46 protein-coding genes and 1 riboswitch (2 of these 47 running past the window's edge) are annotated in these 57468 nt (G+C 69.0%); of the genes, 14 read left to right on the top strand and 32 right to left on the bottom strand.

The window, feature by feature from the left end; genetic code table 11:
• From parE to CHC02_RS02630, 5 genes are all read right to left on the bottom strand, one after another.
• On the bottom strand, nucleotides 1-1057 hold the 5' portion of the coding sequence (parE, locus tag CHC02_RS02650; protein ID WP_089389970.1) for a DNA topoisomerase IV subunit B. Its footprint begins 842 nt before the window's first position; the window shows 1057 of its 1899 coding nt (coding positions 1-1057); its start codon is at nucleotides 1055-1057; the stop codon falls past the left edge of the window.
• Between the two features lie 24 nt (nucleotides 1058-1081).
• Nucleotides 1082-1690 carry a YqiA/YcfP family alpha/beta fold hydrolase gene (locus CHC02_RS02645; protein ID WP_089389969.1) on the bottom strand — a complete coding sequence of 203 codons (609 nt, stop codon included), beginning with the start codon at nucleotides 1688-1690 and terminating at the stop codon, nucleotides 1082-1084.
• Between the two features lie 48 nt (nucleotides 1691-1738).
• The gene (gene cpdA, locus CHC02_RS02640) at nucleotides 1739-2551 is read right to left on the bottom strand and encodes a 3',5'-cyclic-AMP phosphodiesterase (RefSeq protein ID WP_089389968.1); all 813 of its coding nucleotides are present in this window, start codon (nucleotides 2549-2551) and stop codon (nucleotides 1739-1741) included.
• A gap of 155 nt (nucleotides 2552-2706) precedes the next feature.
• Nucleotides 2707-3165 (bottom strand): DUF1249 domain-containing protein, encoded by a 459-nt coding sequence (locus CHC02_RS02635; protein WP_009613530.1) that lies wholly within the window; start codon nucleotides 3163-3165, stop codon nucleotides 2707-2709.
• Complete coding sequence (locus CHC02_RS02630; protein ID WP_089389967.1) at nucleotides 3156-3773, bottom strand: NUDIX domain-containing protein; 618 nt, start codon at nucleotides 3771-3773, stop codon at nucleotides 3156-3158. The genes CHC02_RS02635 and CHC02_RS02630 overlap by 10 nt, the downstream gene beginning before the upstream one ends.
• A gap of 193 nt (nucleotides 3774-3966) precedes the next feature.
• Here CHC02_RS02630 and CHC02_RS02625 point away from each other — a divergent pair, with 193 nt between their 5' ends.
• A complete protein-coding gene (locus tag CHC02_RS02625) occupies nucleotides 3967-4722 on the top strand; it encodes an RsiV family protein (protein ID WP_089389966.1) in 756 nt (251 codons plus the stop codon).
• Nucleotides 4723-5166: 444 nt separating this feature from the next.
• Here CHC02_RS02625 and cytX read toward each other — a convergent pair whose 3' ends face one another.
• Nucleotides 5167-6444: a putative hydroxymethylpyrimidine transporter CytX gene (cytX, locus tag CHC02_RS02620; RefSeq protein ID WP_176450306.1), complete on the bottom strand. Its 1278-nt coding sequence runs from the start codon at nucleotides 6442-6444 to the stop codon at nucleotides 5167-5169.
• Nucleotides 6445-6564: 120 nt separating this feature from the next.
• Nucleotides 6565-8445 (bottom strand): phosphomethylpyrimidine synthase ThiC, encoded by a 1881-nt coding sequence (thiC, locus tag CHC02_RS02615; RefSeq protein WP_089389964.1) that lies wholly within the window; start codon nucleotides 8443-8445, stop codon nucleotides 6565-6567.
• Between the two features lie 112 nt (nucleotides 8446-8557).
• Nucleotides 8558-8665, bottom strand: a riboswitch (TPP riboswitch).
• A 182-nt stretch (nucleotides 8666-8847) separates the two neighbouring features.
• On the opposite strand from thiC, the gene CHC02_RS02610 reads away from it, so the two are divergent.
• Nucleotides 8848-10311, top strand: a complete 1464-nt coding sequence (locus CHC02_RS02610) for a TolC family outer membrane protein (RefSeq protein ID WP_089389963.1) — start codon at nucleotides 8848-8850, stop codon at nucleotides 10309-10311.
• A 229-nt stretch (nucleotides 10312-10540) separates the two neighbouring features.
• Here CHC02_RS02610 and CHC02_RS02605 read toward each other — a convergent pair whose 3' ends face one another.
• Together CHC02_RS02605 and CHC02_RS02595 are read right to left on the bottom strand one after the other, a co-directional pair.
• Complete coding sequence (locus CHC02_RS02605; RefSeq protein ID WP_089389962.1) at nucleotides 10541-11326, bottom strand: class II aldolase/adducin family protein; 786 nt, start codon at nucleotides 11324-11326, stop codon at nucleotides 10541-10543.
• Nucleotides 11327-11559: 233 nt separating this feature from the next.
• Entirely contained in the window at nucleotides 11560-12603 is a 1044-nt protein-coding gene (locus CHC02_RS02595) for an ABC transporter substrate-binding protein (RefSeq protein WP_089389960.1), read from the bottom strand.
• A 344-nt stretch (nucleotides 12604-12947) separates the two neighbouring features.
• Here CHC02_RS02595 and CHC02_RS02590 point away from each other — a divergent pair, with 344 nt between their 5' ends.
• From CHC02_RS02590 to CHC02_RS02580, 3 genes are all read left to right on the top strand, one after another.
• A complete protein-coding gene (locus CHC02_RS02590; protein ID WP_089389959.1) occupies nucleotides 12948-13298 on the top strand; it encodes a cupin domain-containing protein in 351 nt (116 codons plus the stop codon).
• A gap of 33 nt (nucleotides 13299-13331) precedes the next feature.
• Complete coding sequence (locus tag CHC02_RS02585; RefSeq protein ID WP_089389958.1) at nucleotides 13332-15284, top strand: oxidoreductase; 1953 nt, start codon at nucleotides 13332-13334, stop codon at nucleotides 15282-15284.
• A gap of 109 nt (nucleotides 15285-15393) precedes the next feature.
• Nucleotides 15394-15987, top strand: coding sequence for a helix-turn-helix domain-containing protein (locus CHC02_RS02580; protein ID WP_089389957.1), 594 nt, complete (start codon nucleotides 15394-15396; stop codon nucleotides 15985-15987).
• 309 nt (nucleotides 15988-16296) lie between these two features.
• On the opposite strand, the gene waaA is transcribed toward CHC02_RS02580, so the two are convergent.
• Both waaA and CHC02_RS02570 read right to left on the bottom strand, forming a co-directional pair.
• Entirely contained in the window at nucleotides 16297-17565 is a 1269-nt protein-coding gene (gene waaA, locus CHC02_RS02575) for a lipid IV(A) 3-deoxy-D-manno-octulosonic acid transferase (RefSeq protein ID WP_089389956.1), read from the bottom strand.
• Nucleotides 17566-17751: 186 nt separating this feature from the next.
• On the bottom strand, nucleotides 17752-18630 hold the full coding sequence (locus tag CHC02_RS02570) for a LysR family transcriptional regulator (RefSeq protein WP_089389955.1): 879 nt from the start codon (nucleotides 18628-18630) through the stop codon (nucleotides 17752-17754).
• A 112-nt stretch (nucleotides 18631-18742) separates the two neighbouring features.
• On the opposite strand from CHC02_RS02570, the gene CHC02_RS02565 reads away from it, so the two are divergent.
• The 4 genes from CHC02_RS02565 (at nucleotide 18743) to CHC02_RS02550 (ending at nucleotide 22326) form a co-directional block, all read left to right on the top strand.
• A complete protein-coding gene (locus CHC02_RS02565; protein ID WP_089389954.1) occupies nucleotides 18743-19075 on the top strand; it encodes a DMT family transporter in 333 nt (110 codons plus the stop codon).
• A gap of 56 nt (nucleotides 19076-19131) precedes the next feature.
• Entirely contained in the window at nucleotides 19132-20307 is a 1176-nt protein-coding gene (locus tag CHC02_RS02560) for an NAD(P)/FAD-dependent oxidoreductase (protein WP_089389953.1), read from the top strand.
• Complete coding sequence (locus tag CHC02_RS02555; RefSeq protein ID WP_089389952.1) at nucleotides 20304-21107, top strand: aldo/keto reductase; 804 nt, start codon at nucleotides 20304-20306, stop codon at nucleotides 21105-21107. Before CHC02_RS02560 ends, CHC02_RS02555 begins: the two co-directional genes overlap by 4 nt.
• A gap of 307 nt (nucleotides 21108-21414) precedes the next feature.
• Nucleotides 21415-22326, top strand: coding sequence for a metal ABC transporter ATPase (locus CHC02_RS02550; protein WP_089389951.1), 912 nt, complete (start codon nucleotides 21415-21417; stop codon nucleotides 22324-22326).
• Between the two features lie 237 nt (nucleotides 22327-22563).
• Here CHC02_RS02550 and CHC02_RS02545 read toward each other — a convergent pair whose 3' ends face one another.
• The 6 genes from CHC02_RS02545 to msbA form a co-directional block, all read right to left on the bottom strand.
• Entirely contained in the window at nucleotides 22564-23772 is a 1209-nt protein-coding gene (locus tag CHC02_RS02545; protein WP_089389950.1) for an acyl-CoA dehydrogenase family protein, read from the bottom strand.
• 11 nt (nucleotides 23773-23783) lie between these two features.
• Nucleotides 23784-25067 (bottom strand): acyl-CoA dehydrogenase family protein, encoded by a 1284-nt coding sequence (locus CHC02_RS02540; RefSeq protein WP_089389949.1) that lies wholly within the window; start codon nucleotides 25065-25067, stop codon nucleotides 23784-23786.
• A gap of 164 nt (nucleotides 25068-25231) precedes the next feature.
• The gene (hldE, locus tag CHC02_RS02535) at nucleotides 25232-26656 is read right to left on the bottom strand and encodes a bifunctional D-glycero-beta-D-manno-heptose-7-phosphate kinase/D-glycero-beta-D-manno-heptose 1-phosphate adenylyltransferase HldE (RefSeq protein WP_089389948.1); all 1425 of its coding nucleotides are present in this window, start codon (nucleotides 26654-26656) and stop codon (nucleotides 25232-25234) included.
• Nucleotides 26657-26731: 75 nt separating this feature from the next.
• Entirely contained in the window at nucleotides 26732-28147 is a 1416-nt protein-coding gene (locus CHC02_RS02530; RefSeq protein ID WP_089389947.1) for a PIG-L deacetylase family protein, read from the bottom strand.
• Nucleotides 28148-28234: 87 nt separating this feature from the next.
• Nucleotides 28235-29131 (bottom strand): GNAT family N-acetyltransferase, encoded by an 897-nt coding sequence (locus CHC02_RS02525; protein ID WP_089390053.1) that lies wholly within the window; start codon nucleotides 29129-29131, stop codon nucleotides 28235-28237.
• 6 nt (nucleotides 29132-29137) lie between these two features.
• Nucleotides 29138-30958 (bottom strand): lipid A export permease/ATP-binding protein MsbA, encoded by a 1821-nt coding sequence (msbA, locus tag CHC02_RS02520; RefSeq protein WP_089389946.1) that lies wholly within the window; start codon nucleotides 30956-30958, stop codon nucleotides 29138-29140.
• 99 nt (nucleotides 30959-31057) lie between these two features.
• Here msbA and CHC02_RS02515 point away from each other — a divergent pair, with 99 nt between their 5' ends.
• Nucleotides 31058-31705 (top strand): lipopolysaccharide kinase InaA family protein, encoded by a 648-nt coding sequence (locus CHC02_RS02515; RefSeq protein WP_089389945.1) that lies wholly within the window; start codon nucleotides 31058-31060, stop codon nucleotides 31703-31705.
• Here CHC02_RS02515 and CHC02_RS02510 read toward each other — a convergent pair.
• The 14 genes from CHC02_RS02510 to glnE form a co-directional block, all read right to left on the bottom strand.
• Nucleotides 31692-32855 carry an O-antigen ligase family protein gene (locus tag CHC02_RS02510; RefSeq protein ID WP_244160896.1) on the bottom strand — a complete coding sequence of 388 codons (1164 nt, stop codon included), beginning with the start codon at nucleotides 32853-32855 and terminating at the stop codon, nucleotides 31692-31694. The two genes, CHC02_RS02515 and CHC02_RS02510, sit on opposite strands and share 14 nt — an antisense overlap.
• A 71-nt stretch (nucleotides 32856-32926) precedes the next feature.
• A complete protein-coding gene (locus CHC02_RS02505; protein WP_089389944.1) occupies nucleotides 32927-33793 on the bottom strand; it encodes a glycosyltransferase family 2 protein in 867 nt (288 codons plus the stop codon).
• Between the two features lie 50 nt (nucleotides 33794-33843).
• Nucleotides 33844-34800 carry a glycosyltransferase family protein gene (locus CHC02_RS02500; protein ID WP_089389943.1) on the bottom strand — a complete coding sequence of 319 codons (957 nt, stop codon included), beginning with the start codon at nucleotides 34798-34800 and terminating at the stop codon, nucleotides 33844-33846.
• 34 nt (nucleotides 34801-34834) lie between these two features.
• The gene (locus tag CHC02_RS02495; protein ID WP_089389942.1) at nucleotides 34835-35971 is read right to left on the bottom strand and encodes a glycosyltransferase; all 1137 of its coding nucleotides are present in this window, start codon (nucleotides 35969-35971) and stop codon (nucleotides 34835-34837) included.
• Entirely contained in the window at nucleotides 35955-37712 is a 1758-nt protein-coding gene (locus tag CHC02_RS02490; RefSeq protein WP_089389941.1) for a carbamoyltransferase family protein, read from the bottom strand. Before CHC02_RS02490 ends, CHC02_RS02495 begins: the two co-directional genes overlap by 17 nt.
• A gap of 75 nt (nucleotides 37713-37787) precedes the next feature.
• A complete protein-coding gene (locus tag CHC02_RS02485; RefSeq protein WP_089389940.1) occupies nucleotides 37788-39278 on the bottom strand; it encodes a lipopolysaccharide kinase InaA family protein in 1491 nt (496 codons plus the stop codon).
• Nucleotides 39275-40030 (bottom strand): lipopolysaccharide kinase InaA family protein, encoded by a 756-nt coding sequence (locus CHC02_RS02480; protein ID WP_089389939.1) that lies wholly within the window; start codon nucleotides 40028-40030, stop codon nucleotides 39275-39277. Before CHC02_RS02480 ends, CHC02_RS02485 begins: the two co-directional genes overlap by 4 nt.
• Nucleotides 40027-40761: a lipopolysaccharide kinase InaA family protein gene (locus CHC02_RS02475; RefSeq protein ID WP_089389938.1), complete on the bottom strand. Its 735-nt coding sequence runs from the start codon at nucleotides 40759-40761 to the stop codon at nucleotides 40027-40029. The genes CHC02_RS02480 and CHC02_RS02475 overlap by 4 nt, the downstream gene beginning before the upstream one ends.
• On the bottom strand, nucleotides 40761-41567 hold the full coding sequence (gene rfaP / locus CHC02_RS02470; protein ID WP_089389937.1) for a lipopolysaccharide core heptose(I) kinase RfaP: 807 nt from the start codon (nucleotides 41565-41567) through the stop codon (nucleotides 40761-40763). The genes CHC02_RS02475 and rfaP overlap by 1 nt, the downstream gene beginning before the upstream one ends.
• A gap of 102 nt (nucleotides 41568-41669) precedes the next feature.
• The gene (locus CHC02_RS02465) at nucleotides 41670-42791 is read right to left on the bottom strand and encodes a glycosyltransferase family 4 protein (RefSeq protein ID WP_089389936.1); all 1122 of its coding nucleotides are present in this window, start codon (nucleotides 42789-42791) and stop codon (nucleotides 41670-41672) included.
• Nucleotides 42788-43855: a lipopolysaccharide heptosyltransferase I gene (gene waaC / locus CHC02_RS02460; protein ID WP_089389935.1), complete on the bottom strand. Its 1068-nt coding sequence runs from the start codon at nucleotides 43853-43855 to the stop codon at nucleotides 42788-42790. Before waaC ends, CHC02_RS02465 begins: the two co-directional genes overlap by 4 nt.
• On the bottom strand, nucleotides 43852-44886 hold the full coding sequence (gene waaF / locus CHC02_RS02455) for a lipopolysaccharide heptosyltransferase II (protein ID WP_089389934.1): 1035 nt from the start codon (nucleotides 44884-44886) through the stop codon (nucleotides 43852-43854). Before waaF ends, waaC begins: the two co-directional genes overlap by 4 nt.
• A gap of 82 nt (nucleotides 44887-44968) precedes the next feature.
• The gene (ilvE, locus tag CHC02_RS02450; RefSeq protein ID WP_089389933.1) at nucleotides 44969-45892 is read right to left on the bottom strand and encodes a branched-chain-amino-acid transaminase; all 924 of its coding nucleotides are present in this window, start codon (nucleotides 45890-45892) and stop codon (nucleotides 44969-44971) included.
• An 82-nt stretch (nucleotides 45893-45974) separates the two neighbouring features.
• Complete coding sequence (gene glnE / locus CHC02_RS02445; RefSeq protein ID WP_089389932.1) at nucleotides 45975-48923, bottom strand: bifunctional [glutamate--ammonia ligase]-adenylyl-L-tyrosine phosphorylase/[glutamate--ammonia-ligase] adenylyltransferase; 2949 nt, start codon at nucleotides 48921-48923, stop codon at nucleotides 45975-45977.
• Nucleotides 48924-49166: 243 nt separating this feature from the next.
• Here glnE and aceE point away from each other — a divergent pair, with 243 nt between their 5' ends.
• From aceE to msrA, 4 genes are all read left to right on the top strand, one after another.
• Entirely contained in the window at nucleotides 49167-51815 is a 2649-nt protein-coding gene (aceE, locus tag CHC02_RS02440) for a pyruvate dehydrogenase (acetyl-transferring), homodimeric type (RefSeq protein ID WP_089389931.1), read from the top strand.
• A gap of 11 nt (nucleotides 51816-51826) precedes the next feature.
• Complete coding sequence (gene aceF, locus CHC02_RS02435; protein ID WP_089389930.1) at nucleotides 51827-53467, top strand: dihydrolipoyllysine-residue acetyltransferase; 1641 nt, start codon at nucleotides 51827-51829, stop codon at nucleotides 53465-53467.
• A 299-nt stretch (nucleotides 53468-53766) separates the two neighbouring features.
• Complete coding sequence (locus tag CHC02_RS02430) at nucleotides 53767-56454, top strand: putative bifunctional diguanylate cyclase/phosphodiesterase (protein WP_089389929.1); 2688 nt, start codon at nucleotides 53767-53769, stop codon at nucleotides 56452-56454.
• Between the two features lie 83 nt (nucleotides 56455-56537).
• The gene (gene msrA, locus CHC02_RS02425; RefSeq protein ID WP_089389928.1) at nucleotides 56538-57185 is read left to right on the top strand and encodes a peptide-methionine (S)-S-oxide reductase MsrA; all 648 of its coding nucleotides are present in this window, start codon (nucleotides 56538-56540) and stop codon (nucleotides 57183-57185) included.
• 188 nt (nucleotides 57186-57373) lie between these two features.
• On the opposite strand, the gene CHC02_RS02420 is transcribed toward msrA, so the two are convergent.
• Nucleotides 57374-57468: the 3' end of a 23S rRNA (adenine(2030)-N(6))-methyltransferase RlmJ gene (locus CHC02_RS02420; protein ID WP_089389927.1), read on the bottom strand. Its footprint extends 760 nt past the window's final position; 95 of the gene's 855 nt are visible here — the last part of the coding sequence; its start codon lies beyond the right edge, outside the window — the gene reads right to left on this strand; the stop codon is at nucleotides 57374-57376.

Below are 57468 nucleotides of genomic sequence, written 5' to 3'. Positions count from 1 at the left end.
TGACCACCCCGGAGACGAAGGCCGCGGCCTCGCGGGAGGACAGGCGTTCCTTGGTCTGCCCGGAGAACTGCGGCTCCTGCAGCTTCATCGAGAGGACGAAGGCGATGCGCTCCCAGACGTCTTCCGGCGCCAGCTTCACGCCGCGCGGCAGCAGGTTGCGGAACTCGCAGAACTCGCGCATGGCGTCGAGCAGGCCCTGGCGCAGGCCGTTGACGTGGGTGCCGCCCTGGGCCGTGGGGATCAGGTTGACGTAGCTTTCCTGCAGCGATTCGCCGCCCTCGGGCAGCCACAGCAGGGCCCAGTCCACCGCCTCCTTGCTGCCGGCCAGGGTGCCGCAGAAGGGCTCTTCCGGCAGGCGCGGCAGCTCGGACACCGAGTCGGCCAGGTAGGAACGCAGGCCGTCCTCGTAGTGCCATTCGACGCGCTCGCCGCTGCTCTTGTCCTCGAAGCTGACCAGCAGCCCCGGGCAGAGCACGGCCTTGGCCTTGAGCACGTGCTTCAGGCGGCTGACGGAGAACTTCGGCGAGTCGAAATACTTCGGGTCGGGCCAGAAGCGCACGGTGGTACCGGTGTTGCGCTTGCCGACGCTGCCGACGACTTCCAGGTCGCTGGCCTTGAAGCCGTCGGCGAAGGTCATGCGGTATTCGTTGGCGTCACGCTTGACGCGCACTTCCACCTGGGTGGAAAGCGCGTTCACCACCGAGATGCCCACGCCGTGCAGGCCGCCGGAGAACTGGTAGTTCTTGTTGGAGAACTTGCCGCCGGCGTGCAGCTTGGTGAGGATCAGCTCGACCCCCGGCACGCCCTCTTCGGGGTGGATGTCCACCGGCATGCCGCGGCCGTCGTCGATCACTTCCAGCGAGTTGTCCTCGTGGAGGATCACCTGCACGCTCTTCGCGTGGCCGGCCAGGGCCTCGTCCACGGAGTTGTCGATGACTTCCTGGGCCAGGTGGTTGGGCCGCGTGGTGTCGGTGTACATGCCCGGGCGCTTGCGCACCGGATCGAGGCCGGAGAGGACTTCGATGGCTTCTGCGGTATAGGCGTTCTGCTGGGCCATGGGGTCCCTTTTCAGTCAGCAAATTCAGTCGAAAGTGGAGAAATCGAGGTCGTGCCAGCGGCTCGCCGGCACCCCGGCGAAGGCCAGCAGCGCCGGCAGCCAGCGAGCGAAGCCCTGGAAGCTGTGGTCGCCACCGGCCTCGATGCGCAAGGCACAGGCCCGGTAGAACACCGCGGCCACCTTGTAGTCGAGGGTTTCGTCGCCGGTCTGCAGCCACACCTGGTAGCGCGCCGCATCGACCGGCGGCGGCACTTCGAGTTCCGCCAGGGCGTCGACGTGTTCCTGGGTCAGCACCCACTCCTCGCCGCTGTAATGGTTCTTCTGCGGCCCCAGGTAGCCGTCGAAACGGCCGTGGGGCAGCACCGCCGGGTTGATCAGCAGGGCCTTGAGGCCATGCCGCTCGGCAAGATGGGTCGCATAGTAGCCGCCCAGGGAACTGCCGACCAGCAAGGGCCGGTCGAGCTCGCCGATGGCCGCCTCGAGCTGGGCCATGGCCTGGCGCGGGTGGTGGTGCAGCTCGGGCACCCGCAGGTGCGCCTGCAAGCCCAGGCGGCCCATGACGGCCATCAGCTGGCGGGCCTTCTGCGAGGCCGGGGAACTGTTGAAGCCGTGGATATAGAGGATGTCGGTCATGGTGCGGGAGGCTACAAGCAGCGAGCCGCTGCCTGCAAGCCGCACGCGTCAGTAGCCCTGGACGCTGTAGTCCACCTGGAAATCGATGCCGGTGACCCGCGACACGCCGGTCTGCACGCCGCCATCGGGCAGCAGGCGCAGCCAGCGGTAGCCCGGCGCCAGGCTGTCCACGCCGAAGTCCTCGCTGCCCGGGGCGAACTGCACGCAGGTGGAAGGCGATGCCAGCAGGCGCACGTCGCCGCGCAGGCGGTCGATCTCCTGGTGCACGTGGCCCCAGAGCAGGCAGCGCACCTGGCGGTGGCGGTCGAGCACGGCGAACAGGTCCTGCGGGTTGCGGATGCCGATGCGGTCCATCCACTGGCTGCCGATGCTCACCGGGTGATGGTGGAAGGCCACCAGCACGTGGCGCTCGCGCGCGCCGTGCAGGGCCTCGTCCAGCAGGGCGAGCTGCTCGGCGGACACCTGCCCGGGCACCGCGCCGGGAATGGTGGAGTCGAGCAGGACGATGCGCCAGGCGCCCAGGTCGAGCACCGGGTCGAGCCGGTCGCTGTCGGCGCAGACTTCGCGCATGGGCGCCAGCTCGTCGTGGTTGCCGGGGAACCAGCGGCTCGGCGCCTGGATGCTGGAACAGATATCCAGGAAACGTCGGTACGATTCCACGGAACCGTCCTGCGAGATATCACCAGTCGCCAGGACCAGGTCGACCTGCGGCTGCTCCTCGAGAACCCGCTTCACCACCTGCTTCAGGCTGTCCGCAGTATCCATGCCAAGGAGTCGGCCATCATGCTCGGCGAACAGATGGCTGTCGGAGAGCTGCACCAGCAGCACCGGCTCATTTGAGGAAAATTCTTTCGCAGGCAATGCGCCTTCTCCTGTCAGGCGAGGCGTCGTCGTTGAAGGAAGTATGGTGACAGCCCCGGTGCCGGGCAAACCGGGAAAGAGTCACAGTTCACAGTAAGCTCGCCGTCGGCCAGACGAACGACATTCTATCATGGCGCAGTGCCACTACCCATGTTTCAGCGCTGCAGCACCGGCTCCAGCTCGTGGCCGCAGGCCAGGCAATGGCTCAGCCACTCGCCGAGGAAGAGGTTGAGCTGGCTCTTCTCGTCCGGCTGGTGCATGGCCTGGTTCGGATAAGGGTAGATGGCCAGCAGGCGGCGCGCCTGCTCGGCGCCGACCACTTCGGCCATGCGCGCGTCATGGTAGACGCGCACTTCCAGGCGCGGCGCGGGCAGCCAGGGCAGGCCCAGCTCCTGGCGCACCTGCAGGGTGGTGGTGTAGGGGCAGGCCTCGATCACCTCCAGGGCCAGCACGCCGAGCAGGCGTTCGCCCTCGCTCAGCGCCACGCGGCGTTGCGACTGCACCTCGCGCATGTCCGGCAGCAACCGCATCAGGCGCAGGTAGTTGGCCTCGCAGGTGGCCTGCAGCCCGGCGAGGTCGACGCGGTAGCGCTCGCGCAGCAGGTTCACACCCATAGCCCACGGACCTCGGCACGGTTCAGCGCCAGCCATTGCAGGGCGAGCATGCTCGCGGCGTTGTTGACGCGCCCGTCGCGCACGGCCTGCAGGGCATCTTCCAGGGCCAGCACGTGGACGCGGATGTCCTCGCCCTCCTCCTCCAGGCCATGGATGCCCGAGGCCAGGCTGCTGTCGCAACGGCCGACGAACAGGTGCACCAGCTCGTTGCTGCCGCCGGGCGAGGGCAGGTACTGGCTGATCGGCCAGAGCGCGCCGAGGTTCAGGCCGGCCTCTTCGACGGCTTCGCGGCGGGCGACTTCCTCGGGTTCCTCGTCCTTGTCGATCAGCCCGGCGACCAACTCCAGCAGCCAGGGGTTGACCCCGGCCTCCATGGCGCCGACGCGGAACTGCTCGATCAGCACCACCTCGTCGCGGTGCGGGTCGTAGGGCAGCACGCAGACGGCATCGTGGCGGACGAACAGCTCGCGGCTGATCAGCGGCCCCATGTCGCCGGCGAACTGGCGATGACGCAGGTGCAGACGCTCGATGCGATAGAAGCCGCGGAAGCATTCCTCGCGCCGAGTGATCTCCACATCGTCAGGGCCCGCCTTGAAGATATCCGCCATCCCACACACTCGCTGATCGGTTGAACTTCGCGCCATCCTAGCGCGACGCCGTGCCCCGTGCAGCCTCTTTCCGCCACCGCCCGGCGGGGAGCCGCGCGACACTGCTACACTCGGCGGCGCGGCGAACCCGGCGCGGCTTCGCCGGTCCAAGCCGCGCGGCCGATCGCCGCCGGACACGCAAAGAAGGACTCCCATGCATTTTCTGAAAACTCTTGCCGCCGCGGGCCTGCTGCTGGCGCTCGGCGGCTGCCAGAGCCTCTTCGGCCCGGGCCTGGGCGACCCGCTGAGCGCCCGCCACACCGCCTTCGAACACCTGCAGCCGGGCTGCCAGGGCGAGCAGTGCCCGCTGTTCAACCTGGACACCCTGGGCTTCGACGGCGAGCCCGCGCTCGACGCCGCCATCGAGCAGCAGCTGCTCGAACTCACCCGGGAAACCCCGGACGACCCGCGCCCGGCCAGCCTCGCCGGCTACGAGCGGGATTTCCTGGCCAGCGCCAGGCCGGGCTGGAGCAGCTACCTGCAGGCGAAGATACGCGAGCAGCATGACGGCCTGGTGATCCTCGAGTTGTCCAGCTACGTCTTCACCGGCGGCGAGTACGGCCGCCCGGGCCGCGCCTTCATCAACTACGACCGCCGCCTGCACAAGGTGCTGACGCTGCAGGACGTGCTGCTGCCCGGCCAGGAACAGGCGTTCTGGGACACCGCGCGCCTGGCCCACCAGGCCTGGGTGGTGCAGAACAAGCTGGTGGAGCAGGACGCGAACTTCCTCAGGGACTGGCCGTTCCAGAAGACCCCGCACTTCGCCCTGACCTTCGGCGCGCTGACGCTGAAGTACGACATCGACCGCATCGCCCCGCACTCGGTCGGGCACCCGGAGCTGAAGATTCCCTATCCGCGGCTCAACGGGATCGTGAAGCCCTACTATTTCCCGGGGCGTGGTGCGCAGTAGCCGGGCGCCCAATCGCGGACGGAGTCCGCTCCTACGGCCGTGCCTCCCTGGAACCATAGGAGCGGGCAACGGTGGTGGGGTAGACGCGAATGGCGTTCACCGGCATGAACACGAAGCTCGGCGTCAACCCGTAGGGCGCATAACGCCTAGGGCGTTATCCGCCGCCGTCGTCGGGCACCGGCGCTCCGGCCAACGGCGGATAACCGCGAACGGTTATTCGCCCTACGGGAGACGCCGTGCCTCATTGCAGACTGTAGGAGCAACTGTCTTCTGGGCTCCCTCGTTCGCGGGGGTGACTGGATCAAAATTCGCGTCTCCCATGTCGCCCCATTGTAGGAGCGGGCCCTGCCCGCGATTCGCGCGCAGGGCGCGCTCCTACAGGGGAATGGCATGGCTCGGCCCGCGTAGGAGCGGACTCCGTCCGCGATCCGGCCGGCAGGCCGGTCAGCCCCTGGCGCCGAGGCGCCCCAGCAGCAGCTGCAGCACCCCGGCCACCAGCAGCGCCGGCAGGGTGGCGCCCAGGTCCGGCGCGTAGTTGGCCAGCAGGTGGTAGGTGACCACGCCGCCGGCCCAGGCCAGCAGCGAGCCCCAGCGCAGGCCGGGGCGGACCTCGGCGGCGGCGCGGCGGCGCAGCAGGAAGTGGTCCACCAGCACCACGCCGAACAGCGGCGCGAACACCGAGCCGATCAGCAGCAGGAAGTTCTGGTACTGCGCCAGCGGCGCGAACCAGGCGATCAGGGTGCAGAGCACGCCGATGATCAACGCCAGGTGCTCGACCTTCAGCGGCACCAGGATGCCGCTGGAGACCGCCGCCGAGTGGATGTCGGCGAAGGCCTTCTCCGACTCGTCGAGCAGGATCAGCAGCAGCGGGATGCCCATGCCGGCGCCGGCCAGGGCCAGCAGCAGGGCGTTGGCGTCGCTGCCCTGGGCGAACGCCAGGGTGTAGGCCACACCCAGGCCCATCAGCCAGAAACAGCCGATGAAGAAGCCCAGGGCGGCGCCGCCGAAGACCTGCCCGGCGTGCTTGCCGAAGCGCGAGTAGTCGGCGATCAGCGGCAGCCAGGACAGCGGCATGGCGATGGCGATGTCGAAGCCCACCGCCAGCGGCAGCGAGCCGTCGCCGCCGCGTACCCAGATGGCCGCGAGGTCCGCGCGGCGCAGCAGGTCCCAGGTCAGCCAGACGCAGGCCGCCAGCAGCAGCCAGATGCCCCACTTGCGCAGCACGCGGCGGACGAAGGCCAGCGGCCCGCTGACCGCCAGCAGGGTGGCCAGGGCGCCGAACACCAGGGTCCACAGCGCCGGACTGGTCCACAGGCTGCCCTCGCCGAAGGCGCGCGCGGCCAGCAGGCTGGCGGCGTCGCGCATGACGATCACCTCGAAGGCGCCCCAGCCCACCAGCTGCAGCAGGTTGAGCACGGCCGGCAGCGCCGCGCCGTGGCCACCGAGGCTGAGCTTGAGCGAGGCCATGGCGGCCAGCCCGGTGTCGCTGCCGATCACCCCGGCGGCGGCCAGCAGCAGCACGCCGACCAGGGTGCCGAGGAAGATCGCCAGCAGCGAGCCGGCCAGGCCCAGGCCGGGCGCCAGCAGCGCGCCGGTCTGCAGCACCATCAGGCCGATGCCGAGGGAGAACCACAGGGAGAACAGGTCGCGCAGGCCGAGCACACGCTGGGCGGCGCCAACGGCGATGGCCGGGGAATAATTGGTCGTAGGGAAACTGGTCACGATGGATGCAAGGCTCAAGGGGAAAATTGGCTACAGGCGGCAGGCTACAGGCCATAGGCGGTGCCAGGCGAGCGCTTCGCTCCTGCCTGCAGCCTGCCGCCTGTAGCCTGCCGCCATTCTTCAGACCTGTTTGTAGATCACCGAACCTTCGTCCTTGAAGCGCGCTGCCTGTTCCTGGAAGCCGGCCTCGATGGCCTTCTGCTCGTCGGTCAGGCCGTTCTCCCTGGCGTAGTCGCGGACTTCCTGGGTGATCTTCATGGAACAGAACTTCGGCCCGCACATGGAGCAGAAGTGCGCGACCTTGGCCGAGTCCTTGGGCAGCGTCTCGTCGTGGAAGGCGCGGGCGGTGTCCGGGTCCAGGCCGAGGTTGAACTGGTCTTCCCAGCGGAACTCGAAGCGCGCCTTGGACAGGGCGTTGTCGCGGATCTGCGCGCCCGGGTGGCCTTTGGCGAGATCGGCAGCATGCGCGGCGATCTTGTAGGTGATGATGCCGGTCTTCACGTCGTCCTTGTTCGGCAGGCCCAGGTGCTCCTTGGGCGTCACGTAGCAGAGCATGGCGCAGCCGAACCAGCCGATCATCGCCGCGCCTATGCCCGAGGTGATGTGGTCGTAGCCGGGGGCGATGTCGGTGGTCAGCGGGCCGAGGGTATAGAACGGCGCCTCGTCGCAGCATTCCAGCTGCTTGTCCATGTTCTCCTTGATCAGGTGCATGGGCACGTGGCCGGGGCCTTCGATCAGCACCTGCACGTCATGCTTCCAGGCAATGCGAGTCAGCTCGCCGAGGGTTTCCAGTTCGCCGAACTGGGCGGCGTCGTTGGCGTCGGCCACCGAGCCGGGGCGCAGGCCGTCGCCCAGCGAGAAGCTGACGTCGTAGGCCTTCATGATCTCGCAGATGTCCTCGAAGTGCGTATAGAGGAAGTTCTCCTGGTGGTGCGCCAGGCACCACTTGGCCATGATCGAGCCGCCGCGCGAGACGATGCCGGTGACGCGCTTGGCGGTCAGCGGCACGTAGCGCAGCAGCACGCCGGCGTGGATGGTGAAGTAGTCCACGCCCTGCTCGGCCTGTTCGATCAGGGTGTCGCGGAAGATTTCCCAGGTCAGGTCCTCGGCGACGCCATTGACCTTCTCCAGCGCCTGGTAGATCGGCACGGTGCCGATCGGCACCGGGCTGTTGCGCAGGATCCACTCGCGGGTCTCGTGGATGTGCTTGCCGGTGGACAGGTCCATCACGGTGTCGGCGCCCCAGCGGATGCCCCAGGTGAGCTTCTCCACCTCTTCCTCGATCGAGGAGCCCAGCGCGCTGTTGCCGATGTTGCCGTTGATCTTCACCAGGAAGTTGCGGCCGATGATCATCGGCTCGAGTTCCGTGTGGTTGATGTTCGCCGGGATGATGGCGCGGCCGCGGGCCACTTCGTCACGCACGAACTCGGCGGTGATCTCCTGCGGGATGCTGGCGCCGAAGCTCTGCCCCGGGTGCTGCGCGTCGAGCAGGCCGGCGGCGCGGGCTTCCTGCAGCTTCATGTTCTCGCGGATGGCGATGTATTCCATCTCCGGGGTGACGATGCCCTGGCGCGCGTAGTGCATCTGCGTGACGTTGCGCCCTGCCTTGGCCCGGCGCGGGGTGCGCACGTGGGCGAAGCGCAGGGCGTCGAGGCTGGCGTCGGCCAGGCGCGCCTTGCCGAACTCGGAGGTCAGCCCGGGGAGGATCTCGGTGTCGCCGCGCTCGTCGATCCAGCGCGAGCGCACGTCGGGCAGGCCCTTGCGCAGGTCGATGCGTACGGCCGGGTCGGTGTAGGGGCCGGAAGTGTCGTAGACGTACACCGGCGGGTTCCTCTCGCCGCCGAAGGCAGTGGGCGTATCGGCCAGGGAAATTTCCCGCACCGGTACGCGGATGTCCGGGCGCGAGCCGGTCAGGTAGACCTTGCGCGAGTTGGGGAAGGGCTGCGCCGATTGGCGGTCGAGCTGTTCAAGGCGGGTGACGTTGTTCTTCTGGGTGCTCATCCTGGCTCTCCTGGGTTGATTGTCGGGAGAACCTGGGTGACGCGGGGGCCGCAAGGCACTGCGGAGAAAGGACGCGTCCGGGGAGGGCTGGGGCCGGCCGGAAAGGCACTGGGGACGCGGACTTCTTGTTCCCTACGCGGGTGCTAACCCGATCAGGTTCAACGGGATCCGGAACTATCCGATCTCAGCCCCTCGCAATGGGGCACCCCGACAAGAACGTCCGCAGTCTAAACAAGAGTTCGGTGCTTGGCCAATGCCGCCGGGCCGAAAGTATCCGAAGCGACTTCGCGGTCACGCGCCGGCAACTACAATGCTGCAACGAATTGCCCCAAGATGGCGCCTTGACCATCGATCGGGGCGACCGTAGCCTTGCCCCACCCGCACACTTTCTAGGACGAACGAATGCTGCGCAGACTCTCCCTGGCTGTCGCCGTGGCCGCCTCCACAGGTTTCGTCTGGGCAGCCCAGCCCACGTCGAGCGTCGCTCCACTGCCGAGCAAGACCGACCTGATCAGCGTCTACAAGGATGCCGTAGACAACAACGCCGACCTCGCCGCCGCCCAGGCCGACTACCTGGCGCGCAAGGAAGTCGTGCCCCAGGCCCGCTCCGGCCTGCTGCCGCAGATCAACGCCGGCGGCAGCCTGGGCAACACCCGCACCTCGCTGGACACGCCGGACGCCACCCTCAACCGCAGCAGCCAACTGGTCCAGGCCAGCCTCAGCCAGCCGCTGTTCCGCGCCGACCGCTGGTTCCAGCTCAAGGCCGCGGAAAACATCAGCGAACAGGCCCAGCTGGAATTCTCCGCCACCCAGCAGCGGCTGATCCTGCAGACCGCCGAGACCTACTTCGGCGTGCTCCGCGCCCAGGACAACCTGGCCGCCAGCAAGGCCGAGGAAGCGGCCTTCAAGCGCCAGCTCGACCAGTCCAACGAACGCTTCGACGTCGGCCTGTCGGACAAGACCGACGTGCTCGAATCCCAGGCCGGCTACGACACCGCGCGGGCCAACCGCATCGTCGCCGAGCAGGCCGTGGAAGATGCCTTCCAGGCCCTGGTGACGCTCACCAACCGCGACTACAGCGGCATCGAGGGCATCCTCCACTCGCTGCCGGTGGTGGTGCCCACGCCCAACGACGCCAAGGCCTGGGTGGACACCTCGGTGCAACAGAATATCGCCCTGCAGGCCAGCAACTTCGCGGTCACCGCCGCCGAGGAGACGCTGCGCCAGCGCAAGGCCGGGCACCTGCCGACCGTGGACGCGGTGGTGCAGTACCAGAAGGGCGACAACGACGCCCTGGGCTTCACCAACTCCGACGGTTCCATTCCGCACTACGGCAAGTGGGTGGACCAGACCAGCGTCGGCGTGCAGCTGAACATCCCGATCTACAGCGGCGGCCTGACCAGCTCCCAGGTGCGCGAGTCGTACCAGCGCCTGAACCAGAGCGAGCAACTGCGCGAAAGCCAGCGCCGCCAGGTGGTGCAGGACGCGCGCAACCAGCACCGCGCGGTAAACACCGACGTGGAGACGGTGAAGGCGCGGCGCCAGGCGATCATCTCCAACCAGAGCTCGCTGGAAGCCACCGAGATCGGCTACCAGGTCGGCACCCGCAACATCGTCGACGTGCTCGACGCCCAGCGCCAGCTGTACAGCGCCGTGCGCGACTACAACAACGCGCGCTACGACTACATCCTCGACAACCTGCGCCTGAAGCAGACCGCCGGCACCCTCAGCCCGGCCGACCTGCAGGCCCTGGGCACCTACCTCAAGGCCGACTACAACCCGGACAAGGACTTCCTCCCGCCGGACCTGGCCAAGGCCGCCGAGCAGCAGCTGGAAAGCAGCAGCAAGGCGCGGACCCAGCAATAGCCGGAGGTTCCGGCGCGGATCGCGGATGAGATCCGCTCCTACACCGCCCCACCCACGCCGTGCCCATGTAGGAGCGCGCCCTGCGCGCGAAATCGCGGGCAGGGCCCGCTCCTACAGGTTGCTGGGAGGCACGGTATGCCTCCCGCGTAGGAGCGGACCTTGTCCGCGATAGCCGGACGTCCCGGTGCGGATCGCGGATGAGATCCGCTCCTACACCGCCCCACCCACGTCAGTTCCTGTACTCCGGCGCGGTGCGCTCGAGCATGCGCAGCAGCGCCTCCCAGGCCAGGTCGTAGCCATCCGGGTCGCTCAGCTCGCCCTCGGCCTGCGGCCGCGCCGGTTCGTTGAACTGGCGCTCGGTGCGCCGGCACACCGCATCCGGCGGGATCACCAGCTCGCCGCCGGCCTGGGCGGCGACCTGGATGTCGCAGGCCTTCTCCAGGTAGTACATGCGCAGGAACGCCTGCTTCACGCTCTCGCCCACGGTCAGCAGGCCGTGGTTGCGCAGGATCATCCCCAGGTGGTCGCCGAGGTCGCGCACCAGGCGCTGCTGCTCGTCGAAGGACAGGGCGATGCCTTCGTAGTCGTGGTAGCCCAGGCGCCCGTAGAACTCCATCGACATCTGGTTCAGCGGCAACAGCCCCCCGGCCTGGGCGGCCACCGCGCAGGCGGCGCGGGTGTGGGTGTGCAGCACGCACCGGGCATCCTCGCGGGCGGCGTGGATGGCGCTGTGGATGACGAAGCCGGCCGGGTTGACCTTGTAGCGCGTCGGCTCCACCGGATTGCCGTCCAGGTCGATCTTCACCAGGCTGGAGGCGGTGATTTCGTCGAACATCAGCCCGTAGGGATTGATCAGGAAATGATGCTGCGGCCCGGGCAGGCGCAGGGAGATGTGGGTGAAGATCAGGTCGCTCATGCGGAAATGGGCGATCAGCCGGTAGCAGGCGGCCAGCTCCTCGCGCAGCTTCCACTCTTCGGCGGAGCAGGTTTCACGGGAGGGCATCGGGATGGTCATGCCGGAGTTCCTCTTGTTGTTCGGGCTACAGGCTACAGGCTACAGGCTACAGGCTACAGGCTACAGGCTACAGGGAAGAGCATGTGCGGGGCTCTTCGTAGGAGCGAGCTTGCTCGCGAACCGGGCGGGCACGGTGCCGGGTTTGGTTCGCGAGCAAGCTCGCTCCTACAGGGGGGACCGGCTCTTCGCTCTTGCCTGCAGCTTGTAGCTTGTAGCTTGCAGCCGCTCCTGACCTATTGCGCCGCCCAGGCGTTGAAGCGCTCTTCCAGCTCCTCGCCATGGTCAGCCCAGAACTCGTCGTCCATGGCCAGGCCCACCTTGATGTTCGCCGGCGCGGTCGGCACCCAGCGCGCCAGGTCCTGCGGCAGGCGTTCGGCGGCCTGCTTGTTGGTGGGGCCGTAGGGGATGTTGTGCACGTAGTCCACCTGGGCGTCGGCCTGGTTGGCGAAGGCGATGAAGCGCTTGGCCAGGTCGACGTGCTGCGAACCCTTGATGATCGCCCAGTAGTCCATGCCGTACAGCGCGCCCGGCCAGACCAGGTCGAGGTTGCGCCCGCTCTTGTGGGCGTCGGCGATGCGCCCGGTGTAGCTGGTGGTCATCACCACGTCGCCGGCGGCGAGCCACTGCGGCGGCTGGGCGCCGGCCTCCCACCACTGGATCGACGGCTTGATCTGGTCGAGCTTGGCGAAGGCGCGGTCGACGCCCGCCTTGGTGGAGAGCACCTTGTACACGTCCGCCGGCGCGACGCCGTCGGCCATCAGGGCGAACTCCAGGTTGTACACCGCGCGCTTGCGCATTCCGCGCTTGCCGGGGAATTTCTGCAGGTCCCAGAAATCCTGCCAGCCACTGGGCGCGGTCTTCAGCTTGTCGGCGTCGTAGGCGATGGCCACGCCCCAGACCAGCGCAGCCGAGCCGCACTCCTTGGCGGCGTTGGGCACCAGTTGGTCGGCGCCGCCCAGCTGCTTCCAGTCCAGCGGCACGAACATGCCCAGGTCGCAGTTGCGCGCCAGGTCCGGGCCCTCGATCTGCACCACGTCCCAGTCGGCGTGGCCGGTGTCGGTCATCACCTTGATGCGCGCCATCTCGCCGTTGTACTCGGCCTGGGTCAGGCGCGCCCCGCTGGCCTTGGCGAAGGGCTGGAAGAAGGCCAGGTCCTGGGCCTTCTGCCCGGCGCCGCCATAGCCGACCACGACCATGGAATCCTGCGCCTGGGCGCTGCCGAGACCGAGTCCCAGGAGCAGCAGCAGGGGTTGCAAAGCGTTCTTGCGCGAAATCATCGAGCGGACCCTCTGTGAATGCGAACCGTGGCCACCGCGGTGGCACGGCGGAGGTGGGTTGGGCGTACCGGAACAACTCGCGGATGGAGGCAGCTGGCAGTCAGAGGCGAAGGGGCGCTGCGGCGTGGGGCAGCCGGCGCGGGAAGACACCGTGGAGCACGGTTCATGCGCATCTCCTCTTGTAGTTGTTGTGGAGTACGTCGCTGGGCACGCCCCGTCGGCGACGGGGCATGGACACGAAACTACCCAGTCACTTTTAAAAAAACAAGTTGATTTTTTACTGAAGGTAAATTTCCATGGCGTTACTTGGATAACAACAAAACCTCGCTCCAGGAGTCCACGCCGTGCCCGACGTCATCCACTTCCAGCAGTCCGCCCTGCAGTTCCAGCCCTACGCCGGCCAGCCGCCGGAGCGCGCGGCCATCTGCCGCCTGATCGGCCCGGCCGACAGCCAGACCATGGGCGCCGGCCTGGCCCGCTTCGACGGCTGCTCCATCGAATGGACGGTGCTCTACGACGAGCTGATCGTGGTGCTGGAAGGCCACTTCCGCCTGCGCCTGGGCGAGCGCGTCATCGAGGCCGCGCCGGGCGACGTGATCTGGGTGCCCGAACGCACGCCCCTGGCCTACGAAGGCGAGAAGGCCTGCGTGTTCTACGCCCTCTACCCGGTCGACTGGCAGGCCCGCAACGCCTGACCTCCCGCAGAACGACAAGAAAGGACGAAGTCCGTGACCAATGCCTTCCCGCACCTGTTCAGCCCGCTGGAAATCCGTGGCAAGCGCCTGAAGAACCGCATCATGTCCACCGGGCACGACACCTCGATGCCCACCGACAACCTGGTCAACGATCAACTGGTGGCCTACCACCAGGCCCGCGCCAGGGGCGGCGTGGGGCTGATCGTGATGCAGGTGGCGGGGGTGCACGACAGCGCCCGCTACACCTCCCACGTGCTGATGGCCACCGACGACGAATGCATCCCCGGCTACCGCCGCGTCGCCGAGGCCTGCCACGCCGAGGGCACCGTGGTGCTGTCGCAGATCTTCCACCCCGGGCGCGAGATCATGGAGTCCAGCGACGGCCTGCTGGCGGTGGCCTACTCTGCCTCGGCCTCGCCCAACGAGCGCTTCCGGGTGATGCCGCGCGAGCTGGACCAGCGCATGATCGACGAGATAGTCGCCGGCTACGCCGCCGCCGCGCGGCGCCTGCACCAGGCCGGGCTGGACGGCGTGGAAGTGGTGGCCAGCCACGGCTACCTGCCGGCGCAGTTCCTCAACCCGCGGGTGAACCGCCGCAGCGACGGCTACAACGGCGACCTCGACGCGCGCCTGCGCTTCACCCGCGAGGTGGTCGCCGCCGTGCGCGCAGCCACCGCCGAGGACTTCATCGTCGGCCTGCGCATTTCCGCCGACGAACGCGACCCCGAGGGCCTCACCGAGGACGAATCGCTGCAGGCCGTGCGGGCGCTGCAGGGCGAGCTGGACTACGTGCACATAGTCGCCGGCACCTCCGCCTCCCTCGGCGGCGCCATCCACATCGTCCCGCCGATGGCCATCGAGGCCGCCTACCTGGCCAGCAACGCCGCGACCTTCAAGGCGCGCCTGGACATCCCGCTGTTCGTCACCGGGCGCATCAACCAGCCGCAGGAAGCCGAGCTGATCATCGCCCGCGGCCAGGCCGACGTGTGCGGCATGACCCGCGCACTGATCTGCGATCCGCAGATGCCGAGCAAGACCGAGAGCGGCCACGTCGAGGACGTGCGCGCCTGCATCGCCTGCAACCAGGCGTGCATCGGCCACTTCCACCGGGGCTACCCGATCTCCTGCATCCAGCACCCGGAAACCGGCCGCGAGCTGCAGTACGGGCGCATCGAGCCGGCCGTCCAACGCAAGCGCGTGCTGGTGGCCGGCGGTGGCCCGGCGGGCATGAAGGCCGCGGCGGTGGCGGCCCAGCGCGGCCATGAGGTGATCCTCTGCGAGGCCGGCGCGCAGCTCGGCGGCCAGGTCAACCTGGCGCAACTGCTGCCGCGCCGCGCCGAGTTCGGCGGTGCCTCCACCAACCTGCAGCGCGAGATGCAGCTGGCCGGCGTGGAAGTGCGCCGCAACACCCGCGTCGACCGCGCCCTGGTGGAAGCCGAGAAACCCGACCTGGTGATAGTCGCCACCGGCGCCAGGCCCTACTGGCCGCCGTTCGAGCGCGGCGGCGAACTGCAGGTGGTGGACGCCTGGCAGGTGCTGCGCGGCGAAGTGCAGGTCGGCCGCTCGGTGCTGGTCACCGACTGGCGCTGCGACTGGATCGCCCCCGGCATCGCCGAGCAACTCGTACGCGCCGGCCACCAGGTGCGCCTGGCGGTGAACGGCACCCACGCCGGCGAGAACCTGCCGCTGTACGTACGCGACCACCTGGCCGGCGAACTGCACCGCCTGGGCATCGAGATCACCCCCTACGCGCGGCTGTACGGCTGCGACGACAGCAGCGTCTACCTGCAGCACAGCGCCAGCGGCGAACCGATGATCTTCGAAGACATCGACACCCTGGTGCTGTGCCAGGGCCACCAGCCGGTGGACGACCTCGCCGCGGAACTGGAAGGCCTGGTGGAGTTCCGCCGCATCGGCGACTGCCTGGCCCCGCGCACGGCCGAAGAAGCCATCTACGAAGGCCTCAAGGCAGCCTGGGCGATATAGGGGCGGCGGCAGGCGACAGGCTGCAGGCTTCAGGCAAAAGCAAGAGCCGCTTCAGCCTGCCGCCTGAAGTCTGTAGCCTGTAGCCGTTTTTCTCCAGGACCCTCGCCGCATGAGCCCGAAAGCCCCGCAGCAAGCCCCCGCCAGCGCCGAAGCGCAATTCCTCGGCACGCGCATCCGCGGCCTGCGCAAGCGGCGCGGCATGACACTGGCCGAGCTGGCCGAGCAGAGCAAGCTCACCGCCGGCTACATCAGCCAGCTGGAGCGCAACCTGGCCTACCCGTCGATCCCGGCGCTGTTCAACATCGCCCGCAGCCTGGGGGTGACCATCCAGTGGTTCTTCGCCAGCGAAGTGCAGGCCGACCCGGCCGACGCCGGCTACGTGGTGCGGCGCAACGCCCGCACCAGCGTGCACTACGAAGACGGCATCGTCGACGAGCTGCTCAGCCCGCAGCCCAGCCGCCAGCTGGAGATCCTCCACTCGCGCTTCCCGCCGGGCACCTACAGCCAGCAGAGCTACAGCCATGAGGGCGAGGAAGCCGGCTACCTGCTCAGCGGCACCTTCGAGCTGTGGGTGGGCGAGCGCCACTTCCAGCTGAACGAGGGCGACAGCTTCAGCTACTCCAGCCAGGAGCCGCACCGCTACGGCAACCCGGGGGACGTGGATGCGGTGGTGCTCTGGGTGATCACGCCGCCGACGTTCTGACACGGCGCCTTTCTGCAGGAGCGAGCTTGCTCGCGAACGGAGTTTCCCGGTCATGGCGGTGCATGAGGTCACCACCGTCCCCTCTCCCCAGCCCTCTCCCTGCAGGGAGAGGGGGCTAGCCCGTGCCGAGAGACGTGATGGTTTCAGCTGGAAACCTTCGGTGTTGCCGGCTAACTCCAGAACACCCAGCTCTGCCCAACGGTCCCCTCTCCCTTCAGGGAGAGGGTTAGGGAGAGGGTGCGGAGTCAGACCAAGGCACCGAAGCCACAGGCCAGCACCGTTCGCGAGCAGCTCGCTCCTACGAAAACCCTACCCCAACAACCGCGCCAACCCATCGAGCAACCGCTGCAAAGCCCCCTGGTTCGCCCGCAACACCCCCAACCCGGCGTCGGCCATGCGCTGCGCCACCGCTGGCTCATCCCACAGTTGCCCCACCGCCACCGCCAGGGTCGGCGCATCCAGCACTTCGCGCAGGGCGCCGACCTCGCGCAGTTGCGCGGCTATCTCGAGGAAGTTGAACAGCTGTGGTCCGGCCAGCACCGGCTTGCCCAGGGCCGCCGGCTCCAGCAGGTTGTGGCCGCCGTTGGGCACCAGGCTGCCGCCGACGAAGGCGACGTCGGCCAGGGAGTAGAGGAACAGCAGCTCGCCCATGGTGTCGCCGAGCAGCACCTGGGTGGCCGGCTGTACCGGCTCGCCGCCGGAACGCCGCAGCGTGGCGAAGCCCTCGCGGCGGCACAGCTCGAACATGCCGTCGAAACGCTCCGGGTGGCGCGGCACCAGGATCAGCAGGGCATCCGGATGCGTCTCCAGCAGCTTGCGGTGGGCGGCGAGGACGATCTCGTCCTCCCCCGCGTGGGTGCTGGCGGCGATCCATACCGGCCGGCCCTCGGCCTGCCAGTCGTGGCGCAGGGCCGCGGCGCGGGCGGGCAGTGCGGGGTCGATACTCAGGTCGAACTTGATCGAGCCGGTCACGCTCACGCACTCCGGGCGCGCGCCCAGGCGGCGGAAGCGCTCGGCCTCGGCCTCGGTCTGCACCGCCAGCCAGCTCATCTCGCCGAGCATCGGCCGCGTCAGCCCCTCGAAGCGCGCATAGCCGCGCGCCGAGCGCTCGGACAGGCGGGCGTTGGCCAGCGCCACCGGGATGCCACGGCGGGCGCACTGGTGGATATGGTTGGGCCACAGCTCGGTTTCCATGATCACCGCCAGGCGCGGCTTCACCCGTTCCAGGAAGCGCGACGCGGCCCAGGGCAGGTCGTAGGGCAGGTAGCAATGCTGCACGCTGTCGCCGAACAGCGCGCGGATGCGCTCGGAGCCGGTCGGAGTCATGCAGGTGACGGTGATCGGCAGCTGTGGATGACGCTGCTGCAGGGCACGGATCATCGGCGCCGCGGCGATGCTCTCGCCCACCGACACGGCGTGCACCCAGATGCCGCCCGGCTGCATCTTCGGCAGGCCGAAGGAAAAGCGCTCGCCGATACGCCGGGCGTAGGCCGGCGCCTTGCGCGAACGCAGGAACAGGCGCAGCGCGACCAGCGGCAGGCCCAGGTGGAACAGCAGGGTATAGAGGGTTCGGTTCATGGCGGCGGAGAGTAGCAAATAACACCCGGACGTTCGCGCGGGGCTTACCGTAGGAGCGGATTTATCCGCGATCGATGGCGCGGGGGCGAGCCATCGCGGACGGAGCCCTACCCGCCAACGCTGTCCCACCTGTAGGAGCGCGCCCTGCGCGCGATTCGCGGGCAGGGCCCGCTACAGTCATGCGTCCTATTCCTTCAGGTGCTCGGCGAAGCATCTGCCCAGCCATTGCGCCGCCGGGCCCAGGGGCTCGTCGCGGCGGCAGACCAGCTCCACCACCAGCGGCGGCGGCGTCCAGTCGCTGGCCAGTTCCACCAGCAGCGGCTGGTAGGCCGGGTACTGCGCCACATGGCGCGGCAGCCAGGCCCAGCCGAGGTCGCGCATCAGCAGCTCGGCCATGGCGTAGAAGCTGTCGGCGCGCCACACCAGCGGGCTGATCTGCTCGCCGCCGGGGTAATGGCTGTCCTGCGGCGCCATCAGCAGCTGGCGGTGCCGCGCCAGCTCGCGGCGGTCGGCGTAGTCCAGGCGGGCCAGGGCGTGGCCGGCGCCGCACACCGTGACCATCTCGATGGTGCCCAGGCGCTGGCGCTCCAGGGCTTGGGGCATGCCTTCGTGGTGGAACAGCAGGCCGAGGTCGGCGCGGCGTTCCAGCAGCTTGCGCGCCACGTCGCCCTGGGCGCCGCTGGCCAGCTGCACTTCCAGGGTCGGGAAGGCCCGGGCCAGCGCCTGCAGGCTGGAAAGCACCGGCTGGTAGGGCATGGCCTCGTCCTGGGCCAGGCGCAGGCGGGCTTCCTCGCCGCGCACCAGGGCGGCGGCGCGGCTTTCCAGGCGCTCGCACTGGCGCAGCACCTCGCGGGCCTCGTCGAGCAGCGCCCTGCCCTCCTCGGTCAGCACCGGCTGGCGGCCGCTGCTGCGGTCGAACAGGCTCACGCCCAGGTCGCTCTCCAGCAGCGCGATGGACGAGCTCACCGCCGACTGCACGCGCTTGAGCTGGCGCGCCGCCGCCGAGAAGGAGGATTGATCGGCGACGCTGACGAAGAGTCGCAACTGGTCCAGGTTCCACTGCATGACCTATCTCCTTTGCAGATAGGCAATGACTTTATCCCATCGCCAGGAACACTAGAATGTCGCCATTCGCAATATCGGCTGCCCGCCCGGCCGCTCCTGGGGAGGACTCAACATGCCCGGCTATCTCTACCTCGCCATCGCCATCGTCGCCGAAGTCATCGCCACCGCTTCGCTGAAGTCGGTGAAAGGCCTGTCCACGCCCCTGCCCCTGCTGCTGGTGATCGTCGGCTACGCCATCTCCTTCTGGATGCTCACCCTGGTGGTGCGCAGCATTCCGGTGGGCATCGCCTACGCCATCTGGGCCGGCCTGGGCATCGTGCTGGTCAGCGTCGCCGCTCTGGTGCTCTACCAGCAGAAGCTCGATGCCCCGGCCGTGCTGGGCATGGGCCTGATCGTCAGCGGCGTGGTGGTGATCCAGCTGTTCTCGCGCAGCGTCGGCCACTGAGCCACGGCCCCCTCGGTTATACTGCGCGCTTCGTTTCACGCGAGGCGCGCCCTTCCATGACCCAACCCCTGAGCACCGACATCCTCGTCGTCGGCGGCGGCATCGCCGGCCTCTGGCTGAATGCCCGCCTGCGCCGCGCCGGCTTCTCCAGCGTGCTGGTGGAGAACACCGCGCTCGGCGGCGTGCAGAGCATGCGCTCGCAGGGGATCATCCACGGCGGCACCAAGTACGCCCTGCACGGCGCGCTGACCGGCGCCTCGGAAGCCATCGCCGACATGCCCTCGCTGTGGCGCCAGTGCCTGGCCGGCGACGGCGAGCTGGACCTGCGCGGCGTGCGCGTGCTCTCCGACGCCCACTACCTGTGGTCGCCGGGCGGCCTGGCCGGCAACCTCACCAGCTTCTTCGCCAGCAAGGCGGTGCGCAGCCGCGTGGCCCAGGTGAAGGGCGACGAGCTGCCGCCGGCGCTGCAGGACAAGGCCTTCAAGGGCAAGGCCTACCGCCTCTCGGAACTGGTGCTGGACGTGCCCAGCCTCATCGCCCACCTGGCGGTGCTGGCCGGGGACGGCCTGCTGGCCGGCGAACGCATCGAGCCACTGCGCGAAGGCGACGATCTGGTCGGCCTGCGCGTCGACGGCCGCGACGTCCGCGCCCAGCGCGTGGTGTTCGCCGCCGGCGCCGGCAACGAGGCGCTGCTGCGCGAACTCGGCCTGGACCAGCCGGCCATGCAGCGCCGCCCGCTGCACATGGTGCTGGTCAAGGCGCCGACGCTGAAGCCGCTGTACGCCCACTGCGTGGGCGGCGGGCCCAAGCCGCGGGTCACCGTGACCACCCACCCGGCCGCCGACGGCCAGTGGGTCTGGTACCTTGGCGGCGACATCGCCGAAGCCGAAGGCGTGGCCCGCAGCGAAGCCGAGCAGATCGCCGAGGCCCAGCGCGAACTGCGCAAGCTGCTGCCCTGGGTCGACCTGTCGGCCGCGCGCTGGGCCACCCTGCGGGTGGACCGCGCCGAACCGGCGCAGTCCGGCCTGCTGCGCCCGGACAGCGCCTTCCTCGCCGACCAGGGCCGCCTGCTGGTGGGCTGGCCGACCAAGCTGGCGCTGGCGCCGAACTTCGCCGACCGCGTCTTCGAAGCCCTGGAGCGCGACGGCATCCGCCCCGCCGCCGGGCAGGCGCTGCCGGAGCTGCCGCGCCCGCCCCTGGCCCGCCCGGTGTGGGAGGAGCTACTGCCATGAACGGCCTGCACGCGCTGCGCCGCCCGCTGGGCAGCACCGGCCTGGAGGTCTCGCCGCTGGGCCTGGGCACCGTCAAGCTGGGCCGCGACCAGGGGGTGAAGTACCCCAATGGCTTCCGCATCCCCGACGACCGCGAGGCCGCCGACCTGCTGGCGCTGGCCCGCGAACTGGGCATCAACCTGCTCGACACCGCGCCGGCCTATGGCCGCAGCGAGGAGCGCCTCGGCCCGCTGCTGCGCGGCCAGCGCCAGGACTGGGTGATCGTCAGCAAGACCGGCGAGGAGTTCGACGGCGGCCAGTCGCGCTTCGACTTCAGCGCCGCCCACACCCGCCTGTCGGTGGAGCGCAGCCTGCGCCGCCTGGAAACCGACTACATCGACCTGGTGCTGGTGCACTCCGACGGCAACGACCTGCACGTCCTGCAGCGCACCGAGGTCTACGAAACCCTGGAGCGGCTCAAGCAGGAAGGCCTGATCCGCGGCTTCGGCTTCTCCGGCAAGACCGTCGATGGCGGCCTGCTGGCGCTGCAGCGCGGCGACTGCGCCATGGTCACCTACAACCTCGGCGAACAGGCCGAGAAGGCGGTGATCGATCACGCCCTGGCGCACCACCGCGGCATCCTGGTGAAGAAGGCCCTGGCCAGCGGCCACGCCTGCCTGGCCGAAGGCCAGGACCCGGTGCGCGCCAGCTTCGAGCTGGTGTTCGGCCACCCCGGCGTGGGCGCGGCCATCGTCGGCACCATCAACCCCCAGCACCTGCGGCACAACGTCGCGCTGGCGGCCGAAGTCCTCGGCGGCTGAGGGCTGCCAGCCGGGTACGGTGCCGCCACGACCGTTGATCGGCAGTCACCCAAGGTTGACACAAAGGGCGCATTCCTGTGCCATGCTCAGACTCCGCGGTGAAAAACCGCGGCACGCAAAATTGCCGCCAAAAGCTCGCTGACAGGAAAAACAGCCGAAAACCAAGACTCTTTCAGGGTTAAGCTCGAAATAATCGAGGGTTTTCGAAGTTCGCCGTCAACGCCCTAGCCACTGGCAACCCGGAACGATCGGCCAGGCCGCCCAGCCCGCGGGCGGCCCGACGCGCCCTGTACGACGAGGACCGCCCATGCCCCGTACGCTCGCCCGCAAGGACCCGACCGCCTTCAAGACCTTGCCGTTGCTGGTCGAGGCCAACCCCGACAGCCTGGTCTACCAGGGCCTCGGCCTGCCGCTGAACTTCTCCCAGGTCCTGGGGCGCCGCCGCCCGGTACAGGTGGCCGATGCCCGGCACTTCACCGCCGAGCTCGCCAACCTGGGCGTGTCGGTGCGCCTGACGCTCAACTGGCAGGGCCGCGACTACTGGGTGCTGGTGCGCCAGCAGCGCGCCGACCGCGGCGACACCGTGCTCAAGCTGATTTCCGGCTACGTGCCGTCCCACGAGCTGAACCTGCCGCTGCTCACCGCCATCCAGGAAGTGGCCGAGGAATGCCTGGTGGAAACCGCCGACGGCTGGCTGGGCGGGCGCTTCGGCGACACCTGGCTGCCGACGCCCTACCAGGGCACCCTGCGCTACCGCGAGGCCAGCCACTTCTCGCTGACGCCGCTGTCCGGCGCCGCACGCCCGGTGCAGGCCGGCGCCCTGCGCCTGCTGGAGCGCCCGCAGGCCTACGTGCACCTGCCCACTGCCTCGCTGCAACTGGTCTACGACATGCGCATGGAGCTGCCCAGGGACGTGCGCGACGTAAGCCTGTTCCACGTCGACGAGCGCCTGGAAAGCGGCCCGCTGGTGGCCCGCCTGGACCGCCGCCGGCCGGACCTCTACCTGCTGCCGCTGGAGCACGGCCAGCCCACCGGCGCGCTCTTCACCCTGCGCAAGGGCGAACTGGTGAAAGCCGCGACCCGCGGCCTGTGGCTCTCGGAAAGCTTCGCCGAGCAGGACGGCTGGCTGGTGCGCGACGAGCGCATCCGCTTCCGCGACTGGCTCGACAGCCTGCCGCCGGCCAACGGCAATTCCGGCAAGGGCCGGCGCACGGCCTGAAGGCACCCCTGTAGGAGCGGGCCCTGCCCGCGATTCGCGCGCAGGGCGCGCTCCTACATCGGAATGGCGCGGGTGGGATGGCGTAGGAGCGGATCTCATCCGCGAATCGCGCCGAAACCTCCGGCTATCGCGGACAAGGTCCTCCTACGCCCTCCGGCAAACACAACACCCGTAGGAGCAGGCCCTGCCTGCGAATCGCGCGCAGGGCGCGCTCCTACATGTGAACGGCTGCTCCGGTCACTTCAACTGGCTTGAGGTCTTGCCCAACAGCCTGCGCGCCACGATCAGCAGCTGGATCTGCTGGGTGCCCTCGAAGATGTCGAGGATCTTCGAGTCCCGCGCCCATTTCTCCAGTAGCTCGTCCTCGCCGTAGCCCAGGGCTCCGGCCAGTTCCACGCACTTCAGGGTGACCTCGTTGGCCACCCGCCCGGCCTTGGCCTTGGCGATGGAGGCCTCCCTGGAGTTGGGCTGGCGGTTGTCGGCCATCCATGCGGCCTTCAGCGTCAGCAGGCGCGCGGCCTCCCATTCCGCCTCCAGGCGGTACAGGGTCGCCTCGGCGTGGGACACGCTCAGCAGCGGCCTGGCGTAGTCGAAGCGGCAGCCGGCCTTCTTCAGCAGTTCGCGGGCGCGGTCCAGCGAGGCCTTGGCCACGCCGACCGCCATGGCCGCCACCAGCGGGCGGGTGTTGTCGAAGGTCTCCATGACGCCGGCGAAGCCCTTCTGCACGTCGATCTCGGCGTTGCCCAGCAGGTTGGCCGCCGGCACCCGGCAGTCGCTGAAGCTGATGGAGGCGGTGTCCGAAGCCTTGATCCCGAGCTTCTTCTCCAGGCGGGTGACGGTCATGCCCGGGGTGCCCTTCTCCACCACGAAGGACTTGATCGCCGCGCGGCCCAGGCCACGGTCCAGGGTGGCCCAGACCACCACGGCATCAGCGCGGGCGCCGGAGGTGACGAAGATCTTCTCGCCATTGAGCACGTAGTGGTCGCCGTCGCGGGTGGCCGTGGCGCGGATGGCCGCCGAGTCCGAGCCGCAGCCCGGCTCGGTGATGGCCATGGCCGCCCAGGTGCCGCCGAAGCGCTTCAGTTGTTCGTCGTTGGCCACCGCGGCGATGGCGGCGTTGCCCAGGCCCTGGCGCGGCATGGCCAGCAGCAGGCCGACGTCGCCCCAGCACATTTCCATCACGCCCAGGCAGGCGGAGAGGTTGCCGCCGTTCTTCGCGCCCTCCTCCGCCGCCGCGCCCTTGCGCCTGCTGGCCGAGGTGGCGCCCACGGCGTCCGGCGAGCCGGCGTTCATGCCGTCCAGCAGCGCGGCCAGCAGGTCCAGCTCCTTGGGGTAGGCGTGCTCGGCCTTGTCGTACTTGCGCGAGATCGGCCGCAGGTAGTTTTCCGCCACCTGGTGCGCCTGGTTGACCAGGCCACGGAATTTCTTCGGGGTTTCCAGGTACATGCAGGCGCTCCTCAGAGGTGCAGGCCGCCGGCCATCACGGCCAGGGCGCGCAGGTCGCGGTACCAGCGCTCGGCTGGGTGTTCCTTGGTGAAGCCGTGGCCGCCGAGCAACTGCACGGCGTCGGTGCCGATCTTCATGGCCTTCTCGGCGCAGAGCAGGCGGGCGAGGTAGGCCTCGCGATGGAACGGCTGGCCACGCTCGGCCAGGGCGCAGGCGCGCCAGGTCATCAGGCGCATGGCGTCCAGTTCGATGGCGATGTCGGCGACCATGAAGGCCACGCCCTGGCGGTGGCTGATGGGCTCGCCGAAGGCCTCGCGCTCGTTGCAGTAGCCGATCACGTAGTCCAGCGCCGCCTGCCCAGTACCCAGGGCCAGGGCGCACCAGGCCAGGCCGCTGAGGTCGAGAAAAGCCTGGTAGTCGAATTTCTCCGCGGCCAGGCGACGGCCGGCGTCGACCTTCACGCCCTTCAGGCGGATGCGCGCGGTGCCGGCGGCCTTCAGGCCCATGGCCGGCTCGGGGCGGCGCTCCACGCCCTTGGCGGCGGCGTCGACCAGGAACAGCGCCGGGCCGTCGGCGGTCTGCGCGGCGACCAGCAACTGGCTGGCATCCAGCCCGCGTACCACCAGGCACTTCTCGCCGGACAGCAGGTAATGGCGGCCGCGCTTGCGCGCCTGGGTCTTCAGCTGCGCGGGGTCGGCCAGCAACTGCGGCTCGCCCACGGCGATGCCGATCAGCGGCGGGCCGTCCTCGCCGACGAACGCCGGCAGCCACTGCGCCTGCTGCTGCGGGCTGGCCCAGCGGCGGATGCAGTTGGCCGCCGACAGCGGCACCAGCAGCGCCGCGGCCAGGCTCAGGTCGCCACGGGCCAGGGCCTCGGCGATCAGCGCGTTGGTCAGCACAGTGCGTTCGCCAGCCATGCCGCCGTGCACTTCGCTCACGCCGTAGTAGGCCAGGCCCAGTTCCAGGGCCTGGTTGAGCAGTTCGGCGGGCACCCCGGCGTCGGCGTCGGCATCGTGGGCGGCCGGGCGCAGCACCTCGGCAGCGAAGCCTTCGAGCATGTCCACCAGCATCTGCTGTTCGTCGGACAGCGTCAGGTCGAAGAGCCCGTCCGGGTCGACCTTGCGCGGCGTCTTGGTTTGCTTGGCGGCACGCTGGCTGGCCATGCGGAAGCCGGTGCGGCTACCGGTGTAGAGCAGCTTCTCGAAGGGTTTGCGCAGCTTCAGGCGGTCCGGCCAGTCGGCCTGGGCCACCCGGTTGAGCACGGCCAGGGCGCGGCCCTGCACGTCGGTGGTCATGGCATCTCGCTCCACGGGGGGATGGGATGCCGGGGATCATGCGCCGGGAGGCGGAGGGGGGACCATGACCGCTTTGCCGGGAACGCATGGCAGAGGGGTCAGTGGAAACGTAGGGCGTACAACCGCGAACGGTTGTACGCCCTACGTCCATGGGGATATCGGCGTTAGCGCTTCTGGCGGATCTTTTCGACGATCGCGGTGGTGGAGCTGTTCGGCACCAGGCCGAGGACGCGCACTTCGCCGCCGTAGCCGGCGACTATGTCGGCGCCGACCACCTGGTCCACCGAGTAGTCGCCGCCCTTGACCAGCACGTCCGGGCGCACCTGGGCGAGCAGGCGTTCGGGGGTGTCCTCGCTGAAGCTCACTACCCAGTCCACCGCGCCGAGGCCGGCGAGTACCGCCATGCGCCGGTCGACGCTGTTGATCGGCCGGCCCGGGCCTTTCAGGCGGCCCACCGAGGCGTCGTCGTTGACCGCCACGATCAGCCGGTCGCCCTGGGCGCGGGCCTGTTCCAGGTAGCTGACGTGGCCGGCGTGGAGGATGTCGAAGCAGCCGTTGGTGAAGACGATCTTCTCGCCGTGGGCGCGGGCGTCCTCGATGGCCAGCAGCAGTTGCTCCAGGCCCAGCACGCCGCGCTCGGAGCCCTGCTCGCGCTGCACCGCGCGGCGCAGTTCGGGAGCGCTGATGGCGGCGGTGCCGAGCTTGCCGACCACGATGCCGGCGGCCAGGTTGGCCAGGGCCACGGCCTGGGGCAGGTCCTCGCCGGCGGCCAGGGCGCCGGCCAGGGTGGAAATCACGGTGTCGCCGGCGCCGGTGACGTCGAACACTTCGCGGGCGCGGGCCGGCAGGTGCAGCGCCGGGTGGCCGGGGCGCAGCAGGGTCATGCCGTGCTCGCCGCGGGTCACCAGCAGCGCGCCCAGCTCCAGGTCGCCGAGCAGCTTCAGGCCCTTGGCCACCAGTTCGTTCTCGTCCTGGCAGCGGCCGACGATGGCCTCGAACTCGGAGAGGTTCGGGGTGATCAGGCTGGCGCCGCGGTAGATGGAGAAGTCCTTGCCCTTGGGGTCGGCCAGCACCGGGATGTTGCGCTTGCGCGCGGCCTGGATCAGCGCCTGGTGGTTCTTCAGCGCGCCCTTGCCGTAGTCCGACAGCACCAGCACGCGGACCTGGTCCAGCAGCGCCTCGGTCTCGCGGGCCAGGGCCTGGGCGTCGGTCCTGAAGGGTTCCTCGAAGTCCACCCGCAACAACTGTTGATGCCGGCTCATGACGCGCAGCTTGACGATGGTCGGCTGCCCGGCGATGCGCTGGAAGCGGGTGGTCACGCCCACCGCGCCAAGACTGTCGGCCAGGCTGGCGGCGGCCTCGTCCTCGCCGGTGACGCCGACCAGGAAGGCCGGGGCGCCCAGGGCGGCCAGGTTCAGCGCGACGTTGGCCGCGCCGCCGGGGCGGTCCTCATGCTGCTCGACCCGCACCACCGGCACCGGCGCCTCGGGCGAGATGCGCGAGGTCGCGCCGTGCCAGTAGCGGTCGAGCATCACGTCGCCGACCACCAGCACAGGGGCCTGATCGAAACGGGGCATGGTCAGTTTCATGGGAACTCCGCAGGTCGAAATCGCCGCGGATAATACCATAGCCGCTTGCCCGGCCTCGCGCCGGGCGCCGGTCGTTCAGCGCAGCGGGCGCACCCAGAACAGCTCGTGGCGGCGCACCGCCTTGCGAAAGAATTCGTCCTCGCCGCTGGCCGGCCAGCGGCGCCCGGCCAGGGCCCGCTGGATCAGCCGGCGCAGGCGCTTCTTGGCCGGCAGCGGGACGCTCAGGTCGTGCTGCATGGCCAGGGCCTGGGCCTTGTCGAGGCGCGTGGCGGCGTCCAGCGCCGGGCTCCACAGGGCGTCGGCCGGCAGCGCTTCGATGCACGGCGGCAGGGCCACGCCGCCTTCGGCCGGGCCCATGGGCCAGCGGTCGTTGTCGTGCAGGTGGTTGGCGTAGAGCAGCAGGGTCTGCGGCTTCCAGGCGCTGAGCTGGATGGCCTCCTGCAGCGCCCGCGTGGCGTGCACGTGGTCGGCGTGGGGGTCCAGCTGCGGGTGCGGGGTGACCAGCACCTCGGGGCGGAAGTGCTCCAGCAGCGCCACCAGGTCCGCCACCAGGTTGTTCCAGCTGGGCACGCCGTCGGCGTCGGCCGGCAGTTTCAGCGGGTTGTGCCGGCGCAGGTCGCGGACGTCGCTCTCGCCGGACTCCCGCGAGCCGAAGCCCTTGTCCGGTTCGCCGCACATCGCCGGCAGTTGCAGGCAGTAGTAGCCCAGTTGCACGCAGCGGCTGGCCGGCACCCCGCCCCACAGCGGCACGGCCAGGCTGTCCCAGGTGCGCAGGCGGCCCTTCAGGCGCGCCGCGGCGGCCTGGTCCAGGCCCAGGCGCTGGTAGTGCCCGGCCTCGATCTCGCCCTGGGTGAGGGTGACGATGCTCACCTCTGCGGCGCGGCTGTACAGGCCGAAGGCGGCCAGTTCGGCGTCGTCGGCGTGGGGCGCGATCACCATCAGCCGGCGTTCGGCGTAGTCCGGGTTGTGGAAGGCGTGCAGGGTGCCCTGGGTGTCGAGGCGGCAGTGGCGGCCGTGGATGCGCAGGTGCCCACCGCGCAGGGCCGCGCCCTGGCCGGACAGGTTGAGGTAGCGCACGCCGTTCACGCCGCGCTCGAAGTCCTGGCGGTCGATGCCCTCGCCGCCTTCGATCAGCACCTGCGGGTCGAGCCAGCGGCCCAGCCAGTTGGCCCTGACGCGGATCTGCAGCAGCAGCGTCTCGTGGTCCCCCGGCAGCGCATCGGTGGCGACGTGCAGGCCGTGGGGGCCGAGGGACGCCGGCAGGCTCAGCTGGCCTTCCGGGAAGTCGTAACGGTAGTCGTCGCGCGGCGAGTAGAACAGGTGGTCGGCGAACCAGGCCTCGTGGGCCACCCAGCCCAGCAGCACGGCCAGGGGCAGGCTCCACCAGGGGGCGAACACGCCGAGGGCGACCAGCGCCAGCAGGGCGGCCAGCAGCACCAGGCGCTTCTTGCGGCGGTGTTTCTTGAGCAGTTGCTGCTTGCGGGCGCTCATGGGGTTCTCCGGGGTCGATCGCGGACGGAGTCCGCTCCTACACAGCCACTGGGTTCCCGCGTTCGCGGGAATGACGGGGTTGTGCCGTTACACCTGGAACACCGGCACCCGGTGGCACCAGCGGTCCTTGTATTCGCGGTCGGCGCGGCCGAAGGAATAGCGTAGCGGCTTGCCCAGCGCCTCGGCCTCGGCCCAGGCCTGCTGGGTGTTGACGTGGGTGAGCACGCTGCCGGGGCTGAACTCGCGGTTCTCCGGGGCCACGCCGCCGTTGATGTATTCGACGCTGATCCACTTCGGCGACTCGACGCGGTAGAGAATCTGGATCGCCACCGGCTCGCCGTCCAGGCGCACCAGCGAGCCGCGCATGAACTCGCGCATCAGCCCGAGCACCTCGGCCAGGCGCGCCTTGCCCGGCACCTCGAAGCCCCAGCGGCGCTGGAACAGCTCGGCGTAGATGCGCGCCTGCTCGGCCGGGCCCAGCTCGTCCATCGGCTGCAGCACGCCGCCGGCCTCTTCCAGCAGGCGCAGCTCGCGGCGCTGGTTGTAGCGGAATTTCTTGGAGAAGTCCGCCGGCGCGCGGTTCAGCGCCAGTTCCTCGTCCTGCCGGCGGGCGTCGGCCACCTGCGGCTGGTTCAGCTCGGAGAGGTAGCGCACCCGATGGCGCAGGGCGATGCGCGCGTCCTCGGCGACCGGCAGGATGACCTCGGCGTTGCCCAGGTCGAACAGCGCCTTCTTGCCTTCGCGCTTGAGCACTTCCTTGGACAGCGCCAGGTGCCGGCCCCAGGTGGGGATGGCGGCGCGCAGCTGGCCATCGGCGACCCAGCCCAGGTAGCGCACCGGGATGCCGGCAAGGCCGGCCAGGCGCTCCACCACCTGCGGGTGGGTCGCCACGCTGCCGCCGAAGCGCTGCCAGGCCTCGGCGTAGGCCGCGGCGTCGATGGGCGTCCAGCCGCGCTCGCGGACGACGCGCAGGCGATCGAGCAGGGCCATTCAGGCCGACTCGCCGATGCCGTCCTCGGCCGGCTCGTCGGCGAACTGCCTGGCATGCAGGCGCGCGTAGTAGCCGTTGAGGGCGATCAGCTCGTCGTGGGTGCCCCGCTCGACGATGTGGCCCTGGTCCATCACCAGGATCAGGTCGGCGCGCTCGATGGTGCTCAGGCGGTGGGCGATCACCAGGGTGGTGCGGCCCTCCATGACCTTCTCCAGGGCGGCCTGGATGTGCCGTTCGGACTCGGTGTCCAGCGCCGAGGTGGCCTCGTCGAGGATCAGCACCGGGGCGTCCTTGAGCAGCGCGCGGGCGATCGCCAGGCGCTGGCGCTGGCCGCCGGAGAGCATCACGCCGTTCTCGCCCACCTCGGTGTCGAAGCCTTCGGGCAGGCGGTCGATGAACTCGCGGGCGAAGGCGTCCTCGGCGGCCTTCTCCACCGCGCTGCGCGGCTTGCTGGCGAGGTCGCCGTAGGCGATGTTGTTGAGCACGCTGTCGTTGAACAGGTTGACCTGCTGGGTGACCAGCGAGATGTGCTTGCGCAGGTTGGGCAGGCGGTAGTCCTCGACGTCCACGCCATCGAGGAGGATCTTGCCCTCGCTGTGGTCGTAGAAGCGCGGGATGAGGTTGGCCAGGGTCGACTTGCCGCTGCCGGAGCGGCCGACCAGGGCGACCATCTGCCCCGGCTCGACGCTGAAGTCGAGGTCGTTGAGCACGCGCTTCTCGCTGCCCGGGTAGGTGAAGCTGAGGTTCTTCACTTCCAGCCGGCCCTGCACGCGCTCCTTCTCGATGCTGCCGTGGTCCACTTCGGGCTTCTCGTCGAGCTGCTCGAAGATGCTCTCGGCGCCGGCCACGCCCTTCTGGATGGTCGAGCTGACCTCCGAGAGCTGGCGGATCGGCTTGGGCAGCAGGCCGGCCATGGAGATGTAGGCCACCAGGTCGCCGACGGTGGCGTCGCCGCGCAGCAGCAGCACCAGGTACAGCAGCACGGCCATGGCGCTGTAGATCACCAGTTGCAGCATCGGCGTGTAGATAGCCGAGGTCTTGTTCATGCGCAGGTTCTTCTCGGTGTTCTCCCGGCTCACGTCGAGGAAGCGCTCGCGCTCGTAGGCCTCGCCGCCGAAGCTGCGCACCACGCGGTAGCCCTGGATGGTCTCGGAGGAGACGTGGGTCACGTCGCCCATGGCCACCTGGATCTTCTTGCTCTGCTTGCGGAACTTGCGGCTGGCGCTGGTCACCATCAGGGCGATGACCGGCAGGATGGCGACCATCACCAGGGTCAGCTTCCAGTTCATGTACAGCAGCGAGAGGAACAGGAAGACCACGGTCATGCCTTCGCGGATCACCACCTTGATGGCGTCGGTGGCGGCGCCGGTGACCATGGTCACGTTGAAGGTGATGCGCGAGATCAGGTGCCCGGAGTTGTGGCTGTCGAAATAGCGGTTGGGCAGCGTCAGCAGGTTGTTGAACAGCGCCACCCGCAGGTCGTGCACCAGGCCCAGGGAGACGCGGGCGATGTAGTAGTTGCCGAGGAAGGAGCCGATGCCCTGCCAGACCGCGATCAGCACCACCAGCAGCGGCACCGCGTAGAGCAGCGAGAGGTCGCGCAGCCAGGGCCAGGGGGCGTTGGGGAACAGCTTGGCGTCCGGGTGCGTCAGGCCGTCGACGAAGTACTTGAGGATGCCGGCCAGCATCGGCTGGGTGGCGGCGAAGATCAGGAAGCCGACGATGCTCAGGGCGAACATGCCCCAGTAGGGCCGCACGTAGGTGAGCAGGCGGAAGTAGATCTTCAGGCTCGAGGGCTCTGCGGTGTCTTTGCCGGTCATGAAAGAATCGCACGCTGAAAAGGCCGGCGATTATAACACAGGCCTCTCGTTTGCCCGGCGCCTGGGCTACTATAGCCGGCCCCGTCCAGGAACCCCGGTATGCAACAGCTAGACCTTCCCGCCTATGAATCGCTGCGCGCCGGTGCCACAGTGCTGGAAGCCGACGGGCATGGCGACAAGGTCCTGCGCCTGCCCGACGGCAACTTCGTCAAGCTGTTCCGGCGCAAGCGGCTGGTCTCCTCGGCGGCGCTCTACCCCTACGCCCGGCGCTTCGCCGACAACGCCCTGGCCCTGCAGCGGCTGGGCATCCCCTGCCCCGAGGTGATCGGCGTCTACCGCGTGCCCGCCATCGCCCGCGACCTGGTGCACTACCGCCCGCTGCCGGGCCAGACGCTGCGCCAGCTGATCGCCGCCGGCCAGGCCGGCGGCGCCCTGCGCGAGCGCCTGGGCGAGCTGATCGCCCGCCTACACGAACGCGGCGTGTACTTCCGCTCGCTGCACCTGGGCAACGTGGTGCAGACCCCGCAGGGCGAACTGGGGCTGATCGACATCGCCGACATGAAGACCCAGCGCCGCGCCCTCGGCCGCCTGCAGCGCAAGCGCAACTTCGCGCATATGCTGCGCTACGCCGAGGATCGGCAGTGGTTGCTGGCGGACAAGGGCAACGAGCTGAGCGCGGGCTACCTGCGCCACGGCAAGGTACGCTGGGACGCCCGCGAACTGCAGGGCATCCTCAACGCCGGTTGAGTTCGCCGCCGGTCTCCCCAGCCGGGCGCTCCAGGCTCAGGCCGAGCAGGAATACCGCCCAGGGCATCAGCCACATGGCGCGGGTGCGCTCCCACAGGCTGAACACGTCGAACTGCATGGCCACGCTGGCGAAGACCCACAGCAGCAGCAGCGCCAGGCCCAGTTGCGTATGGCGGCTACGCCAGGCCCGCAGCCCCAGCATCGCCCAGAGCAGCAGCCAGACGAGCAGCGCCGGAATCCCGTACTGCAAGGCGGTATGCAGCAGGAAGTTGTGGGTGCTGCCATGGTAACCGCCGGCCCAGCCCTGGACCTCGTAGGTGGTGCCATAGCCCACGCCGATCCAGAAATGCTCGCGCAGGATCGGCAAGGCGCTGCGCAACAGTTCCAGCCGCTCCGAATCCCCCCGTGCCATCAGGCTCGGCTCCAGGCAGAACAGCGCGGCCCCGCCGACCAGGGTCGACAGGGCAGCCAGGCGCCAGCGCCAGCCCGGCAGCAGCACCAGGCAGAACGTCGCCGTGGCCATCAGCGCCAGCAACGCTCCGCGGCTGCCACACAGGGCGACGTAGAACAGCGGGGGAAGCTGCAGCAGCAACCAGGCCAGCCGCCAGCCGCGCCCCGCCGGGCGCAATGGCAGCGCCATCACCAGCAGGAAAGCCGTGGCGTATGCGGCCGCATTGGGATTGTCGAGGAAACCACCGAAGCCGTTCAGGCGCCCGGGCGCGTAGGCCGGGGCCCAGAGCAGCGCGGCCAGGCAATAGAGGCTGTTGAGCACGCCGAGCGCTACCAGGGTACCGCGCAGGCGTGGCTCGCTGGCCCGCGCCCAGAGCAACCAGCCGCAGACCAGCAACACGAAGAGGCTCGACTGCTTGACCCGCGACAATCGGTCGAAATCCCCGACAGCCCACAGCAGCGAGAGATTGGCCCAGGCGAACAGCGCCAAGAACAACCACATTTCCCTGCGCTCACCGATCAGCCGCCCCAGTTCGGCGCGGCGGGCGATCACCAGCCAGAGCGCCGGCAGGTACACGAACAGCGCCACCGTGGTGTAGTAGAACTTCATGGTCGGCGTCAGCAGCACCCCGGCGAGGGTCCAGAACACACCGAACCCCAGCATCGCCTCGGCCACGCGGTCCCGGCGGGCGACAGGCACGCCGCCCCGGCCCGCGGCGGGCCGCCAGGTCTGCCATGCCTGCAATAACATCGACTTCATCCCGAACGCGCTCATCCCTCGTGGAACTTGAACAACAGGTGGCGCAGGCGGCGCCAGGTCACGCGGTTCCAGCGCCACGGCGGCAGCCTCAGCAGAAGCCGCAGGGCATAGGCCTTGTCCGACACCACCGAGTGCTTGAGCGCCTTGTTGATCACGCAGGTGAAACCCTGCGAGTAGCCGGGCTGGCCGCGGTAGGGGGCGATGGCCATCAGGTCGTAGTCGAGCTGCCGCTGGTAGGCGGTCTTGGACATGTTGCCCGAGTGCCTGCGGTAGAGCGTCACCAGCTCCGGCAGCACATCCGTGCGATAACCCAGGTGGGCGATCTTCAGGGTGATCTGGAAATCCTGGATGCGAATCTCCGGGTCATAGCCACCGGCACGGTCCAGCGCCTCGCGTCGATACATGGCCACGGGGGCGCCGATGGCATGGGCGCGGGACAGCAGCTCGACGAAGCTGTAGCTGCGCAGCGGCTTGCCCTCCTCGGCCTTCAGCCGCCGGCCTTCGGCGTCGACGTAGATCACCCGCGCGCCGACGCAGCCCACCTGGGGATGCGCCTCGAGGTAGGCGGCCTGCAGCGACAGGCGGCCCGGCAGCATCACATCGTCGGAGTCGGGGGTGGCGATGAACTCGCCACGGGCATGGCCCAGGGCCGTGTTCAGGGCGGCGCTCACGCCCTGGTTGGCTTGCCGGTAGAACTGGAAACCGTAGCGCTGGCGCAAGGCCTCGATCTTCTCGGCGCTGGCGTCCTGGGAGCCGTCATCGACGACGATCAGCTCGAAGTTCGGGTAGTCCTGCGCGAGGATGCTCAGCAGTGCCTCCTCGATGTAGCGTTCGCGGTTGTAACAGGGTACCAGCACGGAGATCAGCGGCTTGGCCACGACCACCTCCGGCCCCGACGGCCGCCGCGAAAGCTTCGACGCATGAATGTTCAAATTCCCAAGGCCCGGCGTAATCGTTCCAGCCTGCCCGGTTGCGGGCGAGGGCGCAAGGGTGGTGCCATCGCCTCGACGATGCGCGCCCCGATGCGGCTGAAACCGAAGCCTTCCCCGGCCAGCCGGCGGCCCTGTTCGGCGATGCGCGCGGCCAGGGCGGGGTCCTCGCGCAGCACCTGCAGCTTGCGGCGCAGCTCGGGGATGTCGCGGTAGAAGACGACGTTCTGCATGTCGGCCAGGCCCAGCGCGCGGTTCTCCTCTTCCCCCTGATCGTAGGCGAAAAGCACGCAGCCGCAGGCCATGGCCTCGAAGTTCTTGATCATGTACTCGCCCATGCCGACGTCCGCGCTGACGAAGAAGCGGATGCGGTTGAGCGTGTTCAGGTAGTCCGCGCCGGAGTTGGTCTTGGTGACCAGCAGGTTCTCCACCTTGCCCAGTTCGTCCAGCAGCGCCTTGCGCCCGCTGTAGGCCACGCTGCCGGTGCTGCCGACGAAGGCCAGCTCGATGTCGCGCTCGCGGCCCAGGTCGTGGAGCAGGTCCTGGTCGTAGCCCTTGGGCACGAAGACGGCGTCGAAGCCTTCCTCGCGCAGGCGCCGGGCGACCACCGCGCCGGAGCTGATCACCCGCGCCCAGGGCATGCGCCGGTAGTGGGCGCTGAACTTGCCGGTGTACTTGCAGGGGATGTAGTTCTGGTAGGCGTCGTGTTCGAGGATCACCAGGTTCGGCACGCTGGCGATGAAGGAAGCCTGGCGCATTTCCTTCTTGAAGCGCAGGAAGAACAGGATGCGGTCGTAGCGCGTGACGTCCACCTGCTCGCGGAAGTAGCGGCGCAGGTTGGCCTGCTCGTCACTGCTCAGCCAGCGCAGGTCGCATTCGCAGTGTTCGGCGATGCCGTCGTAGAGGCGGTCGAGAATGGCGCGTTGTTCTTTCTGAACCAGAAACAGGACTTTCAAGACTCACCTTTTCGCATCCCGGCCAGCGGGCAGTCTATTCGGAAGCACCGCGCGTCAGCGCGCGGACCAGCGGCAGGCTCCAGAACTCCCGGCGCACCGCCTCGTCGGAGAAGCGGCTACGCAGGCGCTCGTCCATCAGCCGGGCGCAGGCTTCGCGCTGCTGCCGGTCCAGCGCGGCCAGGTGCCCCAGGCCCTGGGCCAGCGCCGCGTCGTCGCGCAGCGGGAAGAGGATGCCCAGGCCTTCGACGATCTCGCCGGTGCCCCCGCCGGCGGTGGAGATCAGCGGCACGCCGGCGGCCATGGCCTCCAGCAGGACCATGCCGAAGGGCTCGTGGTCGGAACTCAGGGCGAAGACGTCGAAGGCCTTGAAGTAGCGCCGCGCGTCCGGCACCTGGCCGAGGAACAGCACCCGTTCGGCGATGCCCAGCTCGCGGGCCAGTTCCTTGAGGTCTTCCTCCAGGCGGCCCTTGCCGAGGATCGCCAGCAGCGCGGCCGGCGGCAGCTGCGGCAGCGCCGCGGCGAAGCCGCGCAGCAGCGTGGCCTGGTCCTTGTCCGGGTGCAGGCGGCCGACGTTGCCGACCACCCAGGCGTTGTCCGCCAGGCGCAGGTGCTGGCGCGCCGGGTAGCGCTCCACCTGCTCGGCCTGCAGGGCGTCGACGTCGACGCGGTTGTACAGCGTCTCGATGCGCTCGGCCGGCCAGGCCGGCAGGCACTGGCGCAGCTCGTCGCGCACCGCGTTGGACACCGCCAGCAGGCTCAGGCGCTTGGCGAACAGTTTGGCGAACAGCTTGCGGCCGAGCCGGCGGTAGTCGCCGAAGCCGTGGTGCACGCCGATCACCGGCAGGCGGGTGGCGAGCATGGCCACCCAGGTCGGCTTGAAGCGGTGCGCGATGCAGAAGCGGAAGTCCCGCGAGCGGGCGATCTCGCGCAGGTCGCGGATGGCGCGCAGCTTGAGGCCGCGCACGTCCTTCGAGCTGTAGTCGAGGAACAGCACCTCGTCGCTGGCGCAGCCGGCGGCCACCTCGGCGTCGGGCGCGCCGGTGAGGAACACCGTGGTCACCCGGTAGCCGGTGCCGGCGAACAGGCTGGCGTACTGACGGGCGCAATCCAGGAAGGGCCCGTCATAGCCGTGGCAGAACTGCAGGACCCGCGGTTCAGCCGAGCGAGTCATAGGCCGCCGCGCCTTCCTTGACCACCAGGATGTCCTGCATGATCAGGTACTGCAGGTCCGAACCGTAGAACATGTTCAGCGCGTCGGTCGGCGAGCAGATCATCGGTTCGCCGCGGCGGTTCAGCGAGGTGTTCAGCGCCACGCCGTTGCCGGTGAGCTTCTCCAGCTCCTTCATCAGGTCGTAGTAGCGCGGGTTGAACTCGCGCTTGAGCACCTGGGCGCGGGAGGTGCCGTCCTCGTGGACGACTTCCGGCACGCGGGTCTTCCACTCCTCGTTGACCTCGAAGGTGAAGGTCATGAACGGCGCCGGGTGGTCGATCCTGAACATCTGCGGGCCGACGGTATCCAGCATCGACGGGCAGAACGGCCGCCAGCGCTCGCGGAACTTGATCTGCGCGTTGATCCGGTCGGCCACGCCCGGCACGCTCGGGCAGCCGAGGATGGAACGCCCGCCCAGGGCGCGCGGGCCGAACTCCATGCGGCCCTGGAACCAGGCCACCGGGTTGCCGTCGGCCAGCACCTTGCCGATCAGCTCGGGCACGTTGTCGATCTTGCGCCAGGCCGGCGCCGCCGCGTGGCGGGCGCAGGCGGCGATGACGTCTTCGTTGCTGTAGGCCGGGCCGAGGTAGACGTGCTCCATCTTCTCCACCGGCACGCCACGCTCCCAGGAGACGTAGGCGGCGGCGCCCACCGCGGTGCCGGCGTCGCTGGCCGCGGGCTGCACGTACAGCTCCTTGACCTCGGGGCGGGCGATGATCTTCTGGTTCAGCTTGACGTTCAGCGCGCAGCCGCCGGCGAAGGCGATCTTGCCGGTCTCGCGGAGGATGTCGCCCAGGTAGTAGTCCATCATCTCCAGCGCCAGCTTCTCGAACAGCGCCTGGATGCTGGCGGCGTAGTGGATGTACGGGTCGTCGGCGATGTCGCCTTCGCGCTTGGGCCCCAGCCACTCGATCAGCTTGGGCGAGAAGTAGTAGCCCTTGCCCTTTTCCTTGTAGCGGCGCAAACCGATGACGTTGGCGTAGTCGGTGTTGATGATCAGCTCGCCGTTCTCGAACTTGGCCAGGCGCGAGAAATCGTACTTGCTGGCGTCGCCATAGGGCGCCATGCCCATGACCTTGAACTCGCCGTCGAGCATGTCGAAGCCGAGGTACTCGGTCAGCGCGCCGTACAGGCCGCCGAGGGAATCCGGGTCGTAGAATTCCTTGATCTTGTGGATCTTGCCGTTCTCGCCGTAGCCGAAGAAGGTGGTGGCGTACTCGCCCTTGCCGTCGATCCCGAGGATCGCCGTCTTCTCCTTGAAGCCGGAGCAGTGGTAGGCGCTGGAGGCGTGGGCCAGGTGGTGTTCCACCGGCTGGATCTTGACCTTCTTCAGGTCGAAGCCCAGTTGCTGCAGGCACCACTGGATGCGCTTGTAGTAGCGCTTGTAGCGGCGGTTGCCGAGCAGGATGGCGTCCAGCGCGCGGTCCGGGGCGTAGGCGTAGCGCTTGGCGTAGTGCCAGCGGGCCTTGCCGAACAGGCTGATGGGGGCGAAGGGAATGGCTACCACGTCGACGTCGGACGGCTTGATCCCGGCCTGCTCCAGGCAGAACTTCGCCGACTCGTAGGGCATGCGGTTCTTCGCGTGCTTGTCGCGGACGAAGCGCTCTTCTTCGACCGCCGCGACCAGCTTGCCGTCGATGTACAGGGCGGCGGAAGGGTCATGGCTTACGGCGCCGGACAGGCCGAGGATGGTCAATGCCACTGGTGTTGCCTCTTGGTAAAGCCCGGCCCCGTCAGCGGGGCCCAGGCGATGATCTTCGTCGGCTCGTCGGAGCCTTCACTTCCCGGGTCGGTCTTGCGCTTGGACGCCGGCCTTGGGTATGCGTTCATCCAGCAGCCGGTGGAGCGCGCTGTCCTGCGGCCAGTTGCGCAGGAAACGTGCGCGGTCGCGGGCGTAGGCGCGTTCGAAACCGGCCTGGCCGTGGTGCTTGTGCATGGCGTCGAGGTCGATCAGCGCCCAGCGCCCCCCGTCGCCCTCGCCCTGCCAGAACAGGTTGTGGCCCTTGAGGTCGCCGTGGCTGATGCGCTCGCGCCGCAGCGCCGCGAACAGGCTGTCCAGGGCCTTCAGCTCGGCCTCCGGCGGCATGCCGGCCCCGTCCGGATCGTCCAGATGGGGTTTGAAACGGGCGATTATATCCTGCCCGCCCAGGTAATCGGTAATCAGGAAGGCCGGCCCGCGCAGCCACAGCCAGCGCCGTTCCAGCACCGCCAGGGGTTTCGCGGTGGCGATGCCGAGGGCTTCCAGGCGGTTGCCTTCGCGCCAGGAGGCCCAGGCGCGGCTGGGGCGCCAGAAGCGCTTGAGCCAGTGCAGCAGGTTCTTGATGTTGTAACGTTTCACTACCAGCGGCCGGCCAGCCAGCTCCACTTTCGCCACGGTAGCGGCACCACCGGTCTTGTAGACATGCCCCCGGTCAATGAAAGCGTCCGGCTCGGCCAGCAGCGGCGCCAGGCCGGCTTCCTCTTCGCGACGCACCGCGCGCAGGCCGAAGGCGCCGCGGCGCACGCTGAACAGGCTGCAGTCGCGGCCGATCTTCTTCAGCAGGTCGGCGACGCGCCAGCGGCGCACCCGGGCGATCTCCTTCTGCAGGGCCTCCAGCGGCAGCGCGTGCTCGCCGTTGACCAGCAGGTAGTGCACCAGCAGCTCTTCGAGGAAGGGGTCGAGGCTGGCCGGCAGCTGGGCGAAGAACACCCCGAGGTTTTCCAGCACCTGCTTGCGCGACAGCGGCTGGCCGGGCGTCTCGGCGCGGATGCCGGCGCCGTCGATCAGGTACAGGCGGCCGTCGTGGCGCAGCAGGTTGTCCAGGTGCAGGTCTTCCTGCCAAAGGCCCTTGGCGTGCAGCTCGGCGATGGCCGCCAGGGCCTCGCCGAGCACCGCCTGCTGGGCGTCGGACAGCGCCAACTCGGCCTCCACCGCGCGCCAGGCGTCGCCGAGGCTTTCGGCGCCGTCGAGGAATTCGAAGAGCAGCCAGCCGCCCTCGCCTTCGCCCAGGCCGTCGGCCAGCAGCAGCGGCGTGGTCAGGCCCTGCTCGGCGAGCAGGCGCACGCCGGCCAGCTCGCGCTGGAAGTGCCGCGCGGCCTTGCCGCCGACCAGCAGCTTGGCCAGCACCTGGCGCCCGCGCCAGTTGCCTGCACCGACGTAGCGCCGGCCCGGCAGCACACGCAGCAGGCTGTCCAGGCGCAGTTCGGCGGGGCCGGCGCCATCGGCCAGTTCCAGCCGCAGCGGCAGCGTCGGCTGGCGCCCGGCGCCTCGCAGTTCGCCCAGCCTCACCCGCGTTTCTCCTTCTTGCGCCGGCGCGCGCCCAGGCGCTTGTACCAGTGGTCCACCTCGGCGCCGTTGGCCGCGCTGCCCAGGTAGGCGGCGAGCAGTTGGCGCACGTCCACCTCGCTCCAGTCGGGGGCGCGGCGCAGCAGCGGCTCCAGGTCCTTGACGCGGTCGCGCAGGCCGAACCACAGCGGGCGGGTCTTCTCCAGGTCGATCAGGCAGGCCTGGAAGCCGTCCCCGGCTTCGCGCAGGAAGATGTGCTTGGGATAGAAGCAGCCGTGCATCTGCCCGGCCTCGTGCAGGCGCCGGGCGAGCATGCCGCAGGCGTGCAGGATGGCCTGGCGGCGCTCGGGCGGCAGGCCGGACCAGTCCTTCAGCCAGGCGTCCAGGTCGCGCCAGCCGTCCAGCGCGCGGGTCACCAGGATGGCGCGGCGTTCGCCGCCCTCTCGGCGCTCGCCGAAGAAGGCTGCCTGCAACGCTGGGATGCCCAGCTGCTGGTAGCGCTGGATGTTGCGGAACTCGCGGGCGAAGGTCGGCTCGCCGCCCGGGCGCAGCAGGCTGCGCGTGAGGTGGTTGCTCTGCCGCTTGAGGTAGTAGGCGCCGCCTTCCAGCTCCAGGCGGAACACGCTACTCCAGCCGCCGCGCTCGGTGTTGGGCTCGTCCACCGCCTCCAGCGGCAGCGTCCAGAGCGCGTCGAAGCCGGCCAGGCCCTGGCTTTGCAGGCGCTCGCGGTCGTCGTCGGCGATGAAGTCGTTCACTCGCGTCCCTCGTAGAAATGGGCGATGCGCCGGACGCGCTGCTTGTCCGAGGCGTTCAGCCGCTCGCGCCGGCGGTACTGCAGATAGAAGCGCAGGCGCTGGGTGGCGGAGAGGTGGTGCTTGGCCACCTTGTCCAGGGTCGCCAGGTCCTTGGTGATGCGGTGGCGCAGCATGAAGCTGACCCAGTAGTCGCCGATCGGGCAGTCGATGAAATACACGGTGCCGGCGGAATCGACCAGGATGTTGCGCCACTTCAGGTCGTTGTGGGTGAAGTGGTGGTCGTGCATCAGCCGCGTGTGCGCCGCCAGCTGCCGGCTGACGTGGTCGACCCAGGCGCGGTCGCGCAGGCGCGGGTCGTCGCGCCGGGCCAGCGCGGCCAGGTCCTCGGTGTCCGGCACCTCGCGGGTGATCATGGCGCCGCGGACGAAGGCGCCGCGCCGGCGCTCCAGGCCCCAGGCCACCACTTCGGCGGTGGGGATGCCCCACTTGGCGAACTGCTTGAGGTTCTGCCACTCGGCCTTGATCCGCGGCCGCGCCAGGTAGCGGTGGTAACCCTTGCCGGCGCTGTTGTAGCGCTTGACGTAGTAGCGCACGCCGTCGCGCTCGATGCGGATCACTTCGGACTTGGGGTCCTTGGTCAGGCGCTCGCCCTGCAGGGCGAACACCGCGTCCAGGCTGCCGAAGTCGGCGGACAGGTGGCTGTAGGCGGGTTCCAGGGTCCAGCCCGACATCAGAGCAGGTCTCCGTAGCGCTGCTTGCGATCGTAGAGTCTGGCGGCCTTGCGCTCCATCCAGGCGAGCAGCGCGGCCTCCTCGCGGAGGATGTCGCGCAGGGGCTTGCGGAAGTAACCGCGCAGGAAGCGTAGCTTGTCGCGTTGCGTCAGGCCGATGTCCAGCGCCGAGAAGTACAGCGCGGCCAGGTCCTTGTCGCGCCAGCGGCGCGGCGTGGCGGCGCGGGTCTGGGCGCGGTGCAGGTCGATCACCGACAGGCGCAGGTCGTCGGGCGTCGGCGCCCGGTCGGTGTGCAGCAGAAAGTGGCAGATGTAGCAGTCGCGGTGGTTCACCCCGGCGCGGTGCATGGTGCCGACCATCTTCGCCACTTCGTCGATCAGCGCGCGCTTGAAGCGCGGCGCCGGCGGCTCGCGCAGCCAGTTCAGCGAGAGCTGTTCGAGGTCGATGGTGGGGGCCAGCTCCTCGGTGACGATGAACGAGTGCTGGCGCGCCGGGTCGCTGCCGCGCTCGCCATAGGCCACCGCGGTCATGGTCGCGACGCCCGCCTGGTGCAGCCGCTCCAGGGCGCGCTGCTCCTGGCCGGCGCCGAGCACCGGGAGCTTGGCGCTGAGCAGGTTCTTGAAGATCTCGCCCCAGCCGATGCCGCGGTGGATCTTGACGAAGTAGCCACGGCCGTCGACCTCGGTGCGCAGGGTGCGGCGGCCTTCCAGCTCGCGGTAGACCTTGCCCTGCAGGCGCTCCACCTCGACGAAGGGGTCCTTGCCGGCCCACAGGCGCTTGAAGGGCTCGTGCAGCTCAAGCTTCATGGCGGAAACCCTTCGTAGGAGCGAGCTTGCTCGCGAACCTGTCCGGCGCGGAAGCGTTCGCGAGCAAGCTCGCTCCTACAGGGAAGCCGGGGAGAGGGGTGTTCATGGGCGCTCCTGCAGGATCACGTCCGCGGCGTGCTGCGGCATGGAGTACAGGTCCGCCGTGTCGGCGAAGGCCAGGCCGTTGCGCGACCAGGCGGCGCGCGCCGCGTCGTCTTCGAGCATCTGCGCCAGCATGCGGTTGAAGGCGTCCTGCTCGAAGGGCGAAGGCACCACGCGGCCGGCATCGGCCTCGGCGATGTAGTGGGCGTAGCCGCAGACGTCGGTGACCAGCACCGGCAGCCCGGCCACCACGGCCTCCAGCAGCACGGTGCCGGTGTTCTCGTTGTAGGCCGGGTGGATCAGCAGGTCGGCGCCGAGCAGGAAGCGCGGGATGTCGCTGCGGCCCTTGAGGATCTGCACCTGGTCCGACAGGCCCAGGGCCTTGACCTGCAGCAGGAAGGGCCTGGGGTCGTCCTGGCCGATGGCGATCAGCCGGGTGCGCTTGCGCAGCGCCCGCGGCAGCGCCGCCAGGGCCTTGAGGCTGCGGTCCAGGCCCTTGGTCTTGAAGCCCGAGCCGATCTGCACCAGCAGCAGGTCGTCGTCGGCCAGCTCGAACTCGCGGCGGAAGTCGGCGCGGATTTCCGCGGCGTTGGCCGGCGCCCGGCGGTCCTGGGCGATGCCCGGGGGCAGCAGGTGGAAGCGCTCGATCGGGGTGTGGTAGTGCTTGATGAACAGCGGCTGCTGGACCTCGGAGATCATCAGCACCTCGGTCTTCGACCCGGGGGCGAACACCGCCCGCTCGTAGTCGGCGAAGTGCTTGTAGCGGCCCCAGCGGCGGTAGACCGGGTTGCGCAGGGTCTGCGCCTTGTCCTCGAAGCAGCCGTCGGCGGCGTAGTAGACGTCAAGGCCGGGCATCTTGTTGAAGCCGATCACCCGGTCCACCGGGTCGCGGGCCAGGTCCGCGGCCAGCCAGGCACTGAACTTCTCGTTGCGGCGATGGTTGAACAGTGCCTTGACCGGCGCCACGCGCACGTCGAAGCCGGGCGGCACCTCGCCTTCCCAGATCGGCGTGTAGACGCGGATGGCATGGCCGCGCTTCTGGCATTCAAGGGCGATGCGCATGAAGTCGCGCTGCAACCCGCCGAACGGGAAGTACTTGTACAGGACGAAAGCCAGTTTCATCGAAGCGTCTCCGGGGCCAGCAGCAGCGCCTCCAGTTGCAGTGCCACGCGCTGCGGGTTCAGGCGCGTGAAGCACAGGGGCTGCTCTTGCCGCAGGTCGAACTGGCGCTTGTCTTCGGCCGTCGGCTGGTAGGTGCAGGTCTTCTGCAGGCAGGGTGCGCAGGGCCAGTCGCTGGCCAGGTGCACCTGGGAACGCCCGTAGGCGCCGGTCAGCCCGGGATTGGTCGGGCCGAAAAGCGACAGCGTCGGCACGTCCAGGGCGGCGGCCAGGTGTCCGAGCCCGGTGTCCACCGCCACGCAGGCGGAAGCGCCGGCCAGGACCTTGGCCATGCCTGCGAGGGATAATTTGGGGAGCACCGAGGCGTTTTCCAAGCCCTGGGCGATGCGCTCGGCGCGCTGGCGCTCGTTGTCGTTGCCCCAGGGCAGCCTGACCGACCAGCCGCGCTCGCCCATGCGCTCGGCCAGCTCGCGCCAGTAGGCCTCGGGCCAGTGCTTGGTGACCCAGGTGGTGCCGTGCAGGAAGACCAGATAAGGCTCGCCGGCGCTCTGATCGATCAGCAGGCCGCGGTCCAGCCCGTAGTCGCCGACGCCCGCGGGCAATGGATAGTCCAGCGCCTGGGCGAACAGCTGGCGCACGCGCTCCACCGCATGCTGGCCCCAGGCGACGCGGTAGCCGCGGTCGTAGAAGCGGCTGGCCGCCGGCTCGCGCGCGGACTCCCTGTCCAGCCCGGCGACCGGCACCTTCTTCGCGTAGCGCGTCAGCCAGGCGCTCTTGAGCAGGCCCTGGGCATCGATCACCAGGTCGTAGTCGACCTCGCGCAGGCGTTTCTTGAAGCGCCGCCACTCGCCGTTCTTCAGGGTCTGCCAGAGGTTCTTGCGCCAGCGCCGGATGGCCACCGGGATGACCTGGGCCACCGCCGGGTGCCAGGCCGGGATCTCGGCGAAGCCCTCCTCGACCACCCAGTCTAACTGGATGCCGGGGATGGCCCGGGCGGCGTCGGTGAGCGCCGGCAGGGTATGGATGACGTCGCCCAGGGACGACGTCTTGATCAGCAGTACCCTCATTCGACGTCGACCGGGTCCGCGACCAGGCGGTCGAGCGCCTGCAGCACCATCGACGGCGGCAGCTCGCGCAGGCAGTTGTAGTGGCCGAAGCGGCACACGCGGTCGAAGCAGGGGCTGCATTCCAGGCCCAGGCGGACGATTTCCACGGCATCGGCCAGCGGCGGAGTGAACTGCGGCGAGGTGGAGCCGTACACCGCCACCAGCGGGCGGTTCAGCGCGGCGGCCACGTGCATCAGGCCGGAGTCGTTGCTGACCACGGCGGATGCGCAGGACATCAGGTCGATGGCCTCGGCCAGGGCGGTTTCGCCGGCGAGGTTCAGCGACTCCTCGCGCAGGCCGGGGATCAGCCGCGAGCGAATGTCCTCGCCGCCGGGGTGGTCGTTCTTCGAGCCGAAGATCCACACCTGCCAGCCGGCGCGGATCTTCGCCTCGGCGACCTTGGCGTAGTATTCCGCCGGCCAGCGCTTGGCCTCGCCGAACTCGGCGCCGGGGCACAGCGCCAGCACCGGGCGGTCCAGGCTCAGGCCGAACTTGGCCAGGGCCGCGTCGCGGCTGGCCGGGTCGATGGCCAGGCGCGGCTGCGGGTAGGGCCTGGGCAGCTCGGTGCCCGGCGGGTAGGCCAGGGCCATGAAGCGCTCGATCATCAGTGGGTAGCGCTGCTTGTCGAGCTTGCGGATGTCGTTGAGCATGCCGTAGCGCATCTCGCCCTTCCAGCCGGTGCGCCGGGGAATGCCGGCGAAGAACGGCACCAGGGCGGACTTGAGCGAGTTGGGCAGGAGGATCGCCTGGTCGTACCGGCCAACCAGGGACTTGCCGATGCGCCGGCGCGCGGCGACGTCGAGCACGCCGTGGCCGAGCGGGAAGCTCAGGGCCTGGCGCACTTCGGGCATGCGTTCGAGGATCGGCCGGCTCCAGTCGGGCGCCAGCACGTCGATCTGGCAGTCGGGGTGTTCGCGCTTCAGGCACTCGAAGAGCGTCTGCGCCATCACCATGTCGCCGACCCAGGAGGGACCTACGATCAGAATATTCATAGTCGGGAAGCTTCAAGCTGAAAGCTTCAAGCCGCAAGCCGGAAGTGCTCCCGCTTGCGGCTTGAGGCTCGATGCTTGCAGCTTATCGTACCAGTGTGCGCCACTCCGGATGGGCGCTGGTCTTGCCGGTGACCAGGTCGAAGTAGGCCTTCTGCAGTTGCTCGGTCACCGGGCCGCGGCGGCCGATGCCGATCTGCCGGCCGTCCACCTCGCGGATCGGGGTGACTTCGGCGGCGGTGCCGGTGAAGAAGGCCTCGTCGGCGATGTACACCTCGTCGCGGGTGATGCGCTTCTCCACCACCTTGATGCCCAGCTCGTCGGCCAGGGTCAGCACGGTGTTGCGGGTGATGCCGTTCAGGCAGGCGGTGACTTCCGGGGTGTAGATCACGCCGTCCTTGATGATGAAGATGTTCTCGCCCGAACCCTCGGCCACGTAGCCTTCGGGGTCCAGCATCATGGCCTCGTCGGCGCCGCCGGAGATGGCTTCCTGCAGGGCCAGCATCGAGTTGATGTAGGCGCCGTTGGACTTGGCGCGGGTCATCGAGATGTTCACGTGGTGGCGGGTGAAGGAGCTGGTGCGCACCTTGATGCCCTGCTCCAGGGCGTCGTCGCCCATGTAGGCGCCCCAGTGCCAGGCGGCGACTATCACGTGGACCTTCAGGCCGGCGGCGCGCAGGCCCATGCCTTCGCTTCCGTAGAACACCATCGGGCGGATGTAGGCGCTTTCCAGGTTGTTCTCGCGGACCGCGGCGCGGGTCGCTTCGTTGATCTCTTCCTTGGTGAACGGCATCTTCATGTTCATGATGTGCGCCGAGTCGAAGAGACGGTCGGTGTGGGCCTGCAGGCGGAAGATCGCGGTGCCCTGCGGGGTGTCGTAGGCGCGCACGCCCTCGAACACGCCCATGCCGTAGTGCAGGGTGTGGGTCAGAACGTGGGTGGTCGCCTCGCGCCACTGCACCAGTTCGCCGTCATACCAGATCACGCCATCACGATCGGCCATCGACATATTTGCCAGCTCCTCACAGAAATTCGTCGTCCGGTCGCCGCGGAACCCAGCCCCGCCGGCGACCTGTGCGTACTGCCCGGGATCAGGCGAGCTCGAGCTCGCGCCAGACCCGCATCACTCCGCGGCGCTCTTCATGGAAACGGTCGCCGCCCACTACCCCTGGCTGTTTCTGCAGCGCCAGACGGTGCGCGGCTGCGCGATAGGCCTTGTAGGCCTCCTGCAGGAAACGGACGTCCTCGCTGGCGATCAGGCCAGCCCGCTCCAACCCTTCCAGGATGCGGATGTTGTCGGTGAACTGCAGCAACCCAGGGTGCTGCCACGACCAGGCAAGGGCCGCATATTGCACCATAAATTCGATATCGACGATACCACCGGCATCCTGCTTGAGATCGAAGGGCGCCGCGGCTTCGAAGGCATTCGGCGCGGTGCCGGCGGCGGTCGCGGGGGTGCCCAGGTTGTCGCGCATCTTCGCGCGCATCTCGCTGACCTCGCGGCGCAGCTCGGCCAGGTCGCGATGGCGCCCCACCACCGCGGCGCGGATGCCCTCGAAGGCTTCGGCCACGCGCGGGCTGCCGGCCAGCACGCGGGCGCGCACCAGGGCCTGGTGCTCCCAGGTCCAGGCCTCGTTCTGCTGGTAGGCCTGGAAGGCCGCCAGCGAACTCACCAGCAGGCCGGCGGCGCCGCTGGGGCGCAGGCGCATGTCCACCTCGTAGAGCGCACCGGAGGTGGTCTGGGCGGTGAGGAAGTGGATGATCTTCTGCCCCAGGCGGGTGAAGAACTGCGAGCCGTCGATGGGCTTGGCGCCGTCGGTCTCGCGCTGCGGGTCGCCGTCGTGGATGAACACCAGGTCCAGGTCCGAGCCGTGGCCCAGCTCCAGGCCGCCGACCTTGCCGTAGCCGACGATGATGAAGTCGGTGTCGCAGGGCGTGCCGTCGGCCCGCAGCGGCCGGCCGTGGCGCTGCACCAACTGGTGCCAGGCCAGGGCCAGGACCTGTTCGAGGATGGCCTCGGCGAGCCAGGTCAGGTAGTCGCTGACCTTCATCAGCGGCAGGGTGCCGGCGATTTCCGAGGCCACCACGCGCAGGCCATGGGCCAGCTTGAAGTGACGGAGGGTCTCCATCTGCTGTTCGAGGTCGTCCTCGGGGATGCGCATCAGCCGCTCGCGCAGCTCGGCGGCCAGCTCCGGCGCCAGCGGCGGGCGCAGCAGGCGGCCCTCGTTGAGCAGCTCGTCGAGCAGGATGGGGAACCTGGCGATCTGCTCGGCCACCATCGGGCTGGCCGCGCACAGCGTCAGCAGCCGCTCCAGGGCGCCGGGGTTCTCGGTGAGCAGCACCAGGTAGGCCGAGCGCCGCGCCACCGCCTCCACCAGGGGCAGCACGCGCTCCAGGGTCAGGTCCGGCTTCTCGTGCTCGGCGAGCATGTTCAAAAGGCGCGGCACGAAGGCGTCCAGGCGCTCGCGGCCCAGGCGCTGCATGGCGCGCACCTGGTTGCCGTGGCGCAGGTCGATGAGCCGCTTGAAGGCCGCCGCCGGCTCGGCGAAGCCGGCCTCGGCCAGCTGCCGGCAGGCGGACTCCTCGTCCATCTGCTCTTCCCACAGCGGCAGCCACTCGGCGCCGGGCGTGGCGCCCTCGTTCTCGCCGCTCTCGTCCTCGTCGGGGTCGGCGATCACCTGGCGGAAGTGCCAGTCGACGCGCTCGCGCCAGTGGTTGATCGCCTCGTGGAACGCCGACCAGTTGGCGAAGCCCATGATGAAGGCCACGCGGATGCGCGACAGCTCGTCCTCCGGCAGCATCTGCGTCTGCCGGTCGTCGATGGCCTGCAGGGCGTGCTCGGCGTAGCGCAGGAACTGGTAGCCCTCGCGCAGCTCGGCGACCACCTGCGGCGGCAGGTAGCCCTGCCCCTCCAGGGTCGCCAGCACCCGCAGCAGCGGCCGCTGCTGCAGGCTCAGGTCGCGGCCGCCGTGGATCAGCTGGAAGGCCTGGGCGATGAATTCCACCTCGCGGATGCCGCCGGCGCCGAGCTTGATGTTCTCGCTCATGCCCTTGCGCCGCACCTCCTGCTGGATCAGCTGCTTCATGTTGCGCAGCGCCTCGATGGCCGAGAAGTCCAGGTAGCGCCGGTAGACGAACGGCCGCAGCAGCTCCAGCAGGCGCTGGCCGGCGTCCTGGTCGCCGCCGACCACCCGCGCCTTGATCATCGCGTAGCGTTCCCAGTCGCGGCCCTGGTCCTGGTAGTACTGCTCCAGCGCGGCGAAGCTGTGCACCAGCGGGCCGCTGGAGCCGTAGGGGCGCAGGCGCATGTCGACGCGGAAGACGAAGCCTTCGACGGTGATGGCGTCCAGCGCCTTGATCAGCTTCTGCCCCAGGCGGGTGAAGAACTCCTGGTTGTCCAGGGCGCGGCGGGCGCCCTGGGTCTCGCCGCCCTCGGGGTAGCCGAAGATCAGGTCGATGTCCGAGGACAGGTTCAGCTCGCCGGCGCCGAGCTTGCCCATGCCCAGCACCACCAGCTGCTGCGGCAGGCCGGAGCGGTGGCCGATGGGCGTGCCGAACTGCTGGCAGTGCCTTTCATAGAGCCAGCGGTAGGCCAGGTCGATGCAGGTGTCGGCGAGGTCGGAAAGGTCGCGGCAGGTGCCGGTCAGGTCGCTGCCGCGGGTCAGATCGCGCCAGACGATGCGCACCTGCTGGCGCCGGCGGAAGCGGCGCAGGCGGCGGCCCAGCTCGTCCTCGTCGGCGCAGTCGGCCAGCAGCGCCTCCAGTTGCGCGCGCATCTCGCCGCGCTCCAACGGCCGGTCCAGCCGGCCGCTGGCCACCAGCTCGAGGAAACCCGCGGCATCGCGCGCCGCCTGCTCGGCGACGAAGTCGCTGGCGGCGCAGACCTGGGCGAAGTCGGCGTGGCGCTCGGCGGACCACTGCTCATGAAGGGCGGCGCTTTCGGCGGGAAGATCGGCCACGGCGGTACTGAAGGTCTGCCCCGCGCGCTCGGCGAGGGGCTTCAAGGTGGCCGGCAAGGCGGCCCGGGACGGCAGAGTCATGCATCGATCCTGATGAACGGCAACCCCGCGGAAGCCCCGCCATTCGGGCGCCTGTAGTTTTACTACTAACTTTTTTCGCCCAAGGGCTGTATCCAATCGCGTTTTGTAGTAAAACTACAACCCGCCGGAACCCCCCCCGGTGCACTTCCAAGAATTCGCGGCGTCGCCCACGAGGCCGGCGCGGCTATCGGCAACGATCTACTGGCTTTCGATTCTGGAAGCCTTTCCGCCCTGGAGCAAGCCATGCAAGACCTCGATCCCGTCGAAACCCAGGAATGGCTGGACGCCCTGGAATCGGTCCTGGACCGTGAAGGTGAAGACCGCGCCCATTACCTGATGACCCGCATGGGCGAGCTGGCCAGCCGGTCCGGCACCCAACTGCCCTACGCCATCACCACGCCCTACCGCAACACCATCCCGGTGACCCACGAAGCACGCATGCCCGGCGACCTGTTCATGGAACGCCGCATTCGCTCGCTGGTCCGCTGGAACGCGCTGGCCATGGTGATGAAGGCGAACAAGCACGACCCGGATCTGGGCGGTCACATCTCCTCCTTCGCTTCCTCCGCGACGCTCTACGACATCGGCTTCAACTACTTCTTCCAGGCCCCGACCGACGAGCACGGCGGCGACCTGGTGTTCTTCCAGGGCCACGCCTCCCCCGGCGTCTATGCCCGCGCCTTCCTCGAAGGGCGCATCAGCGAGGACCAGTTGAACAACTTCCGCCAGGAAGTGGACGGCAACGGCCTGTCCTCCTACCCGCACCCGTGGCTGATGCCGGACTTCTGGCAGTTCCCCACCGTGTCCATGGGCCTGGGCCCGATCCAGGCGATCTACCAGGCGCGCTTCATGAAGTACCTGGAAAGCCGCGGCTTCATCCCCGCCGGCAAGCAGAAGGTCTGGTGCTTCATGGGCGACGGCGAGTGCGACGAGCCCGAATCCCTGGGCGCCATCTCCCTGGCCGGCCGCGAGAAGCTGGACAACCTGATCTTCGTCATCAACTGCAACCTGCAGCGCCTCGACGGCCCGGTGCGCGGCAACGGCAAGATCATCCAGGAACTCGAAGGCGTGTTCCGCGGCGCCGAGTGGAACGTCAACAAGGTCATCTGGGGCCGCTTCTGGGACCCGCTGTTCGCCAAGGACACCGCCGGCCTGCTGCAGCAGCGCATGGACGAGGTCATCGACGGCGAGTACCAGAACTACAAGGCCAAGGACGGCGCCTACGTGCGCGAGCACTTCTTCGGCGCGCGCCCGGAGCTGCTGGAGATGGTCAAGGACCTCTCCGACGACGAGATCTGGAAGCTCAACCGTGGCGGCCACGACCCCTACAAGGTCTATGCGGCCTACCACCAGGCGGTCAACCACAAGGGCCAGCCGACCGTCATCCTGGCCAAGACCATCAAGGGCTATGGCACAGGCTCGGGCGAGGCGAAGAACATCGCGCACAACGTCAAGAAGGTCGACGTCGAGAGCCTGAAGTCGTTCCGCGACAAGTTCGACATCCCGATCAAGGATGCCGACCTCGAGAACCTGCCGTTCTACCGCCCCGAGGAAGGCAGCGCCGAGGCCAAATACCTGGCCGAGCGCCGCGCCGCCCTGGGTGGCGTGATGCCGGTGCGCCGCGAGAAGAGCTTCCAGGTCCCGGTTCCCCCGCTGGAAACCCTCAAGGCCATGCTCGACGGCTCGGGCGACCGGGAAATCTCCACCACCATGGCCTTCGTGCGGATCATCTCGCAACTGGTCAAGGACAAGGAGCTCGGCCCGCGCATCGTGCCGATCGTGCCCGACGAGGCGCGTACCTTCGGCATGGAAGGCATGTTCCGCCAGCTCGGCATCTACTCCTCCGTCGGCCAGCTGTACGAGCCGGTGGATAAGGACCAGGTGATGTTCTACCGCGAGGACAAGAAGGGCCAGATCCTCGAGGAAGGCATCAACGAGGCCGGCGCCATGTCCAGTTGGATCGCCGCCGGCACCTCGTACTCCACCCACAACCAGCCGATGCTGCCGTTCTACATCTTCTATTCGATGTTCGGCTTCCAGCGCATCGGCGACCTGGCCTGGGCCGCCGGCGACAGCCGCGCCCACGGCTTCCTGATCGGCGGCACCGCCGGCCGCACCACCCTCAACGGTGAAGGCCTGCAGCACGAGGACGGCCACAGCCACATCCTCGCCGGGACCATCCCGAACTGCCGCACCTACGACCCGACCTACGCCTACGAGCTGGCGGTGATCATCCGCGAGGGCTCGCGGCAGATGATCGAAGAGCAGCAGGACATCTTCTACTACATCACCGTGATGAACGAGAACTACGTCCAGCCGGCCATGCCCAAGGGCGTGGAGGAAGGCATCATCAAGGGCATGTACCTGCTCGACGAGGACACCAAGGGCGCGGCCCACCAGGTGCAGCTGCTGGGCTCGGGCACCATCCTGCGCGAAGTGGAAGCCGCGGCGAAGATCCTCCGCGAGGACTTCGGCATCGGCGCCGACGTCTGGTCGGTGCCCAGCTTCAACGAGCTGCGCCGCGACGGCCTGGCCGTGGAGCGCTGGAACCGCCTGCACCCGGGCCAGAAGCCCAGGCTGAGCTACGTCGAGGAATGCCTGGGCGGCCGCAAGGGCCCGGTCATCGCCTCCACCGACTACATGAAGCTGTACGCCGAGCAGATCCGCCAGTGGGTCCCGAGCAAGGAGTACAAGGTCCTGGGCACCGACGGCTTCGGCCGCAGCGACAGCCGTCGCAAGCTGCGTGACTTCTTCGAGGTGGACCGCCGCTGGGTCGTGCTGGCCGCGCTGGAAGCCCTGGCCGACCGCGGCGACATCGAACCGAAAGTGGTGGCCGAGGCCATCGCCAGGTTCGGCATCGACCCGGAAAAACGCAACCCGCTGGACTGCTGAGGAGACGCATTGTGAGTGAGCTGATCCGCGTACCCGACATCGGCAACGGTCAGGGTGAAGTCATCGAACTGCTGGTCAAGGTCGGCGACAAGGTCGAGGCCGACCAGAGCCTGCTGACCCTGGAATCCGACAAGGCCAGCATGGAAATCCCCTCGCCCAAGGCCGGCGTGGTGAAAAGCCTGAAGGTCAAGGTGGGCGACACCCTGAAGGAAGGCGACGAGATCCTCGAGCTGGAAGTCGAGGGCGGCGCAGCCGAGGCTCCGGCCGCGGCGCCCGCCCCGGCCGCCGAAGCCCCCAAGGCCGAGGCCCCGGCTCCGGCCGCCGCACCCGCCCCTGCCGCAGCCCCGGCGGCGGCTGCCAGCGTCCAGGACATCGCCGTCCCGGACATCGGCTCGGCGGGCAAGGCCAACGTCATCGAAGTCATGGTGAAAGCCGGCGACACGGTCGAGGCCGACCAGTCGCTGATCACCCTGGAATCCGACAAGGCCAGCATGGAAATCCCCTCGCCGGCCGCCGGCGTGGTGGAAAGCGTGTCGATCAAGGTCGGTGACGAAGTCGGCACCGGCGACCTGATCCTCAAGCTCAAGGTCGCGGGCGCCGCCCCGGCCGCCGCCGAGCAACCGGCTGCCGCGCCGGCCCCGGCTGCTGCACCGGCCGCTCCGGCTGCCGCAGCGCCGGCCCCTGCCGCCGCCAGGGCCGAAGCCCCGGCCCCGGTGGGCGCGCCCAGCCGCGACGGCGCCAAGGTCCACGCCGGCCCGGCCGTGCGCATGCTGGCCCGCGAGTTCGGCGTCGAGCTGGCCGAGGTGAAGGCCACCGGTCCGAAAGGCCGCATCCTCAAGGAAGACGTGCAACTGTTCGTCAAGGAACAGCTGCAGCGCGCCAAGTCGGCCCCGGCCGGCGGCGCCAGCGGTGGCGCGGGCATCCCGCCGATCCCGGAAGTCGACTTCAGCAAGTTCGGCGAAGTCGAAGAAGTGGCCATGACCCGCCTGATGCAGGTCGGCGCCGCCAACCTGCACCGCAGCTGGCTGAACGTGCCCCACGTGACCCAGTTCGACCAGTCGGACATCACCGACATGGAAGCCTTCCGCATCGCGCAGAAGGCCGCCGCCGAGAAGGCCGGCGTCAAGCTGACCGTGCTGCCGATCCTGCTCAAGGCCTGCGCCCACCTGCTCAGGGAACTGCCGGACTTCAACAGCTCCCTGGCCCCCAGCGGCAAGGCGCTGATCCGCAAGAAGTACGTGCACATCGGCTTCGCCGTGGATACCCCGGACGGCCTGCTGGTGCCGGTGATCCGCGACGTCGACCGCAAGAGCCTGCTGCAGCTGGCCGCCGAGGCCGCGGAACTGGCGGAGAAGGCGCGCACCAAGAAGCTCTCGGCCGACGCCATGCAGGGCGCCTGCTTCACCATCTCCAGCCTCGGCCACATCGGCGGCACCGGCTTCACGCCGATCGTCAACGCGCCGGAAGTGGCGATCCTGGGTGTGAGCAAGGCGACCATGCAGCCGGTCTGGGACGGCAAGGCCTTCCAGCCGCGCCTGATGCTGCCGCTGTCGCTGTCCTACGACCACCGGGTGATCAACGGCGCCGCCGCCGCGCGCTTCACCAAGCGCCTGGGCGAGCTGCTCGGCGACATCCGCACCCTGCTGCTGTAACCGCATCGGCCCCCGCCCGGGGGCCGATCGCTTTCCACCAACGGGCACGCCACGCTCGTTCTCTCCAGCCCCGCCGGATGACGGGGCTTTTTTTATTTCCGCCGGCCGCGATAATGGCAAAACGCCATGACGCGTGGCATTCTCCGATCAACGGCACCCCGCACGCGGCTCAAAATCCTCCCGGTCCCGCCGATACAGGCATTGCTTGTCAGACAAAACCGCATCATGCACCCTTGCCTTCGCCCAGCAGAAGTCGGCCGAGGCAAAGTACCTCGCCCAGTATTGGAAAACCGCCGAGCATGAAGAGTCATCCCGATACCGCCAATCGCCCGGCGGTCGAGGCTGTCACCCAGCTCCCCGTCCCTTCGCGGCTGGGGTTGCTGCGCTTCGAGCGGTTGAATGAACCGAGCTGGACCCTGCTGTTCCTCGACCCGGCCTGCGAGCGCGCCTTCGGCGTCGCCGCCGCCGAGCTCTGCGGCCTGCTCGACGCCCCCTATGCCAGCCTGATGGAGCCCGAGGCGCGGCACCGCCTGCACGAGCTGATCCAGCAGCAGCTGCTGGAGCACGCCCACTACCAGGTGCGCTACAGCCTGCACACGCCCCGCGGCGTGCTGAACCTGCTGGAAGTCGGCGAGGCCTTCCAGCAGCGCGGCCGCCAGCTGCTCCACGGCTACCTGCTGCAGGACGAGGAAGGCGCCCGGCAGGCCAGCCAGGGCGAACTGGCGGAACAGAACCTGCGCCTGCAGATGTCCCTGGAGATGTACCAGCGCTCCCAGGACGAGCACCTGCAGCACCTGGTGCGCTCGCGCGCCCAGCAGAACCTCATCGTGCGCCTGGCGCGGCACCGCTACCAGTCCAGCGACCCGCTGCTGGAGGCCGCGCAGCTGATCGCCCAGGCCGCCAGCGAGGCCTACGACGTGGCCCGCGCCGGCATCTGGCGGCTGACCCGGGACAACCACATGGAACCGGTGGCGGTGTACCGCCGCGACATCGACCAGTTCGAGCTGCCGCGCGGCTTCGACGCCAGCCGCTACCCCAACTACCTGGACGCCATCAACAGCGGCCGCGCCATAGACGCGCACAACGTCCTGCAGGACCCGCGCACCCGCGAGCTGGCCGAGGCCTACCTGCGCCCGCAGGGCATCAGCGCCATGCTCGACGCCACCATCCGCGTCGGCGGCGAGGTGGTCGGCGTGCTCTGCCTGGAGCACATCGGCGAAGTGCGCCTGTGGCAGAGCGACGAGATCGCCTTCGCCGGCGAGCTGGCCGACCAGTACGCCCAGGTCCTGATGAACCACGAGCGGCGCAGCGCCTCCAGCGCCCTGCACCTGTTCCAGCGCGCCGTCGAGCAGAGCGCCAACGCCTTCCTGCTGATCGACCGCGACGGCGTCATCGAGTACGTCAACCCCAGCTTCACCGCCATCACCCAGTACGGCGCCGACGAGGTGCGCGGCCGCCGCCTGGCCGAGGTGCCGGCCCTGGCCAACCTCAGCGAACTGCTGTTCGACGCGCGCTCCACCCTGGTCAACCAGAACAGCTGGCAGGGCGAGTTCCGCAGCCGGCGCAAGAACCTCGAGCCCTACTGGGGGCAGCTGTCGCTGTCCAAGGTCTACGCCGACGACGGCGAGCTGACCCACTACATCGGCATCTACGAGGACATCACCCAGAGCAAGCTGGCGCAGCAGCACATCGAGAAGCTCGCCTACCGCGACAACCTCACGGGCCTGGCCAACCGGCACTACTTCATCAACGTGCTGGAAGAACGCCTGCGCGCCGGCTCCGGTCCGCCCCTGGGCCTGCTGCTGGTGGACATCGACAACTTCAAGCGGATCAACGACAGCCTCGGCCACCAGACCGGCGACAAGCTGCTCGCCAGCCTGGCCCGGCGCCTGCGCAGCAGCCTGGTGGACGGCACCACCCTGGCGCGCTTCGCCAGCAACGAATTCGCCGTGCTGCTGGAGGAATCCAGCCCCGGCCGCGGCGAGCGGGTGGCGGCGCAGATCCTCGACGTGCTCGACAAGCCGCTGTTCGTCGACAACCAGCTGATCAACATCACCGGCTCCATCGGCCTGGCCTACGCGCCGCAGCACGGCCAGGACCCGCAGACGCTGATGAAGAACGCCGGCCTGGCCCTGCACAAGGCCAAGGCCAACGGCAAGCACCAGCTGCAGACCTTCACCGAGGAAATGACCGCCGAGGCCAGCCACAAGCTATTCGTCGAGAGCAACCTGCGCCGCGCCCTGGTGCAGAACGAGCTGGCGGTGCACTACCAGCCCAAGCTGTGCCTGCGCAGCGGCCAGTTGCTCGGCCTGGAGGCGCTGCTGCGCTGGCAGCACCCGGAGAAGGGCATGATCCGCCCGGACCAGTTCATCAGCGTGGCCGAGGAAACCGGGCTGATCATCCCCATCGGCAAGTGGGTGATCCGCGAGGCCTGCCGCATGGGCCGCGAGCTGGCGGAAACCGGCCTGGGCGACCTGAACATCGCCATCAACCTGTCGCCCAAGCAGTTCAGCGACCCCGACCTGGTCGGCTCCATCGCCGCCATCCTCCATGAAGAACAGGTACCGGCCGGGCGTCTGGAACTGGAGCTGACCGAAAGCCTGCTGCTGGACGCCACCGCCGACACCAAGCAGCAGCTGGAACGCCTCAAGCAGTTGGGCCTGACCCTGGCCATGGACGACTTCGGCACCGGCTACTCGTCGCTGAGCTACCTGAAGAAGTTCCCCATCGACGTCATCAAGATCGACCGCAGCTTCATCAAGGACATCCCCGACAACCAGGACGACATGGAAATCACCTCGGCGGTGATCGCCATGGCCCACAACCTCAAGCTGCAGGTGGTCGCCGAAGGCGTCGAAACCGCGGCGCAGCTGGCCTTCCTGCGGCGCAACCGCTGCGACATCGGCCAGGGCTACCTGTTCGACAAGCCGATCCCCGGCGCCCTGCTCGCCAGCAGCCTGCAGCGCTACCCCTGCCGGGGCGACTGAAAAGCCCCACCGCCCGGACAAAGGCTGTAATCTCCAGGGTCTTCGCGCGTCTATCGCCACCCAGGACAAAGGAGACCCACGCCATGACCCTCCGCTCGCAGATACTCGTGCACAAGCAGGAGCTGCCCACCCAGGCCCAGGCCCTGCCCGGCCGCGAAGCGCCGATGCCGGTGCCGGAGACCCACTACGTCAACGGCCACCCGCTGTGCCCGCCGTTCCCCGGCGGCCTGCAGCAGATCGTCCTCGGCCTCGGCTGCTTCTGGGGCGCCGAGCGGCGCTTCTGGCAACAGCCGGGGGTTTGGGTCACCGCGGTGGGCTACGCCGGCGGCCTGACGCCCAACCCCACCTACGACGAAGTCTGCTCCGGCCTGACCGGGCACAGCGAGGTGGTGCTGGTGGTGTTCGACCCGCAGCAGACCAGCCTGCAGCAGCTGCTCAAGGTATTCTGGGAATCCCACGACCCGACCCAGGGCATGCGCCAGGGCAACGACACCGGCACCCAGTACCGCTCGGCCATCTACTGGTACGACCAGGCCCAGAAGGCCGCGGTGGAAGCCAGCCGCGCGGCCTTCCAGCAGGAACTGAGCGCCAGCGGCTACGGAGAGATCACCACCGAGATCCGCGAGGTGCCGCCGTTCTACTACGCCGAGGCCTACCACCAGCAGTACCTGGCGAAGAACCCCAACGGCTATTGCGGGCTGGGTGGGACCGGGGTGTGCCTGCCGGCGTAGCCGGAAGCTGCAAGCTGCAAGCTGCAAGCTGCAAGCTGCAAGCTGCAAGCTGCAAGCCCAACATCGTAGGGCGCATAACGCGCCAGCGTTATCCGCCGATTGGCCCTGGCACCAGGGCGCCAGGAGAGGCCCGACCAACGGCGTATAACCGCGCACGGTTATACGCCCTGGATGCTCTTGCTTGCGGCTTAAAGCTTGCCGCTTGCAGCTTCTTCGATCAGCCAATCCAGCCGCCAGCCGCCCTCGCTCTGCGCCAGCACCTCGGCCAGCCAGGGCAGCAGTT

Source organism: Pseudomonas delhiensis (assembly GCF_900187975.1).
GTDB lineage: Bacteria > Pseudomonadota > Gammaproteobacteria > Pseudomonadales > Pseudomonadaceae > Pseudomonas > Pseudomonas delhiensis.
Note: the sequence above shows the minus strand (reverse complement) of the source record. Positions and strands in the feature narration are given on the sequence as shown.

Bases quoted from the DNA above. Each gene is read 5' to 3' on its own strand.
- CHC02_RS02645 (WP_089389969.1), bottom strand. From the start codon at position 1,690: ATGACCGACATCCTCTATATCCACGGCTTCAACAGTTCCCCGGCCTCG.
- CHC02_RS02635 (WP_009613530.1), bottom strand. From the start codon at position 3,165: ATGGGTGTGAACCTGCTGCGCGAGCGCTACCGCGTCGACCTCGCCGGG.
- CHC02_RS02630 (WP_089389967.1), bottom strand. From the start codon at position 3,773: ATGGCGGATATCTTCAAGGCGGGCCCTGACGATGTGGAGATCACTCGG.
- CHC02_RS02625 (WP_089389966.1), top strand. From the start codon at position 3,967: ATGCATTTTCTGAAAACTCTTGCCGCCGCGGGCCTGCTGCTGGCGCTC.
- thiC (WP_089389964.1), bottom strand. From the start codon at position 8,445: ATGAGCACCCAGAAGAACAACGTCACCCGCCTTGAACAGCTCGACCGC.
- CHC02_RS02610 (WP_089389963.1), top strand. From the start codon at position 8,848: ATGCTGCGCAGACTCTCCCTGGCTGTCGCCGTGGCCGCCTCCACAGGT.
- CHC02_RS02605 (WP_089389962.1), bottom strand. From the start codon at position 11,326: ATGACCATCCCGATGCCCTCCCGTGAAACCTGCTCCGCCGAAGAGTGG.
- CHC02_RS02595 (WP_089389960.1), bottom strand. From the start codon at position 12,603: ATGATTTCGCGCAAGAACGCTTTGCAACCCCTGCTGCTGCTCCTGGGA.
- CHC02_RS02580 (WP_089389957.1), top strand. From the start codon at position 15,394: ATGAGCCCGAAAGCCCCGCAGCAAGCCCCCGCCAGCGCCGAAGCGCAA.
- waaA (WP_089389956.1), bottom strand. From the start codon at position 17,565: ATGAACCGAACCCTCTATACCCTGCTGTTCCACCTGGGCCTGCCGCTG.
- CHC02_RS02570 (WP_089389955.1), bottom strand. From the start codon at position 18,630: ATGCAGTGGAACCTGGACCAGTTGCGACTCTTCGTCAGCGTCGCCGAT.
- CHC02_RS02565 (WP_089389954.1), top strand. From the start codon at position 18,743: ATGCCCGGCTATCTCTACCTCGCCATCGCCATCGTCGCCGAAGTCATC.
- CHC02_RS02560 (WP_089389953.1), top strand. From the start codon at position 19,132: ATGACCCAACCCCTGAGCACCGACATCCTCGTCGTCGGCGGCGGCATC.
- CHC02_RS02555 (WP_089389952.1), top strand. From the start codon at position 20,304: ATGAACGGCCTGCACGCGCTGCGCCGCCCGCTGGGCAGCACCGGCCTG.
- CHC02_RS02550 (WP_089389951.1), top strand. From the start codon at position 21,415: ATGCCCCGTACGCTCGCCCGCAAGGACCCGACCGCCTTCAAGACCTTG.
- CHC02_RS02545 (WP_089389950.1), bottom strand. From the start codon at position 23,772: ATGTACCTGGAAACCCCGAAGAAATTCCGTGGCCTGGTCAACCAGGCG.
- CHC02_RS02540 (WP_089389949.1), bottom strand. From the start codon at position 25,067: ATGACCACCGACGTGCAGGGCCGCGCCCTGGCCGTGCTCAACCGGGTG.
- hldE (WP_089389948.1), bottom strand. From the start codon at position 26,656: ATGAAACTGACCATGCCCCGTTTCGATCAGGCCCCTGTGCTGGTGGTC.
- CHC02_RS02530 (WP_089389947.1), bottom strand. From the start codon at position 28,147: ATGAGCGCCCGCAAGCAGCAACTGCTCAAGAAACACCGCCGCAAGAAG.
- msbA (WP_089389946.1), bottom strand. From the start codon at position 30,958: ATGACCGGCAAAGACACCGCAGAGCCCTCGAGCCTGAAGATCTACTTC.
- CHC02_RS02515 (WP_089389945.1), top strand. From the start codon at position 31,058: ATGCAACAGCTAGACCTTCCCGCCTATGAATCGCTGCGCGCCGGTGCC.
- CHC02_RS02495 (WP_089389942.1), bottom strand. From the start codon at position 35,971: ATGACTCGCTCGGCTGAACCGCGGGTCCTGCAGTTCTGCCACGGCTAT.
- CHC02_RS02475 (WP_089389938.1), bottom strand. From the start codon at position 40,761: ATGTCGGGCTGGACCCTGGAACCCGCCTACAGCCACCTGTCCGCCGAC.
- rfaP (WP_089389937.1), bottom strand. From the start codon at position 41,567: ATGAAGCTTGAGCTGCACGAGCCCTTCAAGCGCCTGTGGGCCGGCAAG.
- CHC02_RS02465 (WP_089389936.1), bottom strand. From the start codon at position 42,791: ATGAAACTGGCTTTCGTCCTGTACAAGTACTTCCCGTTCGGCGGGTTG.
- waaC (WP_089389935.1), bottom strand. From the start codon at position 43,855: ATGAGGGTACTGCTGATCAAGACGTCGTCCCTGGGCGACGTCATCCAT.
- waaF (WP_089389934.1), bottom strand. From the start codon at position 44,886: ATGAATATTCTGATCGTAGGTCCCTCCTGGGTCGGCGACATGGTGATG.
- ilvE (WP_089389933.1), bottom strand. From the start codon at position 45,892: ATGTCGATGGCCGATCGTGATGGCGTGATCTGGTATGACGGCGAACTG.
- glnE (WP_089389932.1), bottom strand. From the start codon at position 48,923: ATGACTCTGCCGTCCCGGGCCGCCTTGCCGGCCACCTTGAAGCCCCTC.
- aceE (WP_089389931.1), top strand. From the start codon at position 49,167: ATGCAAGACCTCGATCCCGTCGAAACCCAGGAATGGCTGGACGCCCTG.
- CHC02_RS02430 (WP_089389929.1), top strand. From the start codon at position 53,767: ATGAAGAGTCATCCCGATACCGCCAATCGCCCGGCGGTCGAGGCTGTC.
- msrA (WP_089389928.1), top strand. From the start codon at position 56,538: ATGACCCTCCGCTCGCAGATACTCGTGCACAAGCAGGAGCTGCCCACC.